We start from the raw sequence: 57,671 nt of genomic DNA, 5'->3' as shown, positions 1-57,671 counted from the left end.
CTCCCAGTCCTTGACCAGATACGAGCGGCAGGCGTGCAGGAACCGCACCTGCGGATCCGCGTCCACCGGCGGCAGCCCCGCCAACGCCCGGTCCAGCTCCGGCACATGGCGTCCGTCCAGCCAGTGCGAGGCGTGCGCCAGCAGCAGATCACGCTGACTCTCCAGCACCGGCTGCACCCACCAGCCCAGCCAGTACCAGGAGTTGAGCGTACGTCGATGACGTGCGCGCTGTTCGCCGAAGCGGTCGCGGTGCCGGTACATGCGTAACAGGGCCGTGGTGGTGTCGATGCGCAGCGCGTGGAGGCCGAGCCAGCCGTCCGCCATGCCGGGATCGAACCGCACCGCGGCTCTGAACTCCTCCTCGGCCTGCGGGTAGGCGCCCATCGTGTAGGCGTCCATGCCACGCAGCCAGGCGAGGTCGGCAGGGGCGCCGGCGCCCTGTGTGCCGATGTTCATCAGGTCCCCCACAAACCGTGCCCCCAGGATGTCCCGCCCGCACAGCATGCCCACCGGAGCGTGCTGAATCACGGCGCGGAGGAAGGGAATTGACCACACCGAGCTGCATCGTACCCGCGCACGGGGGAGGGGGTCGCTCGACGGCGGACCTCCGGGGGCGGTGACCGAGGGTGAGCGAATCGCTCTGTGTGGTCGCCGGGGCGGCGGGGGAGCACAGGGCGAAGCCCCCGATCACGGGGGAACAACCGGGGGCTTCGCGTCTGCGGGGGCTCCGAAAAGCCGCACAATGAGAACGTAAGACCAGTAAGGCCCCCCGGTCAAGCAGAGTTGGGGCACTTCCGGGCCGATTTCCGACTGCTCAGTATGGCGGGACCTTCTGGCTACCGTGCGTGACGGAACGGTTCACTCCCGCTGTCGCACGGGGCCCCGGCAGCCACGCGTACCCCTCGGGCAACTGGCGTACCAGCGTATCGGCGTAGGGCCGTGAAGGATCCTCGGCGAAATGCCGCCGCTCGGCGAGCGTCCACCCGTCCCAGAACCCGGTGAGCCCGGCGCCGTCCCGGTCCCGGCCCCGCTGCCAGGACGTCTCCCGGTCCAGCTCCATCCAGCACAGCGCCGCCAGCCACGGGCGCACCTCCCGGCGCCCCGCGCCGACCCCCTCCAGCAGCACCACCGGGGCCGGCTCCAGGATCCGCGCCGGGCCGAAGCGGCGCTCCGTCCAGTCGTACGGGGCATAGCGGGCGGCCTCGCCGCGCGAGAGCGGCAGGACCACCTGCTCCATCAGCCGCCCCGTCCAGCCGAACAGCTCCTCGTGCGTGGCGAGATCGTCCAGACGCAGGACCGGCGCACCGCCCAGCGCCGCCGCGAGGCGGGTGGCGAAGGTGCTCTTGCCCGAACCGGCGTGGCCGTCGACCGCGACGAGCCGGACCGGGCCGCAGGAAGGGGGCAGTGCGCGGAGGCCATCGGCGTGGCGGGCCAGGTCGTCCATGGCTCCAGGGTACGTTCCGCCCCGGAGCCGCCCCGGAGCCGCCCCGGAGCCGCCCCGGAGCCGCCCCGGAGCCGCCCCGGAGCCGCCGCAGGTCATGCCAGTGGTCCAGACCGAAACTGGTCCGTCGGCGGCTGCCGAACCGCTGGCCCGATCCGGCCCGGAACCGGGATAGTTGGCGCACCGAACGGCACCCGCAGACCATCATCCGCATCCGACCGGGGGTCACGACCATGACCAGTCCGACGTCACGCAGAACCGTTCTGGCCGCCGCGCTCGCCGCGGCGGCAGGCGCCGGCACGGTGGCCTCCGCCCCGTCCGCGTCCGCCGCCCCGCCCGCGGTCCCGTCCTCGCCGGCCGGCTCCTCCGCCGCACCGGAGGTTCTCGTGGACAACCGCTTCTGGCACACCTACACCGACTGGCGCTGCGGCACGGGCGACGGAACCCGGGTGCTCCCCGGCGCCCGCCCCGGCCTGGTGTTCGCCGCCCCGGCCGGCCGCACCGGCTACACCGACCCGCACACCGGCACAACGGCCGTCTGGGACTACGCCACCTGGACCTCCGCCGTCCACCGCTCCGCCGTCCCCGCCACCGAAGTGATCGCCTCCTGGAACGCCCGCACCCCGGCCGGCACCTGGATCCAGGTCGAGCTGAGCGGCACCTACGCGGACGGCACCGCCACCCCCTGGTTCGTGATGGGCCGCTGGGCGGCGGGCGACGGCGACATCCGCCGTACGTCCGTCGACGGCCAGGGCGACCCGCACAGCTCGGTGTGGACGGACACCTTCTCGGTGGACGACCCGGCGAGCGGCGTGCGCCTGGTCTCCTACCGGCTGCGGCTCACGCTGTACCGCACCCCGGGCAGCCGCCGCACCCCGACCGTCTGGCGGGTCGGCGCGATGGCCTCCGATGTGCCCGACCGCTTCACCGTGCCCGCGAGCACCCCCGTACTGGCCCGCGAACTGTCCGTGCCCCGCTATTCGCAGAACATCCACGTCGGGCAGTACCCCGAGTACGACAACGGCGGCGAGGCGTGGTGCAGCCCCACCTCCTCGCAGATGATCATCGAGCACTGGGGCCGCCGCCCCACCGCGGAGGACCTCGCCTGGGTCAAGCCCGGCCTGCCCGACCCCCAGGTCTGCCACGCCGCCCGCCACACCTACGACTACCAGTACGAGGGCTGCGGCAACTGGCCGTTCAACGCCGCCTACGCCGCCACGTACCGCGACATGAACGCCGTCGTCACCCGGCTCGGCTCGCTCACCGACGTGGAGCGGCTGATCGGCGCCGGGATCCCCGTCATCACCTCCCAGTCCTTCCTGGCGGAGGAACTGACCGGCGCCGGGTACGGGACGGCCGGCCATCTGATGACGGTCATCGGCTTCACCTCCGAGGGGGACGTCATCGCCAACGACCCCGCGTCCCCCGACAACGACGCGGTACGCCGGGTCTACCGGCGGCGCGAATGGGAGAACATCTGGCTGCGCACCAAGCGCTACGACGCGAACGGCAGGGTCAAGGGCGGCACGGGCGGGGTGTGCTACGTCTACTGGCCGGTCAGGCCGGCACCGGGCCAGCACTACGTACTGCGGTCGCTCGGCCTGCTGTGAGTGCCGGGCCGAACCCGGCGACGGTACGCGTCGCGGCTGTCGGCCGTCCCCGGACCCTGCGGAACGGGGGCGGCGGGCCGCGTCGCGGCGGTTACGGGAACGGGCCCCGGCCGGTCCGGCGGCTCACCCCTGGACCCGGGCGGCGCGGTTCCAGGCTCCGTCGCGCAGCAGCCGCAGGCCGTTGAGACCGACGATGACGGTGGAGCCCTCGTGGCCGAGGACGCCGAGCGGCAGGGGCAGGTGCCCGGCCAGGTCCCAGATGACCAGAACCGAGATGAACACGCCTGCGATCACCAGGTTCTGCACCACCAGGCGCCGGGCGGCCCGCGACAGGTTCACCGCTGTGGGGACGGCGGCGAGTTCGTCCCGGACGATGACGGCGTCGGCCGTTTCCAGGGCGAGGTCGGAGCCCGCCCGCCCCATGGCGATGCCGCTGTGGGCGGCGGCGAGTGCCGGGGCGTCGTTGACACCGTCGCCGATGACCAGCACCTTGCGGCCGGCGTGCGCCTGTTCCTGGACGGCGCTGACCTTGTCCCCGGGGAGCAGCGAGGCCCGGACGTCGCTGATGCCGACCTCTTCGGACACACGGGCGGCGGCCCGCGGGTTGTCGCCGGTCAGCAGCATCGGCGCACTGCCGGTCAGAGCGGTGAGGGCGGCGACCGTGGCGGCCGCGTCGGGGCGCAGCCGGTCGGCGAGGCCCAGGACACCGACGGGTTCGCCGTCGCGCTGGACGAGGACCGCGGTGCGGCCTTCGCTCTCCAGCGTCGCGGCGAGGGCCGCGGCCTCGACGGAGGCGGTCCCGGTCCCGGTCCCGGTCCCGGTCCCGTTCAGGAGACGGGCGGGAGCGCCGACCGCGACGGTGTGCCCCTCGACGGTGGCGGTGACGCCGACGCCGGGAGCGGAGGTGAAGTCCCGCACGCCCGGCACGGTCAGGCCGCGGGTGCGGGCGGCATCGACGACGGCACGGGCGAGCGGGTGCTCGCTGGGGTGCTCCGCCCCGGCCGCCAGCGCCAGCAGCGCGTCCTCGTCCAGGCCGGAGCCGGGCAGCGGCCGGATCTCGGTGACGCGCGGGGTGCCTTCGGTGAGGGTGCCGGTCTTGTCGAGGGCGACCACGTCCACCTGGCCCAGGCGTTCCATGGCGACGGCGGACTTGATCAGGACGCCGTGACGCCCGGCGTTGGCCATCGCCGACAGCAGGGGCGGCATCGTCGCGAGGACGACCGCGCAGGGCGAGGCGACGATCATGAAAGTCATCGCGCGCAGCAGTGAGCCGGTGAGGTCGGCGCCGAAGGCCAGGGGAACCAGGAAGACGGCCGGAGTCGCCACGACCATGCCGAGGCTGTACCGCTGCTCGATCTTCTCGATGAAGAGCTGGGTCGGCGCCTTGGTCCTGGAGGCTTCCTCGACCATGGCGACGATCCGGGCGATGACGGAGTCGGAGGCGTCGCGTTCGACCCTGACCCGCAGGGCGCCGGTGCCGTTGAGCGTGCCGGCGAACACCTCGTCCCCCGCCTCCTTCACCACGGGCAGCGGCTCGCCGGTGATGGTGGCCTGGTCGACGTCGCTCGCGCCCCCGGTCACCCGGCCATCGGCTCCGATCCGTTCGCCGGGGCGGACCAGAAGAGTGTCGCCGACCACCAGGTCCTCGGTGGCGACGGTCCGCTCGCTCCCGTCGTCGAGCACCAGGGTGGCCGTCGTGGGGGCCAGGTCGAGCAGGCCGCGGACCGCGTCCTGGGTCCGCGCGGTCGCCAGGGCCTCCAGGGCGCCGGAGGTGGCGAAGATGACGATCAGCAGGGCACCGTCCATCACCTGCCCGATCGACGCGGCGCCGATCGCGGCGACGATCATCAGCAGGTCCACGTCCAGGGTCTTCTCCCGCAGTGCCCGCAAGCCCGCCCAGGCCGGCTCCCAGCCGCCGGCGACATAGGCAAGGCCGTACAACGTGCCCCATGTCCACGCGGAGGCACCGGCGAGCTGGATCGGCAGCGCCATCAGGAACAGCGCGAGTGCGGTCGCCGCCCAGCGGGTCTCCGGCAGGGCGAACACGCGTGTACGGCGACGCGGAACCCCTGACGGAACGGCCGCAGCCGTCTGCTCGGGGTGCCGCGTGAGGAGGGAAGGCATGACGGAGTAACCCTTCAAGGGCGGGGGGACGGCAACGCGCCCACCGTACAGGAACATCTGAAGAGGTCTTCATGTGTCGTCGGTAGGATGGCAGGCATGGGTCACGGAGTCGACGGCAGGAGCAGCACCACCACGCGTGAACGGCTTGACGCGGCGGGGGCCTCCGACGTCGCCGCGACCCTTCAGGCCCTGGCCACCCCGTCCCGTCTGTACATCCTGGCCCGCCTCCAAGAGGGCCCGTGCTCGGTCGGCGACCTGGCGGAGGCCGTGAGCATGGAGGCGTCCGCCTGCTCGCACCAGCTGCGGCTGCTGCGCAACCTCGGACTGGTCAACGGCGAGCGTCACGGCCGTTCCATCGTCTACTCGCTCTACGACAACCACGTCGCCGAGCTGCTGGAGCAGGCCCTCTTCCATGTCGAGCATGTGCGGCTCGGCCTGCACGACCACTCCGGGATGCCACCGGCTCCGGTCCACGGATAGGCGTACCGCGGCGACCGCACCCGCACCGGCACTCCCGTACCCGCACTCCCGCAGCACCGGATTGAACGGCCGGGCCATCCGTGGTCGCCCCGGCCGGCGTAGTGCTGGTGGCCGGGGCGGGGCGAGCGGTGGAGGCTGCTGAAGCAGGCGCGGCGATTCCACGCCGTCGCCGCAGCCGTCCGGGAGGTGGGAACGCTCATGGCCGACGGGGGTACCGGCCCGGACGAGGAGGAAGCGGCCCGGTCGGCCGACCGGAAGGGCGGCCCGGGGCACACGGTGCTGCTCGCGGTGGCGCTCGCGGTGCCGGTGACGAAGGTCGCGTACACGGTCGGAGGCGGCGCCGCGGCCCGTGACGTGTTCATCGGCATGGTGCTCACCGATCCGCTCCTCGCCTCCGTGCTGGCCGTCGTCGTCTCCCGCGTCGTCTTCGCGCTGTTCGCGGCGCGCGGCGCTGTCCCGGTGGAGCGCGGCGTCCTCCGGGCACTCCAGCGGGTGGCGCTGACCGTCGTCAACCCGGTCGCGATGGGGGTGGTGGTCGTGTGCTTCTTCGGCCCCTGGTGGGGGCTGGGAACGGGTCTCGCCGCCTACGCGCTGCGCAAGGGCGTCGTGGTGGAGTACCGCACCGGCAGACGGCACCCGCACGGACACCGTGCGAGCCGGCGGACGACAGCCGGATCACGCCGCGACGGCGGCTATCGGCCGTCGCGGGGGCTGCGCCGGGCGGCGGCCCTGGAGCAGTGGGCGGCGCTGGGCCTGGCGACCCTCGCGCTCCCGCTGCTGTCCTTCGTCGCCGCGCTGGACGGGCAGGCGTGGACCTCGATCGTCCGCTGCCAGGTCACCGACGGCACCCGGACCGAGAGCAACCGCCTGATCGAGCTGGGCCGCAAGGGGAGCGGCGTCGTCGGCTGGAACCTGGACACCGAGGAGATCTCCAACGGCGCGGGGTGCACGGGCGAGGAGAGCCTCTACGTGCGCGAGCCGTGGTGGCGCGACTGAGCCGGCCGCTCCTCCCGGCCGTCCGGCGCACCCCGCACGATCCGTCCGTTTCGGAGATCCGGCCTTCGCCCGAGGCGCTTACCGGACAGCCCGGGGCGAACAGGGCGGGTTCTCGGCGGGTCACCCGAATGCCGCACTTCCTCCGGCGAAAGAGATCGTTGTGCGGAGTGCGGCAACGGAAAGCATATTTCGTTTCACATGTGACGGCTTTCGAGGGCGTGTCTGTTGATCGCGAGCACACCTTCTGTGAACACCCGAACGTTCCGGCTCCGGTGCAGAGCGAGGGAACGATGCAGGAATTCAGGAAATGAGGAACAGATGTACGAAGGAAACGTTCCGCTCAAGGACTTTCTCGACACCTTGAACCGGCTGCAGGCCGACTTCGAGCAACGCCTCGGAGGCATTGAACGCCAGGCGCTGCCGACGCCCTTGGGTCATGCTCGCCTGCAGGAACGTTCCGGCTGGTCGGCATGTGCACAGGATGACGGATATCGTCCGCTCGGGCTGGAGGCCATCTGGACCTCGCCCCGCGCCTCTTCGGGTGAACGTCCGAGCGGTCAGCGGGATCCGATCTCCCCGCGATATGTGGAGACCCTCCTCGACCAGCCCCCAGAAGAAACGTTCCCCCTGCCTCGCGGCGGCGACAGCCGCATGCGTACCGTCCGAAGGAAGTGCCGTCCGGAATAGGGGGCGTGCGAACGGGCTGCCGCGAGGGCCTCCGCTTCCTGGCCGGCCCGTTGTCCGCGACTGGCCGGTCGGACGAGCGTTCGTGCGGGAGCGGGCAGGTAGGGGGTGATGTTGCGCCGGGCGCGCTCGACGTACTCCTCCTTCTCACCGGCCGGGGCGACATGGTGCAGCGCGCTTTCGGCGGCGTCGTCGCCATCGAGCCGGGCGATGATCCAGGCGGCGAGATAGTGCGAGGCCAGGCAGCCGCCTGCGGTGGCGATGGTGCCCTTGGCGTAGAAGGGCTGGTCGAGCACCTCGACGTCGGCGGCGACGACCCACGGCTTCGTGGTCAGGTCGGTGCACGCGGGAATGTCGTCGAGCAGGCCGGGCCGGGCCGGCACGAGCGCGCCGGAGCACTGCGCCGCGATGAGCCGGCGCGAGGGGGTCCAGACCCCGCAGGACGCTCATGATCGCCGGGTCTTCGGTGACCTCGCGGGTGGCGATGCCGCTGCCGACGATGACGGCGTCAGCGGCGCACGCCTCCTCAAGGGCGGACATCTGCTCGATGACCACTCCGTTCATCGACGTCACCTTGAGGCCGGGGGTCGCGATGGTGACGCGCCGGCCATCGGTCCTGACGCGGTTGAGCACACCGAGCGCGATCAGGGAGTCGAGCTCGTGTAGCCCTCGAAGGTGAGGACGGCGATGTGCACGGCGGCTGTCCCTTCCTGACTCTTTCCGGATGGCCAGGACTCGACGGCAAGGACCTGCGGGCAGGACAGTCAAAGGATTCATGGATGCGATCCGGTGGGTGGCAGCCGCTGGAGCCCGGGTGGGGGTGTCGTGCTCCACGTGCCGGACCGGGAGGCCGACGCCGGACGTCGTGACGTAGACGTCGTGATGTACGCGGGCGTCGGCCGCGACCGGGGGCGGACCCGGGCGGTCCGCCCCCACCCGGCGTCAGGCGGTACGTCGTCGGCGTACCGCTCCCACCACCGCGTCGACCACGAGGAATCCGGCCAGCGTCACCCCGAGGACCGGCAGCGCCCAGCCCAGGGCGGCCACGGCCGGGATGCCCAGGACGAGGGCCGGCAGCGGCAGCCGCCGCCACGCCCCGCGCTCCGGGGCCCTGCCGACCGGCGCCGGCCGGTCGCCCCGGGTGGGTCGCCGCAGCCACCACATGCGGTAGCCCCAGACGATCACGGCCGTCAGGCCCAGCGCGAGGAGGGCCAGCGCGATCTGGTTGACGACCCCGAACAGCACGCCCATGTGGCCCTGCACACCCAGCTTGCTGAGCTTGTTCAGGGCCGGGTGGTCGGCCCAGCGGGTGCGCGAGGTGATCTCGCCGCTCGTGGTGTCCACGGCCACCCGGTCGTAGTGCACCGGCCAGGTGTCGTCGGTCTGCGCCACGACCCACGCGCTCGCCGCGTCCGCCGGAGGCGTCACCTGCACGGTTCCCCCGAGGCCCGCGCCCCGGGCCGCCGCGAGGGCCGCGTCGAAGTCCGCCGGGTCGGCGTCGGCCGCCGCGACCTCCGAGCCGCCGTGTCCGGCGTGCTCCGAGTGGTCCTCGGCGGGGGCCTCGGCACCCGGGAGCGCCGTGTCCAGGGCCGGGGCGTTGCCGTTCGCCGCGTCCAGCAGCCGCCCGAACCGGTCGCCGCCGTACTGCGACCAGGTGAGGCCGGTGGCGCTCAGGAACAGCAGTCCGAGCGCCAGCCACACCCCGGTCGCCGCGTGCCGGCTGCGTGTCCGCCGCACCCCTCGGGCCGTACGGTCCGGAAGCAGCACGCCCCGCGCCGACTTCGCACGCCGTCCCCGGCTGCGTCCGAGCCACAGGACGAGGCCGCCCGCGACGGCCACCCACAGCCAGCTCGCGGCGACCTCGGAGTACAGACGGCCGGTGTCGCCGAGATGGAGATTGCGGTGGAGGTCGTCGAGCCAGGTGGTGAGCGGCGTCGAACCGAACCAGGTCGTCAACTCGCCCCGCACCTCGGCGGTGTACGGATCGACGAACACCGTGCGCTGGTTCTCGCCCAGCTCCGGCACCGCGAGCACCACCCGGGTGGTGTCCTCGGGGCCCGGCGGTGTGATGACGGACGCCAGCGTGCCCTCGGGGTACGCCGCCCGCGCGGCGGCGATCTGCTCCGCCAGCGGGCGTACCTCGTCCCCGGCCCGCTCGACCCGCAGCTGGTCGCCGTACACGATCCGGTCGAGCTGGGGCGTGAACGTGTAGGCCAGCCCGGTGAGCGCGGCCACCAGGAGGAAGGGGGCGACGAGCACACCGGCGTAGAAGTGCAGCCGGACCAGGAGGTGCCGCACCCCCGCCCAGGAGCGGGCCGGTCGGGGCTGCCCGGACGGCGGTTTCACCTGGTCGTCCGGTCTCCTGGAGTCCGGCCCGGCGGCAGGGACGTCGGCAGGGACGTCGGCAGGGACGTCGGTCGGATCGTGGTCGTTCTGCGGTATTTCTTCGGTTCTGTGGGACACGGGTGCTCCTCGGGGATCGGACGGTGACGGACGCGCGCCCGACGGCTCCCGTACGCATGCCTGATGGACGCCGGACCAGGTCCGGCGTCGGCGGCAGAGCGAGGAGCGGGTCAGGCCGAAGCCACCGTCGGCGGTCCGCGCCGGGGCCGGGACCGGGCGAGGAGCGCCCCGAACCGGATCCGCGCCACCACCGGCGGGACCGGGCGCGGCCGGGGCGGGCAGCGGAGCGAGGGAACGGGCGGGGGCGTCACGAGAGGGGCGAGCAGGGCCGCGAGGCGCCGCAGCACCCGCTCCCCGTACATCACGCAGAGGGCCGTCCCGAGGGTGGCCGCCGCGTGGGCCAGGGCCATCCCGGCGTCCATGGCGTGCCCGGCGCCCCCGTCCGTGCCGTGGCCGCCGGGCTGCCCGGCCATGTGGTGCTCGTGCCCGGCCGCCCGCACGGGATGCGGGCCCGTGCCGGGCGACGGGAGGAGGTGGAAGACGTGGTGCAGGGCGAACTGCGTGGCGCCGAGCACCAGCACCACGAGGTCGAAGCGGTGGCGCCGTCGGCCGAGGAGCAGGGTCCCCTGCACGGTCAGGGCGAGGAACAGGAGGGCGAGCACTCCCGCGCCGGGCAGTCGCCCACCCGCCGCGACATGGCTCGCTGCGCCGAGCGACAGGCACGCCGAGCCGCAGAGCAGGCCCGTGGCCGCTCGCCTCGGCAGGCCGCCCGGTGCACGCATGGACATAAAATAGCCAGCCCGCTCGCGAGGTCCGACCGTGGGGTCCGCGCCACGGCCTCCCTTTTCCCTGGGGCAGCAGTCGGCCGGGTGGCCGAAAAGGGTCCCGTACGGATCCGGACAGCGGGAGGGGCCCGCACCGGCCCGGGGCGCACCGGGCCCGGCACCCGGAGTGCGCCCGAGCCCGGTGTCACGCCGTGCCGGCCGAGGACATCCCCGCGACGCCGGGCGGGGAGGCGCCACGGCCGCCGTACCGGCGGCCGTGGCGCGTGCCCGGAGCCGGGCACGGGGACGATGCGGCTCGGGCATCGTGGCTCCTCGTGGGGGAGGGCTGGTGCGTGGGGGGTGCGGGCCGAACGCCGGGCAGCCGCGCCCGACTTGACATGGACGCGATGTGACGTTCGATGGAACCGTAGAAGGACTAGACCAGTTGGGGCAAGGGTCCGGACCGGCCCGCCGGCCGCCCGCGGCCCCTTCGGGCCGTCCGACCTGCCCATTGCCCCGTGACGGGAGGCATCCGATCGGGCATACTCAACCCGCCACAGCCGATGACCGTGCCACCCGTGACCCGGGAGGGCAGGATCGGCGGGGCAGTCTGTTTTTCCCGGGTCACTTCCGGGGGATCACCCGGCGGCGCCGCTCCCACCCCGAGCGCGCGACCGCCGCAACGCCCGACAGGGAGGAGAGCGCCGTCATGTCCGACCGTGCCCCGCAGCCGGTGGAACGCCGTCTGCCCACCGAGGAGTCCCGGCAGCTCGTCGCGCTCGTCCGCGACATCGTGTCGAAGGAGATCGCTCCCCGGGCGTCCGAGCAGGAGGAAGCGGGCGTCTTCCCGCGCGAGGTCTTCACCCTCCTGTCCGAGGCCGGACTCCTGGGACTCCCGTACGCCTCCGCCCACGGCGGCGGTGACCAGCCCTACGAGGTCTACCTCCAGGTCCTGGAAGAACTGGCCGCCGCCCGGCTCACCGTCGGCCTCGGTGTCAGCGTCCACTCCCTCGCCTGCCACGCCCTGGCCGGATACGGCACCGACGAACAGCGTGCCGCGCACCTGCCGGCCATGCTCTCCGGCGGCCTGCTGGGCGCCTACTGCCTCTCCGAACCCGCCTCCGGCTCCGACGCCGCCTCGCTGCGCACCAAGGCCGTACGGGACGGGGACGGGTGGGTCATCACCGGGACCAAGGCGTGGATCACCCACGGCGGCGTCGCCGACTTCTGCACCGTGCTCGCCCGTACCGGCGTCGAGGGCCCCCGCGGCATCACGGCCTTCCTCGTCCCCGGCGACGCCGAGGGGCTGCACGCCGCTCTCCCCGAAAAGAAGATGGGGATGAAGGGCTCGCCCACGGCACAGCTCCACTTCGACGGCGTACGGGTCGGCGACGACCGGCGCATCGGCGAGGAGGGCCAGGGCTTCGCCATCGCCCTGTCCGCGCTCGACTCCGGGCGCCTCGGCATCGCCGCCTGTGCCGTCGGGGTCGCCCAGTCGGCCCTGGACGAGGCCGTCCGGTACGCCACCGACCGGCGTCAGTTCGGCCGCCCCATCGCGGACTTCCAGGGGCTGCGGTTCATGCTCGCCGACATGGCCACCCAGATCGAGGCCGGCCGGGCGCTGTACCTGGAGGCCGCGCGGCTGCGCGACGCGGGGGAGCCCTTCTCCCGGCAGGCCGCCATGGCGAAGCTGTTCTGCACGGACGCGGCCATGCGGGTGACCACCGACGCCGTCCAGGTGCTCGGCGGATACGGCTACACGCTCGACTTCCCGGTCGAACGGCTGATGCGCGAGGCGAAGGTGCTCCAGATCGTGGAGGGCACCAACCAGATCCAGCGCATGGTCATCGCGCGCCACCTCGCGGGTCCCGAGACGCGCTGAACCGCAGCGGCGTCCCGGACCAGGGGGGCAGTGCCGCGGCCTGGTGCCACTCCGGGGCGCGGCGGCCGGGCAGCGTGCGGCCTTCGCTCTCCCACTGCCTGATCAGCGCGCTGTAGATCGGCGGGTCCACGGGGGCGCCCATGGGTGGGGCCTCCGTGGAACGGGGCAGCGGCTGTGCGGGCGTTCCCGGCTGCGGAACCGTTTCTTCTGGGGCGGGCGCGGCGAGACGGCGGCGACCCGAACCGACTGTTGAATGCAGCGTGGTCATACGGGGCCAACGCGGCAGGGCGGGCCCGGGTCACTGTCACGCCGATTCGAGCGCTCGTTCGCGGGGGCCCGCACCCCGCGCCGCCGCGGGAGCGGAACCGCGGGCACCACGGCGGCCGGGCCGTCGTGGTGCTGGGCGGGCGTACGGCGTACGGGTCAGGCGGCCTCGCGCCGCATCCGCGGCACGCGCAGCGGACGGGAGCCGGGTCCTCCGGCGTGCGAGAAGGGCTGCATCCGCCAGTCGAGCCCCTGGGGGAGCGTCAGCAGCAGCCCGGCCTCCTGCTCCTGGAGCTCCAGGGTCTCGTCGGCGGGCCGGGTGTCCGTCACCCCGCGGCCGGTTCCGGCGCAGACGGTGAGGACGAAGGGGTTCCACGGCGTGGGGCACCGGGCGTGCTCCGGCAGGACGTCCTCGTCGGCCAGCAGCGCGATGGGCTGGGCGCAGTCCGGGCAGATCACCCGGACCATCTCGAACATGTCGTACGCGTCGGCGGTGCCGTCGTCGTCCGGATCGACGGGCTCCGGATCGACAGGCTCCGGTTCGGTACGTCCGGTGAGCTTCAGGCTCTGCATGGAAATTCCCCCCTCGGGTGGGCCGGCAAGGCGCCACGGCCTCGACCACAGCAAGCACTTCCCGTCGCGCATAGCCGATAACCACGAGGTGGCCCGCTACCGACCCATGAGCCTGTGTCATTCGTCACATGCCGCCCGCAGGTGCCGTTCCGTGACCCGCGCGACTGTGCCGAGGGGCACCTTGGGCCATAGGTTGATCCGCATGGAGGAGCTGGACCGTCAGATCGTTGAGTTGCTCGTCAAGGACGGGCGGATGAGCTACACCGACCTGGGCAAGGCCACGGGCCTGTCCACCTCGGCGGTTCATCAGCGCGTCCGCCGACTGGAGCAGCGCGGGGTGATCCGCGGCTATGCCGCGGTCGTCGACCCCGAGGCCGTCGGGCTGCCCCTCACCGCGTTCATCTCGGTGAAGCCGTTCGACCCGAGCGCTCCCGACGACATCGCCGAACGGCTCGCCGGGGTGCCCGAACTGGAGGCCTGCCACAGTGTCGCCGGGGACGAGAACTACATCCTGAAGGTGCGCGTGGCGACCCCGCTGGAGCTGGAGCATCTGCTCACCCGGATCCGTACGCTCGCCGGCGTGTCCACCCGGACCACCGTCGTCCTGTCCACCCCGTACGAGGCCCGGCCCCCGCGGATCTGAGCGGCGGGCCCGGGGATGTCCCGCCCGCTCCGGAGGGGGCCGGGGACCGGGCGGCGACCGGCAGGCGCGAGACTGGTCCCATGAGCCAGAGCACCGCCCCCCAGAGCGCCCCGGAACACCGCACCGTGCTGTTGCGCGGCGGAGACGTCCACAGCCCCGCCGACCCGTTCGCCACCGCGATGGTCGTCGAACGCGGGCAGGTCGCCTGGGTGGGGTCCGAGGGGGCCGCCGACGCCTTCGCGAGCGGCGTGGACGAGGTGGTCGACCTCGAAGGCGCCCTGGTCACCCCCGCGTTCACCGATGCCCATGTGCACACCACCGCCACCGGCCTGGCCCTGACGGGGCTCGACCTCTCCGGTGCCCGCACGCTGGCCGAGGCCCTCGGCCGCATCCGTGCGTTCGGACACGGACGGGCCGCCGGGGACGTCCTGCTCGGGCACGGCTGGGACGCCGCCCGCTGGCCCGAGCGGCGTCACCCCTCGCGCGCCGAGCTCGACGAGGCGGCCGGCGGCCGGGCGCTGTACCTGCCGCGGATCGACGTGCACTCCGCGGTCGTCACGACGGCCCTGCTGGACCTCGTACCCGGCGTCACCGAGATGACCGGATACCACCCGGACGAGCCGCTGACCGGCGACGCCCACCACGCGGTACGGGCCGCCGCCCACGGCGCGCTGTCGTCCGCCCAGCGGGCCGCCGCCCAGCGCGCCGCCCTCGACCACGCCGCCTCCCTCGGCATCGGCAGCGTGCACGAGTGCGGCGGGCCCGAGATCTCCGACGAGGAGGACTTCACCGGCCTCCTCGCCCTCGCCGCCGAGCGGCCCGGACCGCGCGTCTTCGGCCTCTGGGCCGAGGAGATCGCGGACGAGAAGGACGCCCGGCGCATCCGTGAACTCGGCGCGACCGGCGCGGCGGGCGACCTGTTCGTCGACGGCTCCCTCGGCTCGCACACCGCCTGCCTGCACCGGCCCTACGCGGACGCCCCGCACACCGGCACCGCCCACCTGGACGCCGCCCGGATCGCCGCCCACGTCACCGCCTGCACCGAGGCGGGCCTCCAGGCGGGCTTCCACGCCATCGGCGACGCCGCGGTCACCGCCGTGGTGGACGGGATCAGGGCCGCCGCCGGAACGCTGGGCCTCGACCGGATCCGGGCCGCCCGCCACCGCGTCGAACACGCCGAGATGCTCACCCCCGAGACCATCGCCGCCTTCGCCGAACTGGGCCTCACCGCCTCCGTGCAGCCCGCCTTCGACGCCGCCTGGGGCGGGCCGGAGGGGATGTACGCCGAGCGCCTCGGCGCGGAGCGGGCCGCCGGCCTCAACCCGTACGCGGAGCTGCTGCGCGCCGGAGTGCCCCTCGCCTTCGGCTCCGACAGCCCGGTCACCCCGCTCGACCCCTGGGGCACCGTACGGGCCGCCGCCCACCACCGCACCCCGGAGCACCGCATCTCGGTCCGCGCCGGGTTCACCGCCCACACCCGGGGCGGCTGGCGGGCCGTCGGCCGCGATGACGCGGGCCTCCTGGTGCCCGGCGCCCCGGCCGACTACGCCGTCTGGCGGACCGCCGAACTCCTGGTCCAGGCCCCTGACGACCGGGTCGCCCGATGGTCCACCGACCCCCGGTCCGGCACGCCGGGACTGCCGGATCTGACGCCCGGGGCCGACCTTCCCGTCTGCCTGCGGACCGTGGTCTTCGGACAAACTGTCTATGTGCGACCGAACGAGTGACGTCGGGATATTCCGTACCGCTGATCGACGGCACGACGGCTGGTCCGCGACCTGCGGCCCTTCGGCACTGACCAGGCAGTTCCGGAAAGAGTCGCAGGTCGCACGGCTGTTGACAGGACGCGCCCACGGGCCGGTAGGTTCGGCCGGGTCCACCACAGGACGTCCGTCCGGTCGAACCTCCACGCAGTCGTCGAACGCCGCTGGGTCATGAGGTGGTGTGCCGCACCGGCCCACCACCGCCGACAGCCAGGTTCAGCGCCCGCGCCTCGGGGGCGAGGGAAGGTTGCAGCCGGACGGAGGGTGGGACCCGGGTGGGGCCCGGACGTTCAGTAGACAACGGCTTTCGGTCGACCCGCAGCCAGCGGGTCCCAGGTCGGCCCGAAGGGCGCCGGGCCCCGATCCGCAGTTCCCTCCAGGGGCCTGCGCCGCAGTCGCCGTCCCGTGTTCTGTCCGCAGTTCCACGGGTCTGTCCACGCCGCGTCACACGTCCGCGCGACCGCGTCGGAGTCCGACGGCGGCGCGCTGGATATGGTGTCCCCCTGTGTACGGACTTTAAGGGGCAGTAGTGAACGACGGCGGTCAGAGGCAGTTCGGCCCGCTCGGCAAGGTTCTGGTGATCATTCCGACCTACAACGAGGTCGAGAACATCGGGCCGATCGTCGACCGGGTGCGCACCGCCGTCCCGGATGCCGACATCCTGGTGGCCGACGACAACAGCCCCGACGGCACCGGCAAGGCGGCCGACGAGATCGCCGCGGCCGACGGCCAGGTGCACGTTCTGCACCGCAAGGGCAAGGAGGGGCTCGGCGCCGCCTACCTCGCGGGCTTCGCCTGGGGCTCCGAGCACGGCTACGGCGTGCTCGTCGAGATGGACGCCGACGGCTCCCACCAGCCCGAGGAGCTGCCCCGGCTGCTCACCGCGCTCAAGGGCGCCGACCTGGTCCTCGGATCCCGCTGGGTCCCGGGCGGCCGGGTGGTCAACTGGCCCAAGAGCCGTGAGGTGATCTCGCGCGGCGGCAGCCTCTACTCCCGGCTCGCCCTCGGCCTCTCCGTCCGGGACGTCACCGGCGGCTACCGTGCCTTCCGCACCGAGACGCTGGACGGCCTCGGACTGGCCGAGGTCGCCTCGCAGGGCTACTGCTTCCAGGTGGATCTCGCCCGCCGCGCGGTCGAGGCGGGCTATCACGTGGTCGAGGTCCCCATCACCTTCGTCGACCGGGAGGTCGGCGACTCCAAGATGAGCCGGGACATCCTCGTCGAGGCGCTGTGGCGGGTCACCGGCTGGGGCATCACTTCCCGCGCGAACAAGGTCCTGGGCCGCAAGACCCTCTGACGCTCCGGGCGGGCGATCGAGGACGGACCTTCGATCGGGGCCGACGGTCGATCGGGGCCGACCGTCGATCGGGGCGGGCCGTGGATCGAGGGCGGACCGTCGATCGGGGCGGACCCGGACCGCTTCATGATCACCCCCTTACGCCGCTTGGACGCCGGCACAGGCACACTGGGGGCATGACGACCGGCACTCCGCCCCCGACCCGTCCCCGGCGCTCGCGCGCCCGTAGATTCCTGCCGCTGGCCCTGGCCGCCTGGCTGGTCCTGGAGGTCTGGCTCCTGACCCTGGTCGCGTCGGCCGCGGGCGGCCTCGCCGTCCTGCTGATCCTGGTGGCCGGCGCCGTGCTCGGCGCCGTGGTCATCAAGAGCGCCGGCCGGCGCGCCTTCAAGAACCTCACTGAGACCCTCCAGCAGATGCCGGGACAGCCCGGCGCCCCCGCCGCCCCGCCGACCGCCCCCGCGGGCGGCAAGGGCTCCCGGGGCAACGGGCTGCTGATGCTGGGCGGGCTGCTGCTCCTGATCCCCGGCCTGATCTCGGACGCGGCCGGGCTGATCCTGCTGGTGCCGCCGGTGCGCACCATGATCAGCCGTTACGCGGAGCGCTCCCTGGAACGCCGGATGCGGGCTGCCTCGCCGGGCAGCCTCTCGGACGCTTTCCAGCAGGCCAGGATGCACCGGCCGGACGGGAAAGTCGTCCCCGGCGAGGTCATCCGCGAGGACGGATCCCAGGCGCCCTCCGGGCCCGACGACGACCCCCAGGGCCCTCGCCCGCCCCTCACCCCCTGACAGGGAGGCTCCCGGCCGATCCCGATCCCGGGAGCCCATGCCATCGGCCGGGGGAGCGCGCCTCGGGAGCCTGCGAAGAGCCCGGGGGCATGCGAAGAGCCGCGGGCCGTGACACACGTTCTGTGTCACGGCCCGCGGCTCTTGATGCTGTGCTGTCGTGCGGTCAGGCAGACTTCCTGCTGTCCCGCGGATGCACGGCGATGTTCATGGCTCCGGAGCGCAGAACCGCCAGCCTCTCGGCCAGCACCTCCTCCAGCTCCTCACGGGTGCGCCGCTCCATGAGCATGTCCCAGTGCGTACGCGCCGGCTTGCCCTTCTTCTCTTCGGGGCCATCCCCGTTCACCAGGAGTGCCTGGGCGCCGCACGCCTTGCACTCCCACTCCGGCGGAATTTCCGCCTCTACCGAGAACGGCATCTCGAATCGATGTCCGTTCTGGCATGCGTACTCCACCGCCTGGCGCGGGGCCAGATCGATGCCGCGGTCCGTCTCGTAGCTGGTAACCACAAGTCGCGTGCCGCGGAGAGCTCGCTCACTCATGAATCGTGCCTCCCGGGCTTGTCGCCCACAGGACAAAATGTCGCTGTCGTCGTCATCCGGTCAACGTCCGGTCGGCGGTAAAGATTCCCGTTGCCGGTCATGCGTCGCCCGTCGTGCCGCTGCTTTATCTGGGTTGAGTACCCACCCATGCCCGGTTTGTCACTTCTGTCAGATGTTGTCACCCAACGATTGGACCGCTTCCACTCGCAGTAACGGTCCTCCGGGCAGGCCAAAGACGTATACTACCGGCCTTTGACTTCAACGTCTAAATCCGGTCCGGCACCGGGTTGCCCGCGGCCTCGATCGCCCGCCTCACCGGGACCCGTGCGAGCAGTACCGCGCCGAGCGCGAAGAACACGATCAGCGAGATGATCGCCTCCCGGTAGCTGCCGGTCAGCTGGTAGGCCAGACCGAACACCAGGGGCCCCAGCCAGCTCAGTCCGCGGTCGCTCATCTCGTACGCGGAGAAGTACTCCGCCTCCTTGCCGCGCGGCACCAGATGCGAGAACAGCGACCGCGACAGCGCCTGGCTGCCGCCCAGCACCAGGCCGATCGCCGCCGCCAGAACGAAGAAGAACACCGGCGCGTCGGAGGGCAGCAGGTAGGCGGAGACCAGGATGAGGGTCCAGATGACCAGCGATCCCAGAATGGTGCGCTTGGCGCCGTGCGCCCGGGCGAGCCGCCCCATGCCGAGCGCCCCGGCCACCGCCAGGATCTGCACCAGCAGCACGGCGATGATCAGCGTCGTCTGATCCAGGCCCAGCTCCTCGGAGCCGTACAGCGAGGCCTGCGAGATCACCGTCTGGATCCCGTCGTTGTAGACGAGATAGGCGAGCAGGAAGGAGAGCGTCAGCGGGTGGCGCCGCATGTCGCGCAGGGTGGCCATCAGCTGTTTCCACCCGGATCCGACCGACCCCTCACCGCCCGGCGGCACCCGGCGGTCGCGCAGCCGGCGCAGCGGCACGAGGGTGAACGCGCCCCACCACACCCCGGCCGAGGCGAGGCAGATCCGCACCGCGTCGGACTCCGTGAGCCCGAAGGACTCGTGGCCGGTGTACAGGATCAGGTTGAGGACCAGGACGAGGGCGCCCGAGGTGTAGCCGAAGGCCCAGCCGCGCGAGGAGACCGCGTCGCGCTCCTGCGGCCCGGCGATCTGCGGCAGGTAGGCGTTGTACAGGACCATCGACACAGAGATCGAGGCGTTGGCCACGATCAGCAGGAACGCCCCCAGCAGATAGCGGTGGCCGTCCAGGAAGAACATCCCGGCCGTCGCCGCGGCCCCCGTGTAGGCGGCCGCCGCCAGCAGCGGTTTCTTGCGCCCCGTACGGTCCGCCGCCGCGCCCACGATCGGCATCAGCACGACGGCCACCACGATGGACGCCGACACGGAGTACGCGAACAGCGAACCCGCGCGCACGGGTATGCCCAGCGGGTGCACGAACCCGTCGGGATCGGCCGCCGCCTTGGCGATCGACGTCAGATACGGACCGAGGAAGACGGTCAGCACGCTGGTGGAGTAGACGGAGCAGGCGAAGTCGTAGAAATACCAGCCGTGCTGCTCCCGTCTGCGGGCGGCCGCCGTCCCGTCGTCCGGCGGCCGCCCGGACGGATCGGCCTTCCCCGTGGTCCCGGTGCTCATTCCGCGCCCCCTCGGTCGTCCCCTGTGGACGCGGACGGACCGGGCGTCAGGACCATGCCCCCCGCTCGCTCAGCACCGTACGCAGCGTCTCGATGTGATCGGTCATGATGCCATCCACTCCGAGGTCCAGGAGTGCCGCCATCCTCTCCGGATCGTTCACGGTCCAGACGTGCACCTGGAGCCCCAGCGCGTGCGCCGTGCGGAGGAAGCGGGCGTCCACCACCGGGAAGCCGGCCTGCCGCTCCGGAACCTGGGCGCAGACCGCGCCCGCGCGCAGCGCCGCCGGGATCCCGTACGAACGCAGGCGCAGCCCCAGGACGCCGCGCACGCCGTACGACGTGGCCAGCCGGGGGCCCGCCAGGCGGTGGGCGCGGGTCACCCGGGCCTCCGAGAACGAGCCGACGCAGACCCGGTCCCAGGCATCGGTGCGGCGGATCAGGCCGAGCAGCGGCTCCAGCGCCGATTCGGCCTTGAGATCCACGTTCCAGCGGGCCTCCGGGAACTCCTCCAGCAGCTCCTCGAAGAGCGGGAGCGGTTCGCTGCCCCCGACCCGGGCCCGGCGCACCTCGCTCCAGGGCAGCTCGGAGATCCGGCCCCGGGCGTCGGTGACCCGGTCCAGCGTCGCGTCGTGGAAGGCGACAAGACGGCCGTCCGCCGTGGTGTGCACATCGGTCTCGAAGTAGCGGTAGCCCGCGTCGGACGCCCGGCGGAAGGCGGTCGCGGTGTTCTCCACGCCGTCCGCCGCCCCGCCGCGATGGGCGAAGGCGATCGGCGCCGGGTGGTCCAGATAGGGGTGGCTCGGTTTCACTGCGGCAGTATGGCCTGCCCGGGTGCCGGGGAGGCGACGGGGCCGGAACCGGCGGGCGGCGCGCCGGTGGACGGTCCGTCGGAACCTGCGGTGGCCCCGGCGCCGGCGGGCGCGGGCAGCGCGAACATCCGCAGGAAGAACTGGGCCAGCGGGCCGATGGCGAGGGCGTACAGCACCGTTCCGGCCCCCAGCGAGCCGCCCAGCACGAAGCCCGTCGCCACGACGGCCACCTCGATCGCCGTACGGACCAGCCGGATCGAGCGGCCGGTGATGTGGTTCAGCCCGGTCATCAGCCCGTCGCGCGGCCCCGGGCCGAACCGGGCGGCGATGTACAGGCCGGTCGCCACCCCGTTGAGCACGATGCCCAGGACCATCGCCGGGATACGGAACCCGAAGCCCTCCAGGTCGCCGACCACGGCGAGCGTCCCGTCCATCGCCAGTCCGACCACGAACACGTTCGAGACCGTGCCGAGCCCCGGCCGCTGGCGCAGCGGGATCCACAGCAGCAGCACCACCGCGCCGATGACGATCGTGACGACGCCGATCGAGATCCCGGTCAGCTCCGCGAGGCCCTGGTGCAGCACGCCCCACGGCTCCAGGCCCAGTTCGGCCCGCACCAGGAGCGCGCAGCTCGCCCCGTACAGCGTCAGGCCGACGTACAGCTGGACCAGCCGCCGGGTGAGATGGGAAGTGCTCCGGCGGGTGGTCCTGGCCACGTTGTGCCCCCTGAGATAGTGATGGTGGACTGCTTCGTGTCACTCTGTGGCAGGGAATCGGTCATCAACTATGGCCAATTCGAGGAAGGTGGACTGATTTCGATGGCGCAGTGGACATCGACGGTGGGAGCGGCCCAGCTTGCCCGGCAGCTCCGGTCGCAGCAGGCCCGGCCCACCGGACCGGGCGGCCGCAAGCCGCCCGCCTACCGCGCGCTCGCCGACGGTGTACGGCTGCTCGTCCTGGAGGGCCGGGTCCCGGTCGCCGCCCGGCTCCCCGCCGAACGCGAACTGGCCCTCGCCCTGTCCGTCAGCCGTACGACCGTCGCGGCGGCCTACGAGGCACTGCGCGCCGAAGGTTTCCTGGAGTCGCGGCGCGGCGCGGGAAGCTGGACCGCCGTCCCGGCCGGCAACCCGCTGCCCGCCCGCGGCCTCGAACCGCTGCCGCCGGAGTCGCTCGGCTCGATGATCGACCTGGGCTGCGCGGCCCTGCCCGCGCCCGAACCCTGGCTGACCCGCGCCGTCCAGGGGGCGCTGGAGGAGCTGCCGCCGTACGCCCACACGCACGGCGACTACCCGGCCGGACTGCCCGCCCTGCGTCAGATGATCGCCGACCGCTACACCGCGCTCGGCATCCCGACCATGCCCGAACAGATCATGGTCACCACCGGCGCGATGGGCGCCATCGACGCGATCTGCCACCTCTTCGCGGGCCGCGGCGAACGCATCGCGGTCGAGTCCCCCAGTTACGCCAACATCCTCCAGCTGATGCGCGAGACGGGCGCCCGTCTCGTTCCCGTCGCGATGGAGGAGGGGCTCGGCGGCTGGGACATGAACCGCTGGCGGCAGGTGCTGCGGGACGCCGCGCCCCGGCTCGCCTATGTGGTCGCCGACTTCCACAACCCCACCGGCGCGCTCGCCGACGAGCAGCAGCGCCGGGACCTGGTGGAGGCGGCCCGGTCCGCCGGTACGGTCCTGGTCGTCGACGAGACGATGAACGAACTCCGCCTGGACGCGGACATCGACATGCCGCGCCGGGTCTGCGCCTTCGATCCGGCCGGCAGCACGGTCCTGACCGTCGGTTCGGCCAGCAAGGCCTTCTGGGCCGGGATGCGGATCGGCTGGGTGCGCGCTGCCCCGGACGTCATCCGCAGCCTGGTCGCCGCCCGCGCCTACGCCGACATGGGCACCCCCGTCCTGGAACAGCTCGCCATCAACTGGCTCATGGGCACGGGGGGCTGGGAACAGGCCGTCGAGGTCCGGCGGAGCCAGGCGCGGGAGAACCGGGACGCCCTGGTCGCGGCGGTGCGCCGGGAGCTGCCGGACTGGGAGTTCGCCGTGCCGCGCGGCGGTCTGACGCTGTGGGTGCGCACCGGCGGCCTCTCCGGATCGCGGCTGGCCGTGGCGGGCGAACGCGTCGGCGTCCGGGTGCCGTCGGGCCCCCGCTTCGGGGTCGACGGGGCCTTCGAGGGATACGTACGGCTGCCGTTCACGGTGGGCGGGCCGGTCGCCGACGAGGCGGCCGTGCGCCTGGCCGCGGCGGTGGACCTGGTGCGCTCCGGGGCGGGCGCGGGGGCCGACACCCCGCGCAGCTTCGTGGCCTGAGCGGCTCCTTCACCGGGACGACCGCGGGCGGGGAGCGGACCACCGAGGTCCGCTCCCCGCCCGCCCGGTGCCGCATCGGTGGTCCGCTCCCCGCCCGCCGTGCCGCGTCGGCCTGGCCGGCTCAGCTCTCGGCGCCCGCCGGCTGCGCCTTCGCGAGCGGCTCGGACGGCCTGGCCCCGGCCACCATCGCCTCCACCGGAACAGCCCCGACCGCAGCGGCCTCGGCTTCCACCGCCACGGGGACCTGCTCCGTCGCGGGTCCCTCGTCGGCCGGCTCCCGCGCGGGCGTCGCCGCCGTCGGGGTGGGCCCGTCGGGCAGCAGGTCGAGCACCGCCTGCCGGTGCGCGTCGCTGGTGGCGTCGTCGTACGGGTCCGGGGTGGCGGGCACCTGGAGCCGCATGACCGGGCCCGCGCCCAGGCGGACGTAGCCGCGGCCGGCGGGGACCTCGGGCGGCGGCGTGGTGTGCGGTGCGGCGCCGAGGACGGCTTCGATCTGCTCGTGGGAGGCCGGCCCGAGGACCGCGCGGGCGCGGGTGTGGCTCCGTACGGTCTCGGAGAGGGTGTCCAGCGCGTCGAACTGTTCGGCCAGCACGACGGTGACCTGGGCCGCCCGGCCGTGCCGCAGCGGGATCCGGAGCAGCTCCTGCGGGTCGGGCCTGCCGTCGGCCGCCGCGAGATGACCGAGGACGCCGGGGCGGTCCAGCAGGATCCACAGCGGACGCCGGATGTCGTCCGGCGCCGGGCGGCCGGTCTGGCGGGCCAGGTTGGCGGTGATCAGGCGCCGCTCCGTCTCGTGCGCCGCCCACTCCAGCGTGGCCAGCGTGCCGCCTAGCCCGGACTCCACGGCGAGGACACCGGTGCGCCCGGTGAGCGCGCCGTACTCGCCGGTCCCGCTGCCGTCGACGATGATGACGTCGCCGTTCTGGAGGGCCTGGAGGGCGATCGAGCGGACCAGGGTCGTGGTGCCGCCGCCGGGCTGTCCGACGGCCAGCAGGTGCGGTTCGGTGGAGCGGCCGCCGGTCCGCCAGAGGACGGGCGAGGCGTCCACCGTCGTGCCGACGTCGCGCACGGGGACGGTACGCGAGACGGCGTCCGGGTCGGTGAAGCCGAGGACCGTTTCGCCGGGGGCGGTCACGAAGCGCTGGGCGGCGATCGTGGTGGGGAGCGCGTCCAGCACGGTCATGACGAGGCGGTTGGCCTCCTCGTCCCAGCCGAAGTGGTACTCGCGGCCCCGGCCGGACTTGGTGTGGAGCAACTGCTCGATCCGGGAGCGGGCGGCGGCATCGCCGTCCGTGAAGTACGCGGGGTAGGAGACCTGGAGGCGGGTGAGCCGCCCGTCGTCGTCGAAGACGTACCCGTCGAAGGCCTTCGCCCAGTCGCCGCCGTGGGCGAACAGCGGCTCGGGGTCCTCCGCCGTCGAGAAGTACGGCACGAGCGCCTCGTACAGCGACCGCAGGCGCGCGGTCTCCGCATCGTCGGGCCCGGTCCGCACCGGGGTCCGCTCCCGCCCCTTCCACGCGGCGGCGCCCATCACCGTGATCAGGGCCAGGACCGGCCCGTAGGGGACGAGCGCCACCACCAGCACGCAGGCCGCGCCGAGGAACAGCTTGGGACCACGCCGTTCCTTGGGGGTCGCGACCCACTTCTGCCGGCCGGACACGGCCAGCAGCCGCAGCCCGCGGACCACCGTGATCAGCGGATGGAGGACATCGGTGGCACTGTCGGCGGCCGTGCGCGCGATCTCTCTGCTGCGAGTGATCGAAGCGCTGCCGCTGCTCAGAATGCGGGGGAGTGGTCGCCGGGCCACGTCGGTCTCCTGAAGGGGTGGGAGCGGTTGCGGAGCGTCAGAACTTGATCCCGCCCAGCAGGCCGGCGAGGCTCGCCCCGCCCGCCGTGATGCTCGGCGCGATGGCGGTGCCGGCCAGATAGAAGCCGAACAGGGCACAGACGATGGCGTGGGAGGCCTTGAGCCCGTCCTTCTTGAAGAACAGGAAGACGATGATGGCGAGCAGTACCACGCCCGAGATGGAAAGGATCATGAGCGGTTCTCTCCTGGTTGAAGGGGACAGTCACCATGAGTCCTTCCAGGATCACGGGAAGTATCTATACGATAAAAGGTGCAATCAGGTGAATATCCTGCTCTTTCACTTGACTGGCCCACAGAAGTCGGCCCCAGGGAGCGGCATCACCTCGTCCGTGCCGGGCAGGATCAGCCGCGGTGATCCCTTGCCGTATCCGGGCCGGGTCATGTCGGCCCGGGAGCAGTACCCTGTCGATTCACTCGTACGGCCCCGTGCCGTACCCCCACCAGGTCGACCGCGGCGGTGACAGCCGCGGCAGCAGTCAAGGAAGGCGGCCCGTCCGATGAGCGAAACCCCTGATCCCGAGGTGGTCGAGCTGGCGACCAAGGTCTTCGACCTGGCCCGCACCGGCGACACCGAGGCGCTCACCGCGTACGTCGAGGCCGGAGTCCCCGCCAACCTCACCAACGACCGGGGCGACACGCTGCTGATGCTCGCCGCCTACCACGGGCACGCCGGCACGGTCGCCGCTCTCGTCGCCCGCGAGGCCGACCCGGACCGGGCCAACGACCGGGGCCAGACCCCGCTGGCCGGAGCCGTCTTCAAGGGGGAGGACGCCGTCATCGACGCCCTGCTCGCCGCGGGCGCCGACCCGGCCGCCGGAACCCCGTCCGCGCTGGACACGGCCCGGATGTTCGGCAAGGCCGACCTGCTGGAACGCTTCGGTGCCCGCTGAGACGCCGGCGGACGCGCCCCTGGGGGCGTCCGTCGTGGGCTCCGCTGACCGGTCCGTCGTAAATGTGGTCGCGGTGGCGAAATGGCTGGGTCATCATGACGTCGCGGGCCTGCTCAGGGCCACCGACGAGAGGCAGAGGAAGATGCTCTACACCAGGCGGAAGACGGCGGTCGGCCGATCATGTCACTGCGCGGCATAGCGGTGTCGCCCGGACACCCCCGCGTGCCGAGAGGCACGGGGGCACCGCACAGTCCCGGTTGCGTCGACAGCTTGATGTGAGGCTTTCTCCCATGTTCGATCCGTTCATAGCGCCGAGCGGCACCCTGCTCGGCCTGTTGCAGAGAGGCCGCGGCGACGGCACGCTCCACGCGCTCGCCGCACCGCGCCCCGAGGCCCTCGCGGCTCTCAACCACTGCGTCGTGAGCGACCCCCGTCACGACTGGCAGGTGGAGAACCGCTCCCTCTACTACGCGCGCCTCTACCTCGACCTCGACGGCGGTATCGAGGAGATCGAGCGGCACCTCGCCGATCCCGACGACGCCGTCGACACCGACGACTCCCGCACCGGTCTGGCGCTGTCCGTCCTCGGCCACCTCGCCTCCTACGGACGCGACGACGCCCTGGCCCTGCTCCGCCGCTACGCGGTGACCGGCGCCAACTGGGCCTGGGCCCTGGACGAACTCGCCCTGCGGGACGACGACGCCGGTCTGCGCTCCCTCGCGCTGCCCGTCCTCGCCCGCTTCCCGGCCACCGACCAGGGCGCGGCCGACCTCGCCGCCGCCGTGCGGGACTCCTTCGAGCCGCGCCCCTGGCGGCTGTGGGCCGACGACCCGCGCGAAGCGGTCGGCGCCCGGGTCAGGGCCGCCGGCGAACAGGGCTCGTTCGACCGGTGGCAACGCCAGATGCGCCCCGGGGGTCCCCGCCCCGGCTGGAGCGTCCAGGCCGTCTTCGACTGGGCCCAGCAGGCCCTGGAGCGCGGCAGCGAACTGCACGTCCCCGCAGCCCGCTGTCTCTCCGCCGTTGCCGGACCCGACGACCTGCACCTGATCGTCGAGGCCGCCCGCGGCGGCCCCGAAGGCGCCCGCTGCGCCGCCCTGCACTACCTCGCGGAAGCGGGCGACCCCGCCGCCCTCGATCTCGTCGAGGCCGCCGCCGGCAGCCCCGCCCGCACGGTCGCCGACACGGCCATCGCCGCCTTCGAGCGGATGACCTGCGACGACGCCGTGGAACGGGCCAGGCGCTGGGCCCACCGCCCCGACGCCCTCGGGGCCTCGGCCGCCGGAGTGCTCGCCTGCCGAGGTACCGCCCAGGACGCTCCCCAAGTCCTCGGCGCGCTGCGGGAGGCCGTACGCGGCGACGGACCCGACGCCCCTCTGCTGTGGACCCTGGTCGACGGAGCCGGCCGCCTCGGCATCGACTGCGCCGCGCCCGTGCTGCGCCACGTCTACCGCGAGACGTCCTCCTCGCACCTGCGGGGCCGGGCGGCCCGCGCCCTGGCCGCCACCGACCCGTCCTTCGCGACCGGGTTCGCGGTGGAGTGCCTCTGGGACTGCGAGGAGACCACCCGGGAGGTGGCCGCCCTGCACGCCGAGACCGGAGACATCCGCGTCGCCGAACGCCTGCGCCGCCTGGCCGCAGACCCGGCCGAGGAGGCCGAGGTCCAGACGGCGGTACGGAGCCGGATCGGGCCGGACGCCCCGGCGGTCTGACCGATCCGACCGCCCTGACCGATCCGGCCGGTCTGGACACTCTGGCCGGTCTGGACACTCTGGCCGCTCTGGCCCGGACAGGTGCCTTTCGCGCCTTGTGGGCGGGAGCCCGCAGACGTCCTCTGCTGTGCCTGCGGGTTCCCGCCCGCGGGCACAGAATGGCACCATGACCGGACGCTGGGAGTTCTGGATCGACCGGGGCGGCACCTTCACCGACGTGGTGGGCCGCCGCCCCGACGGCCGCCTGATCACCCGCAAGCTCCTCTCCCACGACCCCGACCGCTACGACGACGCCGCCGTCGCCGGGATCCGGCTGCTCCTCGGCCTGGATCCCGGCGAACCGGTGCCCGCCGACCGGGTCGCCGCCGTCCGGATGGGCACCACCGTCGCCACCAACGCCCTGCTGGAGCGGCGGGGCGAGCCCACCGTCCTGCTGGTCACCGAGGGATTCCGGGACGCGCTGCGGATCGCGTACCAGAACCGGCCCCGCCTCTTCGACCGGCACATCGTCCTTCCCGAGGCCGTTCACGAGCGCGTGATCGAGGTCCCCGAACGCGTCGACGCCCACGGCCGGACCGAACGGCCCCTGGAACTCGACCCCGTACGCGAACAGTTGCGCGCCGCCCACGCCGACGGGCTGCGCAGCGCTGCCGTCGTCCTGATGCACGGCTACCGCCACCCCGCCCACGAACGCGCCGTCGCCGAGGCGGCCCGGGAGGCGGGCTTCACCCAGGTCAGCAGCTCCCACGAGGTCAGCCCGCTGATCCGGCTCGTCCCCCGCGGCGACACCACGGTCGTCGACGCCTACCTCTCACCCGTCCTGCGCCGGTACGTCGACGAGGTCGCCGCCCGCCTCGACGGCATCCGGCTGATGTTCCTCCAGTCCAACGGCGGGCTGCGCGAAGCCGCCCGGTTCCGCGGCAAGGACGCCGTCCTCTCCGGCCCGGCCGGAGGCGTCGTCGGCATGGTCCGCACCTCGCGGCAGGCCGGATACGACCGCGTCATCGGGTTCGACATGGGCGGCACCTCCACCGATGTGTCCCACTACGCCGGCGCGTTCGAACGGGAACTGGGCACCGAGGTCGCCGGGGTCCGGATGCGCGCCCCGATGATGAGCATCCACACCGTCGCGGCCGGCGGCGGCTCCGTCCTGCACTTCGACGGCAGCCGCTACCGCGTCGGCCCCGACTCGGCCGGAGCCGATCCCGGCCCCGCCTGCTACCGCCGGGGCGGCCCGCTCACCGTGACCGACGCCAACGTGATGCTCGGACGTGTCCAGCCCGGTCACTTCCCCGCGGTCTTCGGCCCGGACGGCGGTCTTCCGCTCGACGCCGACCTGGTGCGTGAACGCTTCGGGGCGCTGGCCGACGAGGTGGGGCGCGCCACCGGACGGCGGCCGGACGAGGCGGAGGCGGCGGCGGGCTTCCTGGAGATCGCCGTGCTCAACATGGCCAACGCCGTCAAGAAGATCTCCGTACAGCGCGGCCACGACATCACCCGCTACGCCCTCACCGGCTTCGGCGGCGCGGGCGGCCAGCACGTCTGCGCGGTCGCCGACGCCCTGGGCATCGACACGGTCCTCGTCCCCCCGCTCGCCGGGGTGCTCTCCGCGTACGGCATCGGCCTGGCCGACGCCACAGCGATGCGCGAGCAGTCGGTGGAGGAGGAGCTCGACGAGGCCGCGCGGGAGCGTGTGGAGAGGCTCTGCGCGGAGCTGGCCGACCGTACCCGCGAAGCCCTGCGCGCCGACGGAACGCCGGACTCCGCGATTACCACACGGGCCCGCGTGCTGCTGCGGTACGCGGGGACGGACGCGGCGCTGCCGGTGGACCTGGACACGGAGAGCGCCATGGCCGAGGCGTTCGCCGCCGCCCACCGGACCCGGTTCGGCTTCACGATGGACAAGCCCGTCGTCGTCGAGACGGTCTCGGTGGAAGCCACCGGGGCGACGGGGGCGACAGGGGCCACTGGGGCGACAGGGGCGACGGGGATCACCGGGGTGAAGGAGGCCACCGGGGCCACCGGGGTCACTGAGGGAACAAGGGCTGCTGGGGGAGCAGGGGCCACTGGGGCGACGGGGATCCCCGGAGCGACGGAGGCCACTGGGGCGACCGGGGCCGCCGGTGCGACCTGGGGGACCGGCGCCGCCGCGTCCGCCGCCGACGACGCCGGACCGGACGACACCCTGCCGCGCCCGGCCGACACCGTGGACCTGTATGCCGAGGGGCAGTGGCAGCGGGCACCGCTCCACCGCCGGGCGGACCTGCGCCCCGCCGACACCGTCACCGGGCCCGCCGTCGTCGCCGAGGACGACGCCACCACCGTCGTCGACCCCGGCTGGGCGGCCGAAGCCGGCCCGGCCGGACACCTCGTCCTCACCCGCAGCAGCCCCCGGCCCGAACGCACCGCCGTCGGAACCCGGGTGGACCCGGTGATGCTGGAGGTCTTCAACAACCTCTTCATGTCGATCGCCGAGCAGATGGGCGTCCGCCTGGAGAACACCGCCCACTCGGTCAACATCAAGGAGCGCCTCGACTTCTCCTGCGCCCTGTTCGACGCCGAGGGCAACCTGATCGCCAACGCCCCGCACATCCCGGTGCACCTCGGCTCGATGGGCGAGTCCATCAAGGAGGTCCTGCGACGCAACGAGGGGAGCCTGCGCCCCGGCGACGTGTACGCCGTCAACGACCCGTACCACGGCGGCACCCACCTGCCCGACGTCACTGTGGTGACCCCCGTGTTCGACGAGAGCGGCGACAAGGACGGCAACGGCAACGGCGACGGCCACGGGTACAGGTTGCGCTTCCTGGTCGCCTCGCGCGGGCACCACGCCGAGATCGGCGGCATCACCCCCGGCTCCATGCCCGCCTTCAGCCGGACGATCCACGAGGAGGGGGTGCTCTTCGACAACTGGCTGCTCGTCCGCGACGGCAGGCTGCGCGAGGAGGAGACCCGCGACCTGCTCACCTCCGCCCCGTACCCCTCCCGCAACCCGGATACCAACCTCGCCGACCTGCGCGCCCAGATCGCCGCCAACGAGAAGGGCATCACCGAACTGCGCCGCATGACCGACCAGTTCGGGTCCGACGTCGTGGACGCCTACATGGGTCACGTCCAGGACAACGCCGAGGAGTCCGTACGCCGCATCGTCGCCGGACTGCATGACGGCCACTGCCGCTACGAGACCGACAGCGGGGCCGTGATCCAGGTACGGCTGACCGTGGACCGGGAAGCCCGCGGTGCCCACCTCGACTTCACCGGAACCTCGCCCCAGCAGGCCGGCAACGCCAACGCCCCCCGGTCCGTCGTCATGGCCGCCGTCCTCTACGTCTTCCGCACCCTCGTCGGGGAGGACATCCCGCTCAACAGCGGCTGCCTCAAGCCCCTGGACGTGTCGATCCCGCCCGGGTCCATGCTCGACCCCGCCTACCCGGCGGCGACCGTCGCGGGCAACGTGGAGACCTCCCAGGCGGTCACCGGAGCGCTGTACGGAGCGATCGGCGGCCAGGCCGAGGGCTCCGGCACCATGAACAACCTCACCTTCGGCAACGAGAACGTCCAGTACTACGAGACGATCGCCAGCGGATCCGGAGCGGGCGACGGCTTCGACGGCGCCGACGCCGTACAGACCCATATGACCAACTCCCGGCTCACCGACCCCGAGATCCTGGAGTGGCGGCTGCCCGTCCTGCTGGAGAGCTTCGCGGTCCGGGACGACAGCGGGGGAGCGGGGCGATGGCACGGCGGCGACGGCGTCGAGCGCCGTATCCGCTTCCTGGAACCGGTCACCCTCGCGCTGCTCTCCGGTCACCGGCGCGTCCCGCCGTACGGAGCGGAGGGCGGGGAGCCGGGCGCGCTCGGGGAGCAGCACATCGAGCGGGCCGGCGGCGAAACGGTTCCGCTGGAGGGCTGCGACACCGCCGAACTGGACGCCGGTGACGTCTTGGTGGTGCGCACGCCGGGCGGCGGGGGGTACGGGCCCCCGGCGCACGGGAACACCGCACGGGACCGGTCGCATTAGCGCCGTTTCGACCGTTGTCAGTGCGAGGACCTAATCTGTCCCACGTGACTTCGCCTGCCTACCCGGACACCGCCGCGCCGCAGCTCAGCGCGGGGCCGCGGCCTGCCCCGGGCCCCGCCGCCGACGAGGGGCTCTCGCGGCGGCTGCGCGCGCTCGCGTGCACGGCGCCGCTGCACGACCTCGACGTCCGCAAGGCGAATCTGGCCGGCGAGTACACGGTGTACGCCATGGCGGAGGTCGCCCTCGCCGCGATCGACCACGTCACGCTCAACATGGACTTCGACACCGGGGCCGACCACGACCAGATAGTGGCCAGACTGCTCCCCCGGGTCGGCGCCCAGGCCCCCGACCGCCCCGTCGCCGAGCACGAACGGGTCGCCCGCTGGGTCCTGGAGAACCTGATCAACGTCGGCAGCGTCGACCGCGGCTTCCGCGCGGTCTACGGCACCTTCGGCCCCGACGGGGTCTACGTCCGCCGGGACTACGACTTCAAGCTCATCGAAGAGGTCCCGGGGTACGGCGGCACGGTCTACCTCCGCGCCACCGACGAAGCGGTCAACGTCCTGGTCGGCGCGCTGGACACCGATGTCACCAGCGCCCAGATCGCCGCCGAGGTCAAGCTGGAGGTCCTCATCAGCCGGGGCCGCCTCGCGGACGCCCAGCTCGCCGCCGAACAGGCCCGCTACCGCACCGTGCAGTACGCCGAGACACTGCGCCGGACCCTGGAGGCCACCCGGCGCAACGTCCGCGCCGTCGACTGGCTCCACACCGTCCCGGACATGATCGCCGAGGCCCTGGACCACGTGGCCGACCGCTACCGCCACGAGAACGCGATCCTCACCAACATCCGCAAGGCGCGCGACGAGGCCGAGGACCCCGAGCACAAACGCCGGGCCGCCGAGCTCGTCGACATCGTCAAGGACTGCATCCGCCGCCACACCCAGCTGCAGTCCCGGCTCCTGGAGGCGGGTCCCCTCTTCCGCGCGGAGCAGGACCGGCAGGCGTTCGCCCCGCCCGCCGCGCATACGGGCCTCGATCTGTACGGGCAGCTCCTCGCCCCGCTCCTCCCGCTCCCCGTCGAACAGTCCACCCGGGCCACCGACGCCTTCTTCGCCCACGGCACCGGACTGCGCACCCCCACGTCCGTACGGGTCGGGGACCTGGTCGACATGCTGCTCACCCCGCCGCTGGAGCGCGAGCACCTGGGCGCGGAGATGCCCGAGCCCGACCTGATCGCCACCCCGGACGACAGCCGGTTCAGCGAGGAGCAGCTCGCCCGCGCCATGACCCTGCTCGACCTGGAGCACGACGCCCCGCGACGGCTCTCCGGACTGCTCGCCGAGGCCCGCAGCACCGGCGACACCGATCTGCCGTACCTGGTCGCCCTGCTCGCCGTCCACGCCGCCAGCCCGCCGGTGGGCACCGCCTACCGCCAGGGCGAGCGACGCCTGCTGTTCGCCGTGGACGACGGGGCCGAGCTGGACGACCCGGAGTTCGGCGGCGCCGACCTGATCGTGGGCACCGCCCTGCTGGACGCCGTCGGCATGGCCGCCGACCGCAAGGAGGCCTCATGACCGGCCTCGCACCTTCCGCCATGAACCGACCCGCAGCGTCTGTCGTGGGCCGTCTTGTGCCGCCTGCCGTGGCCGGTCCCGCTCTCCCTCCGCACCCGCACGTTTTCCGTACCGAGGAGTCCCAGCCGTGAGCGACCACGACGCCGAGCACCCCGACGCGTGGACCGAGCCCTCCACGTACACCGGGCCCCCCGCCCCGGGCGCGGGCGACGCCACGCACCCGGGCGCCACCGAGCCCGCCGGTCAGGCTCCCGTGACCCCGGCCGACGCCGCCGACGCGGCGCGCCTGGTCTCCTTCGGGCTCCAGCCCAAGCTGCTGCCCGCCCGCGACGCCGAATACGCCGACCTGCTGCGGCGCTACCGCGAGGAGAGCCCCTTCGCCCGGCTCGCCGACGCCGTCGCCACCGGCCTCGGCCTCATCGTCCTGGAGGTCTCCCCGCGCGCCGGAATGGCCGTGACCGCCGGCGAGGACTCCGTCTTCGCCGTCCGCATGGGCGACTACGCCCGCCGGGCCTCCTCCGACGCCGCCGACCGCTTCCTGCACGGCCTCGCCCACCTCGCCGTCGCCGCCCTGGCCTTCCCCCGCCCCGAGGACCTCGCCGACGACGCGTACATCGGCCGCATCACGGTCAACGGCGTCGACGCCTTCGTACGCCAGGCCTGCCGGCGGCTGGAGGAGCGCGCCGAGGAGCAGGGCGACAACACCGACCCGGCCAGCGACGCTCCCGGACTCGAAGCGGGCTGGCGGATCTACGCCCGCCGCAGCGCCACCGGCGCGACCAAGGACGCCCGCCGGCTCGCCGGATCCACCACCGGCATCATCGGCAAGGCCGTCGCCTTCCTCACCGACTCCGGCTTCCTCCAGCGCACCGGCGACGACGCGGGCGGCGCCTACCGCACCACCGCCCGCTATCAGCTCCAGGTCCGTGACCTGGCGGGCAGCGCCGCCATGGCCGAGCTGCTGGAGCTCGGCGTCGTCCCCGTCACCGACGGATCCGCCACCCTGCTGCCGCCGCCCGACCCCGACAGCATGGAGCTGGCCGCCGACGCGGGCCTGCCCTTCCACTCCTGACCCGACCGACCGACCGTTCCTGACCAGCAAGCCAGCAAGCCAGCAAGCCAGCAAGCCAGCAAGCCAGCAAGCCAGCCCCGCCCTCATCGCACCTTCCGCTCCGCCCCCGCTCACCGAACGACGAGAGTCCGCCGCCATGTACGAGTTGTCCCGGGTCCGCCTCTACTCCATCGGGCCTGCCGGTGCGCGCTACGCCGACACCGTCCTCGACCTGCGCGGCGTCGGCGCACCCGTTCCCAACCCTGCTCCCGCCCAGGCGGAGTTCTTCGAGGACGAGCCGGTCGGCCCGCCCCGCCGCCCCGCCCCCGCGGGCGTTCTGTTCCTGGAGAACGGCGGCGGCAAGTCCGTCCTGCTCAAGCTGATCTTCTCGGTGATGCTCCCCGGTCACCGCAACACCCTCGGCGGCGCCAGCTCCGGCGTGCTGCGCAAGTTCCTCCTCGCCGACGACTGCGGGCATGTCGCCCTGGAGTGGCAGCACACCCTCACCGGTGAGTGCGTCGTCGTCGGCAAGGTCAGCGAGTGGCGCGGCCGCCAGGTCTCGGGCGACCCCCGCAAGTTCGCGGAGGCCTGGTATTCGTTCCGCCCCGGCCCCGGGCTCAGCCTGGACAGCCTGCCCGTCGCCGAGTCCTCCGCCGTGGGCCGCCCCGCCGAGGGCGTCTCCGGGGCGCGCGGCAGGCGGCGCACCATGAAGGGCTTCCGCGACGCGCTGATGGACGCGGGCAAGTTCTACCAGCACCTCGACGTGCACTGGGAAGAGATCCACGACCGCTGGAACGAACACCTCGGCGACCTCGGCCTGGACCCCGAACTCTTCCGCTACCAGCGCGAGATGAACGCCGACGAGGGCGAGGCCGCCGGACTCTTCGCGGTGAAGAGGGACTCCGACTTCACCGACCTGCTGCTCCGCGCCGTCACCGACACCCGCGACACCGACGGACTCGCCGACCTGGTCAGCGGCTTCGGCAACAAGCTGGGCCGCCGCGCCGAGCTGACCGCCGAACGCGACTTCACCGCGGGCTCCGTCGACCTGCTCGGCCGGATCGTCGAGGCCACCGACACCCGCGCCCGCAGCCGCGACATCCACGCCGGCGCCGAGCGCCGCACCCGCACCCTGGCCCGCCGCCTGGCCGCCCGTGCCGCCGAGGAGCGCGGGCGCACCTCCGAGCTGGCCGAACGCGTCACCGCCGCCGCGCATACCGTCACGGAAGCAGAGTCCGCCCGGGGCCGCCGCGCCCAGATCGCCGCCGAACTCGCCTACCGGCACGCCTCGCTGGCCCTGACCGCCGCCGAGAAGAGCGCCGCCGCAGGACGCAAGGAGCTGGTCGAGGCCCGCACCCTGCACGCCGCCTGGCAGGCCGCCGAAGCCGTCCTGCGCCACCGCGCCGCCGCCGACCGCTCGGCCAGGGTCGCCGTCGCCATCCGCGAGGCCGAACGCGACGCCGCCCCCGCCCTCGCCGCCCGCAGCGCCGCCGCCACCGACCTCGTCCGCGCCCTGCACAAGGCCGCCGAGGAGGGCGAGCGCGTCGCCAACGAGCAGGAGGAGCGCTCCGACACCCTCCAGGCCACCGGCGAGCGCGCCCACCGCGACGCCACGGTCGCCGCCACCGAGGCCCAGCGCGCCCGCAGCGAGGCCGGACACCTGCGCCAGCGCCTCGCTGAAGTCGGCCAGGAGACCGCCGAAGCCGTCAAGGCCGGCTGGCTCGACGACACCGCGCCCGACGCCGACCCCGCCCGCGCCGCCCTTGCCGCCAGCGACGCCGAACAGTCCGCCGTCGCCGCCTGGGACACCGCCCGCGAAGCCGCCCGGGGCGCCGCCGACGCCGCCCGCGAGGCAGCCGCCGCCGAGAGCCGCGCCGATCTGGCCGCCGCCCGCGCCGCCGACGGTGCCAAGGCGGCCGAGCAGGGGTACGAGGACGAGCTCCGCACCGCCGCGTCCATCGCCGCCGACCCCCGCCTCGGTGACCTGCTGGGCCTGCCCTCCGGCACCGGCGTCCCGCACCCCCGCCGGGAAGCCGCCGACGAGGCGCCCGCGCCCGCACCCGCGCAGAGCGCCACCGCGCGCACCGGCCAGGGGAACAACGACGACGGCACGGCCACCGCCGAACCGGCCGCCGACCGCGCCGTGGCCCTCGCCGCCCAGCCCGCCGCCGCCCAGCAGCCCCTGACCGCCGAGGAGTTCGACCGCAGCGCCGACGAGCTGCGCGACCTCCTCGACCAGTCCGTCGCCGCCGCCGAGCGCCGCCTCTTCGACCTGCGCACCGCAGCCGCCGACGACGCCCGCATCCTCGGCGCCCTCGGCGAGGGCGGGCTGCTGCCGCCAGGACCCGACGTCCTCGCCACCGTCGAATATCTGGGCGAGCACGGCATCCCCGCCCTGCCCGGCTGGCGCTACCTCGCCCAGGCCGTCGACCCGGCCGACCACGCAGCCGTCCTCGCCGCCCGCCCCGAGCTCGTCGACGGCGTCGTCATCACCGACCCCGACGCCCACACCCGTGCCCGCGAGGTCCTCGGCGGTGCGGCCCTGCTGCCCCGCTCGACCGTGGCCGTCGGTACCGCCGCCGCCCTCCTCGCCCCCGTCCCGGCCCCCGGCACCGGCTCCGACGCCCAGAACGACGGCGTGTTCCTCGTCCCGCCGAACCCGGCCATGCACGACGAACACGCCGCCGACGAGGAACGCCACGCGCTGCGCAGCCGCGCCGCCGCCCGCGACGAGGACATCAGGACCCTCGCCGCCCGCCTCTCCGGGGACCGCGCCCTCGCCGCCCGCATCGGCTCCTGGCGCGCCGACTGCCCGCCCGGCATGCTCGCCGAACTGGCCGAGGCCGCCGCCAGTGCCCGTACGGCCGCGGAAAGCGCCGAAGCCGTCCTCGCCGAGGCCCGCACCGCCCGCGCCGAGGCCGACGAGGCCGCCGCCGACACCGCCCGGGTCCGCGACGAGCGCCAGGAAGCCGCGCAGCGGGCCCGCCGCGCCGCCGACGCCCTCGCCGGCCTCGCCCACCGGCTGCGGGAGCGGGCCGGCTGGCAGGTCCGGCTGCGCGAACTGGTCGACGAGGCCGCCGAGTCCGAGGCCCGCGCCGCCGTCTGCCTCGACCTCGCCCGCGCCGCCGACGAGGACCGCAGGGCCGCCCAGCGTGCCGGGGACGACGCCCGGCGCACCGCCCGCGCGCTGCGGGCCGAGCGCGCCGAGATCGCCGGCGTCCCCGAAGTCCTTCCCGAGCCCGACGAGACCCGGGCCCGCACCGCCCTGCCCACCCTGCGCGAGGCCTACCGGGCCGCGTCCCAGCTGTACGAGAAGGTCGGCGTCGGCGCCGACCTGCGCGCCGAACAGGCCCGCGCCGAGAGCGACGAGAGCGCCGCCCTCGCCGAACTGGACCGCCTCACCAACAAGGTCCGCACCCGCGCCGCCCAGCTCCTGGAAGGCACCGACGGAGCCGACGGACCCTCCCGCCAGGCCGCCGCCGCCCGCGCCGAAGCGCACGTCCAGCTCCTGGAGACCCGCGCCTCCACCGCCAGCGAGCATCTGGGACGGCTGCGCGGCGAGGCCGAGCGGCTCGCCCCCGACGACGAGCGGCAGCACCACACCGAACTGCCGGACGACCTGATCCCGGCCGACGCCGAAGGAGCCCAGGCCCTCCTGCGTACGGCCACCGCCGAACTGGCCGCCGCCACCGGGGCCCTGGACACCGCCCGCGCCGCCCACAGCGAGCTGCTGCACGCCCACCGCACCGCCGAGGACTCCGCCGGCGGCTTCGACGAGACCGCGGCCCTGCTGCGGGACCTGCTGCGCGACCACGGCACGGACGACGGCACCGAGGACCCCGGCCCGTACCCCGGCACCCTGGAGGAGGCCCGGCAGTCCGCCGCCGAGTCCCGCCGCTCCCTGCGCGGCTGCAACGCCGACCTCTCGGCGGCCGAGAGCGCCGTCCGGGAAGCGAGCGACATCCTCGTCCGGCACGCCAACTCCACCCGGTACGAACAGGTCCGCACCCCTGCCCGCCAGCAGATCCGCGAGCTGCCCGCCTCCGCCCTGCCCGAGCACGCCCGGAAATGGGCCGACGCCTTCGCCCCCCGGCTGCGCGTCCTCACCGACGAACTCATCCAGCTGGAACGCAACCGCGACTCGATCGTCGACCGGCTGCGCGGCCTGGTCGACTCGGCGCTCACCACCCTGCGCTCCGCCCAGCGGCTCTCCCAGCTCCCCGAGGGCCTGGGGGAGTGGTCGGGGCAGGAATTCCTCCGGATCCGCTTCGAGGAACCCGACCAGGCCACCCTCACCGAACGCCTCGGCGAGGTCGTCGACGAGGCCACCCACGCCGCCCTCAAGAAGAACTCCGACCTCCGCCGGGACGGCATGTCACTGCTGCTCCGGGGCGTCGAGGCGGCCCTGCGGCCCAAGGGCATCGCGGTGGAGATCCTGAAACCGGACGCGGTGCTGCGCGCCGAGCGCGTCCCGGTCGGGCAGATGGGCGATGTCTTCTCCGGCGGCCAGCTGCTCACCGCCGCCATCGCCCTCTACTGCACGATGGCGGCCCTGCGCAGCAACGACCGGGGCCGCGACCGCCACCGGCACGCGGGCACCCTGTTCCTCGACAACCCGATCGGCCGCGCCAACGCCACGTATCTGCTGGAGCTCCAGCGGGCGGTGTCGGACGCGCTGGGCGTACAACTGCTCTACACGACGGGCCTGTTCGACACGACCGCGCTCGCCGAATTCCCCCTCGTCATCCGGCTGCGCAACGACGCCGATCTGAGGGCGGGGCTGAAGTACATCAGTGTGGAGGAGCATCTGCGCCCCGGCCTGCCGCAGCAGGACCCGGACGGAGAGACGGTCCACGGCGAGATCACGGCGACCCGCATGTTCAAACGGAACGAGCAGACCGCCGCCCCGGCCCCGCAACCGGCCGAATAGAGCGCCCGGCAGCGGGCGGGACCCCGGGATCAGACCTGGAGCAGGGCCGAGGTCAGGCCCGGGGCCCAGGGGCGGCCCCGGGGGCAAGCCCGGTGTCAGGCCCGGGAGAGATCGCCGGTGTTCCGGCGGCCGCCTATGCCGCCGCCTATGCCGCCTCCAATACCGCCACCTATACCGCCACCTATACCGTCTCCTATACCGCCTTCTGTGCCGCCGTCCGTGCCGTCCCGTTCCGCCGCCCGCTCGGCCCGGCGGGACCGGCGCCGCTCGCGACGTATCTGCCGGGCCGAGCTGCTCGGCCCGGACACCACGCCGTTGCGCTGGTTCCACACCTGCCGGGTCACCCAGACGTCGAGCACCGACCAGGTGGCGACCACCGTGCTGGCCACACTGCTGAGCACCATCGGGAAGGCCAGCCAGGAGCCGGTCAACGCGCTCAGCAGGGCGACCATCGCCTGGATGAGCGTCACCGACATGATGAGAACGGCGCGCACGGCGGCCGTCCGCACCGCATCGGGCATACGCCGCTTCGAGGCCGGCTCCTCCACCCACAACTGCCGCGGGATCCGTGCCCCGTTACCGGCTTCCGTACTCGCGGCCGCCGGTACTCCGGCGCTCCCGCGTTCCTGCGTGCTCAAGGACCTTCAACTCCCCACCACTGTCCGACCTCAGGGTGGCTGCCCGGCTTGCGCCGGTTCTACGCGGGCGGAACACGTCCGTCCTGCCGCGCACGACCCCACCGTGCGTCTGCCCCGTACATATGGACGAACCACCCGTCCCGAAGATTCCCCCGAAAAGCGCCCGCAGGGCACAGAAGGTCACGGAGCGAAGAGATCCAGCCAACTGATACGTGCCGATGCTGACAGGTCCAGCTGGTATCCCCTGTCGCTTTCGCGAATTTCATCTCCGGGAATACCGGGACAACTCATGATCAAGCCGAGGGCGGACGGCTGAAAATCATCCGGACGTGTCTTCGAGTTGTCTCTGTGTCAGTAGTAGGCTCGCGCCGTTTATTGACGCAGGACGGACCTCGCCCGCGTCCGCCCGATGCGTGCCGGTGTACGCACGGTGCGCGGCGGAGCGGGGCCGAGGGACGACCGGGAGAAGACCAACCCCGCGGTGCGGGGCGATCTGGGGGAGGCCATGCGCTTTCGCGGGAAGTCCATCCGCAGGAAGATCGTGGCGTTGCTGCTGGTGCCGCTCGTCTCCCTCACGGGCCTCTGGGTCTTCGCCACCTACATCACCGGCCGTGAGGCCGGCGACCTGATGAGCGCCGGGTCCATCGTGGAGAAGGTCGCCCATCCGCTGGATGACGCCGTCCGCGCCGTCCAGGCCGAGCGGCGGCAGACCCTGGTCTTCCTCGCCGATCCCCGGGCCTCCGACGCGCTCCCCGTCCTCATGGGCCAACGCGCCGCCACCGACCGCATCGTGGGCGAGGTCAGGGAGAACGCCCGGTCGCAGGACGTCCGGGAAGCGCTGAGCGCCGCCGACGGAAGCCGCCTGGACGCGATCCTCAGCGCCGTCGAGGGACTGGACGCCCTGCGCGACTCGGTCGAGAAGCGCACCATCAGCCGGGCGAAGGCGCTGGACTTCTACAACGGCCTCGTCGACCCCTCGTACCGCTTCCTGAACGGACTCCACGCCCTGGGGAACGTGTCGATGGACCAGCAGATGCGGGCGCTGGTCGGGGTCTCCCGGGCCCGGGAAATGCTCTCGCGCGAGGACGCGCTCATCGCCTCGGGCCTCATCGCCGGCCGCTTCACCGCTTCTGAACTGCGCCAGATATCCGGCCTGGTGGCCCAGCGCGAGCTGCTCTACGAAGTCAGCCTGGAGCACCTCCCCGCCGCCGAGCGCCAACGCGTCGAGCAGTTCTGGGGCAGCCCCGACACCGAACCGCTGCGCACCGCCGAGGACACCCTGATCGCCGCCGGAGCGACGAAGCGCCCCGGCGCCGTCGACGCCGACCGCTGGGAAGAGGCGGCCGTGCCCGTACTCGACCGGCTGGCGGGCGACTCCACGGAGATGGGCAACCGCTTCCGGGACCGCGCCGAACCGGCCGCCTACCGGATCCTCGCCCAGGCCGGAGTCGCCGGAGTCCTCGGCTTCCTCGCCCTGATCGTCTCGATCTTCGTCTCCGTACGCATCGGCCGTGAACTCGTCCGCGACCTCTCCCGGCTGCGCAAGGACGCCCATGAGGTCTCCGGCGTCCGGCTGCCGAGCGTCATGCGCCGGCTGGCCGCGGGCGAGCAGGTGGACGTCGGGACCGAGGCCCCGCACCTCAGTTACGAGCCCGACGAGATCGGCCAGGTCGGACAGGCTCTCAACACCCTCCAGCGGGCCGCCGTCGAGGCCGCGGTCAAGCAGGCGGACATGCGGCGCGGCGTCTCCGAGGTCTTCGTCAACCTCGCCCGCCGCAACCAGGTCCTCCTGCACCGCCAGCTCACGCTGCTGGACGCGATGGAGCGCCGCACCGAGAACAGCGACGAACTGGCCGACCTGTTCCGCCTCGACCACCTCACCACCCGCATGCGGCGGCACGCCGAGGGACTGGTGATCCTCTCCGGCGCCGCACCCTCCCGCCAGTGGCGTAAGCCCATCCAGCTGATGGACGTGGTGCGGGCCGCCGTCGCCGAGGTCGAGGACTACGAACGCATCGAGGTCCGGCGCCTCGCCCGGATCGGCGTGGGCGGACCCGCCGTCGCCGACCTCACCCACCTGATCGCCGAACTCCTGGAGAACGCCACCGTCTTCTCACCCCCGCACACCGCGGTCCAGGTGCACGGCGACCGTGTCTCCAACGGCTTCACGCTCGAAATCCACGACCGTGGTCTCGGCATGCCCCCCGAAGTCCTCCTCGACGCCAACCTCCGGCTCGCCGAGACCCCCGACTTCGAGCTCTCCGACACCGACCGGCTGGGCCTGTTCGTCGTCAGCCGGCTCGCACAGCGCCAGAACGTCCGGGTCTCCCTGCAGAAATCGCCGTACGGAGGCACCACCGCGGTCGTGTTCATCCCCGCCGCCCTGCTCACCGAAGCCCCCGACACGCACGGCACCGGATTCCGCCTCGACCGCCGGGCCGAGCGAGCCATCGGCAGCGGCAGCAGTGCCGACGCGGCGCAGAGCGCGCAGAACACGGCCCCGGGCGGGGAGCGCCGCGTCAACGGCAGGTCCGCGGTCCTGTCGCCGGTGCCCACCGGGCTCACCGGACAGGGCGTCCTGGACGGGCCGGTCGAGCTGGAGGCCCCGGTCGGCCCGCTGGACTTCGCCGACGACCCGCTGGACCGTTCGCCGGATCCGGCCCTGGACCCGGCCCTCGGCCCCGTCCTGGACGGTGTGTCCGATCTGGAGGACACCGAGAGCGAGCGCGGCGGCATCTTCCGCGCCCGGGACCTGCGCCGCGAGGGCGACCGCGAGCCCCGTCGCGACGCGCCCGGCGGACCTCGCCGCGACCCCGACCGGGACCACCACCAGCAGGCCCGTGACCACGGTGACCACGGCGGCGAGCCCACGGCGAAGGTCCGCCCGATGCGCCCCGCCGGATCCGTCCCGCTGCCCCGTCGCACCCCGCCGACGCTGGTCACCGACCGGGGCCGCCGGGTCGACGCCCCGAGCGACGACCAGATCGCGGCCCCCGCGAAGACCACCGGCCCGGTCCCGCACACCGCCGACCGGACCCCCGACACGGCCGACAGGCCCCGTACCGCTGACGCACCCTGGACCGCGCGAGCCGCCGGGCACCGCACGACAGAGGCACACCGCACGACAGAGGCCCCCCGCGCCGCAGGGACACCCCGGGCCACACGGACACCCCGCACCACGGAGCCATCCCTCGCCACCGATCCACCGCGCGCAACGGAACCACCCCGCACCGCAGAGCCGTCCCGCTCGGCAGAGCCCCCGCGCACACCCGCCTCACCCCGTATCCCCGGGGCGCGGCGCGAGAAGTCCCCGGAGCCGGCGGGCCCACCGGCACCCGACACCGTGGGCGGGCTGCCCCGGCGGGTCCGGCAGGCCAGCCTCGCCCACCGGCTCCGTGAGGAATCCGCGGACCGGACTCCGCTCCGGGCGCCCGTGGACACGTTCGACGATGCCGAGCGCGACGCGGACGAGGTACGCGACCGTATGGCATCGCTCCAGCGCGGCTTGCAGCGCGGCCGTCGACACAACGCAGAAACCACCGAAGCCACCGGAACCACCGATCACACCGAAACCACCGCGCATACCGAGAACACCAAGCACACCAAGCACACCGTGCACACGGATCACACCGAGACCACCGCGCACACCGAGAACGCCGATAGCACCGAGGACACCGGCGGCCCCGGTGGCACAGCACCAGGAACCACTCCGGGAGGGGACGGTCGATGACCGCACCGAACGCCGCAGCACACATCCCCGCACGCCACGGCTCGGGCGAACTGAACTGGCTGCTCGACGAACTCGTCCAGCGCGTCGCCAGCATCCGCAAGGCGCTGGTGCTCTCCAGCGACGGACTCGCCACCGGCGCCTCGGGGGACCTGACCCGTGAGGACAGCGAGCATCTCGCGGCCGTCGCCTCCGGGTTCCACAGCCTCGCCAAGGGCGTGGGCAACCATTTCGACGCGGGCCGGGTGCGTCAGACCGTCGTCGAACTGGACGAGGCGTTCCTCTTCGTCACGGCTGCCGGCGACGGAAGCTGTCTCGCCGTTCTGGCGGACGCCGACTCCGACGTGGGCCAGGTCGCGTACGAGATGACCCTGATGGTCAAGCGCGTGGGGGCCCATCTGGCCAACGCCCCACGGACGACCGGTCTGCCCGCCGGAGGGTGAGTGTGGCGGGCATGAGCGCTGACTCTCCCCGGGGCACCGGCCCCGGATCCCCGGACGGGACCGTCGACCCCCAGGCCTCGCGGTGGTACGACGCGGAGGCGGGACCGGTGGTCCGCCCGTACGCGATGACCCGGGGGCGTACCAGCAGCGCCTCCCGTCACCGCCTCGACCTGATCGCGCTCGTCGTGCCGGAACCGGCCGCCGACGATCCCGGCCGGGACCGGACGCTCGCCCCCGAACACGTGGCGATCGTCGAACTCTGCAGCGACACGCCCCAGTCGATCGCCGAACTCGCCGCCGAGCTCGACCTCCCCGTAGGGGTGGTACGGGTCCTGGTCGGCGATCTCGTCGAGGACGAACTGGTGCACGTCACCCGTCCCGTTCCGCCGGCCGAACTGCCGGACGTGAACATTCTTCGCGAGGTTATCCATGGCCTTCGGGCGCTCTAGGCGCGATAAGCAGCGGTCCGTCGAGCCCGTCACCCTGAAGATCCTGGTGGCGGGAGGGTTCGGCGTCGGCAAGACGACCGCGGTCGGCGCGGTCAGCGAGATCAGGCCCCTGCGCACCGAGGAACGCCTCAGCGAGGCGGGCCGCCCGGTGGACGATCTGGACGGCGTCGAGTCCAAGACCACCACCACGGTCGCGATGGACTTCGGCCGGATCACGCTGCGGGAGGACCTGGTTCTCTATCTGTTCGGCACGCCGGGCCAGGACCGTTTCTGGTTCCTGTGGGACGAACTGGCGCAGGGCTCGCTGGGCGCGGTCGTCCTCGCCGACACCCGGCGTCTTGAGGACTGCTTCGCCGCGGTGGACTACTTCGAGCGCAGGCGGATCCCGTTCACGGTGGCGGTCAACACCTTCGAGGGCGCCGAGCGGTTTCCCCCGGAGACCGTGCAGGCCGCCCTCGACCTCGACCCCGAGGTCCCGGTACTCGTCTGCGACGCGCGGGACCGGTCCTCCGTGCGCGACGTCCTGGTCGCGGTCGTGGAGCACGCCCTGGAGCGCGCTGCGCGGGCCCGCGAACCCGTCGCCACCTGAAAAAAGTGAGCCTGATACGTGTACGGCCCGTACCCCCGCCGACAGGGGTACGGGCCGCACGCCGTCCGGCGGACCGGGCCCCGAGTGTTCTGCCGCGGTGACGATCGGTCAAGTGGAGCGCAAGGAAGAGCAGGGAAAGCAGGAAAGAGGAGGGAGCAGGGAAGGCAGGGAGAGCAGGGCAAGCCGGGAGAGCGGAGAAGGCGGAGAAAGCGGGGAGAACCCATTCGGGTCACCCCAACTCAACGGACCGCCACCACCGCCGAGCCGTGTCCGAACAGCCCCTGGTTCGCCGTGATGCCGACCCGCGCCCCCGACACCTGCCGTTCCCCGGCCCGCCCGCGCAACTGCCGGGTGAGCTCGCAGACCTGCGCGATGGCCTGGGCGGGGACCGCCTCGCCGAACGAGGCCAGACCGCCGCTCGCGTTCACCGGAACCCGTCCGCCCAACGCGGTCGCCCCCGAACGCAGGAGCTTCGCCCCCTCGCCCGGACCGCACAGCCCGATGTCCTCGTACCACTCCAGCTCCAGTGCCGTGGACAGGTCGTAGACCTCGGCCAGCGAGAGATCCTCCGGCCCGGTCCCCGCCTCCTCGTACGCGGTCCGCGCGATCGAGGCCCGGAAGCTCTCGGGAGAGGGATCCACGGCCACCGCCGAGTCCGTGCCGATGTCCGGCAGGTCAAGGACGGTCCTCGGGTAGGTCGGTGTCACGGTGGAGACGGCCCGGATCCGCACCGGATCACGCGCCCCGTGCCGCCGCGCGAACTCCATGCCGCACAGCACCAGGGCGGCGGCCCCGTCGGACGTGGCGCAGATGTCCAGCAGCCGCAGCGGATCGGCGACCATCGCGGAGGCGGCGACCTCCCCGGCCGTCACCGGCCTGCGATAGCGGGCGAACTCGTTCAGCGCCCCCGCCGCCGCGTTCTTCACCTTGACCAGCGCGAAGTCCTCCGGGGTGTCCCCGTACAGCGCCATGCGGCGGCGCGCGTACAGCCCGAAGTACGCCGGGTTCGTCGCCCCGAGCACCCGGAAGCGCAGCCAGTCCGGGTCGTCCGGCCGCTCCCCGCCCGCCGGGGCGAAGAACCCCTTGGGCGCCGCGTCGGCCCCCACCACCAGGACCACGTCCGCCAGCCCCGCCAGGATCTGCGCCCGCGCCGTGTCGATGGCCTGCGCCCCCGAAGCGCACGCGGCGTACACGGAGGACACCCGCGCCCCCTGCCAGCCGAGCGCTCGGGCGAACGTCGCCCCCGCCACGTACCCCGGATAGCCCCCGCGTACCGTCTGCGCGCCGACCACCGACCGCACCTCGCGCCAGTCGATGCCCGCGTCCGCGAGGGCGGCGCGCGCGGCGATCCGCCCGTACGTGACGAAACTGTGCCCCCACTTGCCCCATGGGTGCATCCCGGCCCCGAGGACGGCCACCTCGCCGCTCATGAGGCTCCCCCCTGAGTCTCGTCGGCCCCACGAAGCCGTCCGGCCCCCTGCTCCTCGGCGGTCCCTCGCGCCACGACGGGGCGCCAGTGCCACGTTGTGTGTACGGTGCCCGACGCCCGCTCCTCGTCCAGGACGCCGGGCACCACCTCCACCACCGAGCCGACGGGGAGATCGGCCACGCCCACCCCGGGGGCGGCCTGCCCCAGCACCACCATGCGCTCGGCGGCCAGCTCGACGGCGACCAGCGTGTACGGCGCCCAGGGCGCCTCGGGATCACTGACGTACGGGGGAGGGGGCCGGTAGCGCCCGTCGGTGCAGGACCACACGGTGCCCCGCTTCGACAGCGGCACCACCTCCAGCTCGCCCCCGGGGCAGCCCGGGTTGCGGCAGTGGCCGTCCTCGCGGGGGAAGTGGACCGACCGGCAGCCGGAGCAACGGGTGCCCAGCAGCCGGAAATCCTCCTCCGAGGTGTCCTCGGTGAACCAACCGGCCACCACGGGTATGCGCGTGCGCGACAAAGTCCCTCCCGGCACTGGATCTGACGGAACGTCAGAAGTGTGTCACGGGAGTCCGCCCACGGCGAGGGTCCGGCCTGCCGGCCTCCTCACCGGCCTCAGCCGCACCCGCCCCCGTCGCACTCGCTCCGGCCGTCCCGGTCGTACTCGTCCCGGCCGTCCCCGTCGCATCCGTCCCGGCCGTGCTCCGCCAGCCATTTCGCCGCGGTCTCCGCCAGCTCCCCGTCCCGGCCCGCGAGCATCGTCCGGATCATCTGCGCGTCCCCGCGCAGCGACCACGCCGGATGCCCGAACGTGGCCGGGTTGTTCTTCTCGATCAGGAAGTGCGCGGGCCACGCCGTGCCGTACCCGATCAGCGGCAGGGCCGCCAGATAGCGCTTCCGGCCCCGCGCCAGCCCGTAGGCGGAGACCGCGAGCCCGGTCAGGGTGCCGGTCAGGTGGACCCAGCGGGTGGCGGCACGGGAGTGCATCGCGACGTAGTACGGCCAGAACTCCTCGTACGAATCGAACGTCTGCTGTGGCATACGGGCACCGTAGCCGCCCGATCGGCAACCGAACACGCCCCTTTCGCGTCCGAGAGGAAGAACGGGCGGCCGGAGCCCACGGGGGTGGTCCCGGTCGCCCGTTCCACGCCCTCGGGCGGCCCGTCCCGTCAGTGCCCGGCGACCGGCCGGCGGTGCACCGGGAAGTCGAAGTAGGTGTCCGGGAACGGCTCGGGCGTGAACGTGAAGTGCCACCACTCCTCCGGCAGATTCACGAACCCCACCTCGGTCAACGTCCGTTTCAGGAACTGCCGGTTGGCGCGCTGAAGCCCCCGGATCCGGGGATCGTCCGTATGCGACAGGGTGTCGAAGCAGTCGTAACCCGTGCCCATGTCCACCGAGTTGTCGGGGAACCGCTCACTCTTCGGCGCGAAGCAGGGGGTCAGCCGCTCGCCCGGACGGTACGGCCTGGTCGGCAGGGCGGGGAGCCGGACCAGGGTCAGGTCCACCGTGCTGCCCCGGCTGTGCCCGGACTTCTCCGCGATGTAGCCGTCCTCGAACAGCCGGTCCTTGTCGACCCGTGGATAGAACTCCCCCTTCATGGACAGGTCGCCCAGATCCTCCGCCCACCGCACGAAGTGGTCCACCGCCCGCTGTGGCCGGTAGCAGTCGTACACCTTCAGCGAATACCCCTGAGGCAACAGCCGCCTCTGTGCCAGGTGCAGGGCACGCGCGGCGGGCCGGGTCAGGATGCAGACCGGCTGCCGGTATCCGTCCACCCGCTCTCCCATGAAGGTGTGCGCCGTGGTGTAGCGCATCTCCTGGATGATCGTCGGATCCACCGAGCGCAGCGCCACGAACTCCTCGGGAGCTCCCGGTCCGGGGCGCGCCTGTGCCGTGGGGGAGAGGGCGGTTACGGTGAGGAGGGCGGCGGCCGTGGCGGCCAGGGCGCGAAGAGCGGTACGCATTCCTGTCATACGCATTCCTGTCATGGGCACACCGTCTATCAGTTTCACGGCCTGCAGAAAAGGACGCGGCGCCGGGGCCCGGGGGAGGCGCCCGGGAAGCGCCGGGGAAACCGGCCCGGAAACCCGCCCGGGAAAGGGGCCCTCGGAAGGCGGGAACGGACGGTTCGATACAGTCCGCCCGTGTCCGAACCCGGCAACAGCCCTTCCCCGACCGCCCCGCGGCCACCCCGGTACGTACGGGACTCCCACTGCGGCACGTGCGGAGCCCCGTACACCGCACTCCCGTCCGCCGACGCGTGGCCCCGCACCTGCACGCACTGCGGAACCACCGCCTACCGCAACCCGCTGCCCGTCGCGGTGGCCCTGCTTCCCGTCACCGGCCCCCGCTCCACCGGGCTCGTCGTCATCACCCGCACCATCGAGCCGCAGAAGGGCGGCACGGCCCTGCCCGGCGGGTTCATCGACCACGCCGAGGACTGGCGGCACGCGGTCGTCCGCGAGCTGCGCGAGGAGACCGGCATCGAGGCCGCCGCACAGGACGTCAGCCTCGCCGACACTCTCAGCGACACCGACGGTCACCTCCTGGTCTTCGGCCTGCTACCCGCGTGCCCCCTCGCGAGCCTCCCGCCCTCGGCCCCCACCGATGAGACGTCCGGCTACGAGATCCTGTACGGCCCGCGCCCCTTGGCCTTTCCCCTGCACACGGAAGCCGCCAACGCCTGGTTCGCCGGCCACCACGGCTGAGGGCACCCACGCCGAGGACGCCGGGCTCCGTGCCCGCCGCCACGGCGGAGCACCCCGGCTCTCGCGCGGTCCCGGGCCGGCTCCCGCGTGACCCGGGGCGTCCCCTGTACGCACGACCCCGGGCCCGCCCCGCGTGATCCCGGGCCGCCCCCGACCGGACCCCGTCCCCCGACCGGACCCGGTCCCTCACACCGGACCAGGGCCCCCGCACCGGACGCCACCGCCGAGCAAACCGCCCGCCGCACGCCCCGGGCCCGCCCCGGAATCACCCGGCCTGCCCCGCGAGTCGGCCCGGCCCGCACCCCCCACCGATCCAGACGACACGGCCGCCCTACCCCTCCGCCCCCACCCCCCGCACCCGCACCGGACATCCGACCCCGTCCTCCGAGCCGTCCCGCTCCACCACCACACGGTCGCCCTCCCACCGCGTCACATACCGCTCGACCTCCGCCTCCGCCCACCCGTCGCCCGGGTCCCGCACCACCAGCCCGCCGCCGGTACGCCCCGGCGCCGGCGCCCACACCTCCAGCTCCGGGCCGCCGTCCGCTCCCCGCACCGGAATCACCGCGCCCGCCCGCGCCAGCACCGGAACCCGCGACAGCGGAGCGTCGACCAGGACCCGGCCCGGACCCTCGTACACCCGCCCGGTCACCGTGTCGTACCACCGTCCCCGGGGCAGCCGTACCGCCCGCCGCCGCGTCCCGGCCTCCAGCACCGGAGCAACCAGCAGTGCGTCGCCCAGCAGGAACGCGTCCTCGCACTCCCGCAACGCCCGGTCGCCCGGCGCGCCCCACCACACCGGCCGTACATAGGGCGCACCGGTCAGCCGCGCCACCTGCGACAGCGTCACGAAGTACGGCAGCAGCCGCTCCCGCTCCACCAACGCCGCCCGCGCGTGCCCCAGCACCTCCGGCCCGAACTCCCACGGCTCCCGCCGCCCCGCGTCGATCGCCGCATGGGTCCGGAACAACGGCAGATAAGTGCCCAGCTGGAACCACCGCAAATACAGCTCCGGCGACGGGAACCCGTCGAACCCGCCCACGTCCGGACCCGAGTACGGCACCCCGCACAGCCCGAGCCCCACCACCAGCGACAACGACGCCCGCAGCCCCGGCCACCCCGTCGACACATCACCGGACCAGGTACCCCCGTACCTCTGCATCCCTGCCCAGCCCGACCGCGAGAACAGGAACGGCCGCTCCTGAGGGCGGGACCGGAGCAGCCCTTCGTAACCCGCCCGCGCCATCGCCAGGGCGTACACGTTGTGCGCCTCGCGATGATCGCCACCGGCGCCCTCCAGGACATGCCGGGCCGACCGCGGCAGCGACGGATCCCCGAACGCCGCGAAGGACACCGGCTCGTTCATGTCGTGCCAGACCCCCGAGAAGCCCTGCGCAAGCCGCTCCTCGTACAGAGATCCCCACCAATCCCGCACAAGCGGATCAGTGAAGTCCGGATAGACGCAGGCCCCCGGCCACACCTCCCCGACCACCACCCGACCCCGCGCGTCCCGGACGTACGCACCACGCTCCCCGACCGCCGCACCCCCGTCGAACACCGCGTCGCCCGGCTCCGCCTTCACCGCCGGATCCACGATCGACACCAGCCGCACCCCGTCCTCGCGCAGCTCCTTCGCCAGCGCGGCCAGATCGGGGAACCGCTCCCGGTCCACCGTGAACCCGCGGTGCGCGTCGTAGTGGTCGATGTCCAGATGCAGCACGGACAGCGGAAGCCCCCGCTCCCGGTACCCGGCCACGACCCGCCGCACCTCCCGCTCACTGCCGAACCCCCACCGGGCATGCTGCGGCCCCAGCGCCCAGGACGGCGGCAGCGCCGGCGCACCCGTCAGCGCCGTCCACCCCTGGAGCACCCGGGCCGGCGTCCCCGCCACCACCCAGCAGCGCAGCGGTCCGCCCTCCATCCGCACCTCGCAGGTGCCCGGCCGGTCATGCCCCGAGCCGGCGCCCTCCTCGCCCTCCCGCAGCACCACCCGCCCCGCCCAGCTGTTGTCGTGGAACACCAGATGCGTCCCCGCGTCCGACACCACCATCTGCACCGGCATCGTCAGATACAGCGGATCGTCCCCCGGACCGAAACGCCCGCCCGGATCGGTGTTCCACAGCCCGTACACCCCGCCCCGCAACCGAGGCCCGCCCGCCCGTCCGCCAAGACCGAAGAACCGCGCGTCCGCCGGCACCTCGGAGCGCTGCACCCACCGCACCGGCCCCCCACCCACCGGCTCCCACCAGCGCGGCGGCAGCTCACGCCGCAACAGCAACCCGCCCGGCGTCCGCAGCTCCACCACCCCGGTCCGCGACACCACCACGGTCAGCCGCTCCGAGACCACCTGCCAGCCGCCGTCCTTGTCCGGCTCCAGCACCGCCCGCGGATCCGGCGCGGGAGCCTCGCCCGCCACCGCGTACGACGGCAGCGGCTCCACCCCGTCCCACGCCCAGAACACCGCACCGCCCACCGACACGCGGATGCGCAGTTCCGAACGGGCGAACCGCACCACGCCCCCGCCAGGACCCGGCTCCGCACCCGTCAGCGCGCCGGGCGCGCGGGCCCGCTCCGCCCCGCGCGCCGGCAGCGCCGCCGCATCGGCGGACCGGCGCCGCCACGCCGAACGCACCGTGCGCAGCCCCCGCACCGAACCGACCAACCTCACCCGGCGCACCAGGTCACGACCGTCCATGGCGCACACCCTGCCACCCGTCCGACCCCCGGAACCTCCCGTTCAACTCCCGTTCACCATGCCGGCCCGGAAGCGACGGAACTCCCGACGGAGGGGCCACCCTGGTGCCGAAGACGATCACATGGCATCGTCCGTGTCAGCCGCTCACGCGCACACTCCGGCCCGTGCGCGCCGACACGCCCACCCCGCGTACCCGTACAGCCAGGGAGCAGCCCTCATGACCGCAGCCACGCCCGACGCCCCGCTCTGGCAGCCCGGCCCCGACCGCATCGAGGCGGCGGCCGTCACCCGCTTCCAGAACTGGGCCGCGACCCGGTACGGCGCCCCGGCCGACGGCGGGTACGCAGCCCTGCACCGCTGGTCCGTCGACGAGCTCGACACCTTCTGGCGCGCCGTCGCCGAATGGTTCGACATCCGCTTCTCCACCCCGTACGAGAGCGTCCTGGGCGACCGCGCGATGCCCGGCGCGACCTGGTTCCCCGGCGCCACCCTCAACTACGCGGAACACGCCCTGCGCACCGCCGAGGACCCGTCCCGCGCGGACACCCCCGCCCTGCTGTACGTCGACGAGACCCACACCCAGCTCCCCGTCAGCTGGGCCGAACTCCGCCGCCAGGTCGGCGCGCTGGCCGCCGAACTCCGCGCCCTGGGCGTCACCCCCGGCGACCGCGTCAGCGGCTACGTCCCCAACATCCCGCAGGCCGTCGTCGCCTTCCTCGCCACCGCCGCGGTCGGCGGCATCTGGACCTCCTGCGCCCCCGACTTCGGCGCCCGCAGCGTCCTCGACCGGTTCCAGCAGATCGAACCCGTCGTCCTGTTCACCGTCGACGGCTACCGCTACGGCGGCAAGGAGCACGACCGCACCGGGACCGTCGCCGAACTGCGCCGCGAGCTGCCCACGCTGCGCGCCGTCGTCCACATCCCGCTGCTGGGCACCGACACCCCCGCAGGCGCGCTCGCCTGGTCCGACCTCACCTCCGCCGACACCGAGCCGGTCTTCGAACAGGTCCCCTTCGAGCACCCGCTGTGGGTCCTCTACTCCTCCGGCACCACCGGCCTGCCCAAGGCCATCGTCCAGTCCCAGGGCGGCATCCTGCTCGAACACTTCAAGCAGATCGGCCTGCACTGCGACCTCGGACCAGAGGACCGCTTCTTCTGGTACACCTCCACCGGCTGGATGATGTGGAACTTCCTCGTCTCCGGCCTCCTCACCGGCACCACCGTCGTCCTGTACGACGGCAGCCCCGGCCACCCCGACGTCAGCGCCCAGTGGCGGGTCGCCGAACAGAGCGGCGCCACCCTCTTCGGCACCTCCGCCGCGTACGTCATGGCCTGCCGCAAGGCCGACATCCACCCGGGCCGCGACTTCGACCTCTCCCGCGTCCAGTGCGTCGCCACCACCGGCTCCCCGCTCCCGCCCGACGGCTTCCGCTGGCTCCACGACGAGGTGGCCGAAGACCTCTGGATCGCCTCGGTCAGCGGCGGCACCGACGTCTGCAGCTGCTTCGCCGGAGCCGTCCCCACGCTCCCCGTCCACATCGGCGAGCTCCAGGCCCCCTGCCTGGGCACCGATCTCCAGTCCTGGGACCCGGCGGGCAAACCCCTCATCGGCGAAGTCGGCGAACTCGTCGTCGCCAACCCCCTGCCCTCCATGCCGGTCCGCTTCTGGAACGACCCCGACGGCAGCCGCTACCACGACAGCTACTTCGACATGTACCCCGGCGTCTGGCGGCACGGCGACTGGATCACCCTCACCGACCACGGTTCGGTGATCATCCACGGCCGCTCCGACTCCACCCTGAACCGCCAGGGTGTCCGCATGGGCTCCGCCGACATCTACGAGGCCGTCGAACGACTCCCCGAGATCCGCGAATCCCTCGTCATCGGCCTCGAAGAACCCGACGGCGGCTACTGGATGCCGCTCTTCGTCCACCTCGCCGAAGGCGCGACCCTCGACGACGACCTGCGCGCCGCGATCAAGCGGACCATCCGCGAGAACCTCTCCCCGCGCCACGTACCGGACGAGGTCATCGAGGTCCCCGGCATCCCGCACACCCTCACGGGCAAGCGCATCGAGGTTCCGGTCAAGCGCCTGCTCCAGGGAACCGAGCTGGCCAAGGCGGTCAACCCGGGCTCCGTCGACAACCTCGACCTCCTCCGCTTCTACGCCGAACTGGCCGCGAGCCGCCGCCGCTAGGCCACCTGTCAGTCCCCCTGGTTACGCTGGGTGAGCAAGGATTCACCGCGCACAGGGGGACACATGGCGCACACCGGCCACACCAAGCACAGCTCCACACACAACACGAAGCCCGGCACCCAGCACGCCGCCACCATGCGACGCACGCTGCGCCGCGAAGCACCCAGCACCATCGGCCTGCTGGCCGACGCACAGGACTTCGCGGTCATGCGGCGCTACCGCACCTTCGCCTTCGACGACCACACCGTCTATCTCCAGCAGGTCGAGGGCCTGCTCAAAACGCTCGCGGCCCAGGGCGTGCACACCACCGTCGCTCTCTTCGACCCGGAGGACTACGCGGAGTTCTGCGCCGAATCGGATCTCGACGCCGACACCGGCGCGAGCCGCAGCCGCTTCACCGCGGAGATCGCCGCCGCCGGAGCCACGGTCACCTACACCGGCCAACGCCTGAGCGACCTCATCCCCGTCCTCGTCTCCCGCGCGGTCCGCCAGGCCACCTGGGAGTACGCCACCCTCCTCCTCGCCGACCTCGGCAGCTGCGCCGACTGCGGCCAGGACATCGGACGGGCGGCTTTCGACCGCGCCTCGCACCTCCTCATGCGTCTGCTGGAAACAGCGGGACCGGGCACCCACCACCTGGTGTGCAGCACTCCGACGGACAACGACCAGCTCCTGGCCGTGCTCCACACTCACCGGGACACCACAGGACCGGCCCGCATCGACAGCGCGGAGGGCGCGGAGTTCGCCACCGTCCTGGCGGTGGCCATCGCCCTGGAATCGCGCGGGGGAGTGGTCCTGCGCACCAGCGCCGCCGACAGCCCGGACCGCGTCCACGGCTGGCGTCTGGCCGAAGGCACCCTCGCCCCGCTCACCGCCGGCGAGGTCTTCAACGCCTACTGCACCGACGCGGACACCGGAGAGCCCGTCTCCCCGGAATCCGGCGTCGAGTACTGCGCGGGATTCGACATCGGAGCCGACGCACCGGAAACCCACCACTGACCGAGGCGCAAAACGGGGGAGGGGCCTCCCGCCCGCGGCGGAAAGCCCCTCCCCGGTGAACCCCTGGTCCTACTCGCCCGAGAGCACAGCCTGCGCCGCGCCGCGCGCCTCATCCGCCGAATCGGCCGAACGAGCGGCGTTCGCCGCCCGCTCGCACTGCGCCAGCGTGTACTTGGCCAGCGTGGCCCGCACATAGGGAATGGACGCGGCACCCATCGACAGGGAGGTGACACCCAGACCCGTCAGCACACACGCCAGCAGCGGATCGGCCGCGGCCTCACCACACACACCACAGCTCTTGCCCTCGGCACGAGCCGCATCGGCGGACATCGCCACGAGATCCAGCAGCGCCGGCTGCCACGGGTCCTGGAGCCGCGACACCGCACCCACCTGACGGTCGGCCGCGAACGTGTACTGCGCCAGGTCGTTGGTGCCCAGCGACAGGAACTCCACCTCCTGGAGGATCGACCGCGCCCGCAGGGCGGCCGACGGAATCTCCACCATCGCGCCGAACTTCGCCCGCAGCCCGGCCTCGCGGCACGCGTCCGCGAACGCCTTGGCGTCGATACGGTCGGCCACCATGGGGGCCATGACCTCCAGGTACACCGGCAGACCCTCGGCAGCCTTCGCCAGTGCGGTCAGCTGGGTACGCAGTACCTCGGGGTGGTCCAGCAGGCTCCGCAGCCCACGGACGCCGAGCGCCGGGTTCGGCTCGTCGGCCGGCGTCAGGAAGTCCAGCGGCTTGTCGGCGCCGGCGTCGAGCACGCGTACGACGACACGCCCCTCGGGGAACGCCCCCAGCACCGCGCGGTAGGCCCCGATCTGCTTCTCCTCGGAAGGAGCCTGCTTGCTGTCGTCCAGGAACAGGAACTCGGTCCGGAACAGCCCGACGCCCTCGGCCCCCGCCTCGACCGCCGCGGGGACATCTCCCGGGCCGCCGACATTGGCGAGCAGCGGCACCTTGTGACCGTCCGACGTGGCACCGGGACCGGTCGAGGCGGACAGCGCCGCCTTACGAGTGGCGGCGGCGCTCTCCATCTCGGCGCGCTTCTCGTCGCTCGGGTCGACGAAGATCTCACCCGTGCTGCCGTCCACCGCGACGACGGTGCCCTCGGCCAGCTCACCGGCGCCGGGCAGCGCCACCACGGCCGGAACGCCGAGCGCCCGCGCCAGGATGGCGCTGTGGCTGGTCGGACCGCCCTCCTCGGTGACGAAGCCGAGCACCAGCGTCGGGTCGAGGAGCGCGGTGTCGGCCGGCGCCAGGTCACGCGCGATCAGCACATACGGCTCGTCGCTGTCCGGCACACCGGGCATCGGCACACCGAGCAGCCGCGCCACGATCCGGTTCCGTACGTCGTCGAGGTCCGCGACCCGCCCCGCCAGGTACTCCCCGGCATTGGCGAGCAACGCCCGGTAGGCGGCGAACGCGTCGTACACGCCGCGCTCGGCGGTGCTGCCCACGGCGATACGCCGGTCGACATCGGACATGAGCTCGGGGTCCTGCGCCATCATGGCCTGCGCCTCGAGCACATGCTGTGCCTCGCCGCCGGCCAGGTTGCCGCGCGCGATCAGATCGGCGGCGACCGCCTCCACCGCCTGCCTGGCGCGCCCCTGTTCGCGACCGGCCTCCTCGGCGGGAATCGATTTGGCGGGCGGCTCCAGCACCGCCGTACCCATGTGCCGAACCTCGCCGATGGCCACACCGTGGCTCACGCCGACGCCTCGCAGCGTTGTCTCCATTTCACCCGTCTCCGGTTGTGCGGCGACCGAGTCACCGCGGTGGTTGTGCAACTGGCCTGTCACTGCGCCCGAGGCGTCACTGCCAGCCGAACAGCGTGTCGCCGATCTTCACGTCCCCGTCCTCACGGACATCGGAGAGCGACTCGGCGGTGGCCTCCAGGGCCACGATCGGGCAGATGGGTGACTTGCCGGCGGCCTCGACCGCGGACGGGTCCCAGCGCACGATGTTCTGGCCCCGGGTCACCGTGTCCCCCTTGTTCACGAGAAGCTCGAAGCCCTCGCCGTTGAGCTGGACGGTGTCGATGCCGAGGTGCGTCAGAACCCCGTGTCCGTTCGCGTCGACGACGACGAACGCGTGGGGGTGGAGGGAGACGACGATGCCGTCGACCGGGGACACGGCCACGGAGGGCTCACGTACGGGGTCGATGGCGGTGCCGGGACCGACCATCGCGCCGGAGAAGACCGGGTCGGGAACCGCGGTGAGCCCGATGGCGCGTCCAGCAAGAGGGGACGTCACGTTGGTCATGGGGAGCCTCCCAGGGGGTGGAGATTCAGGTGTCGCCGCCGCGACTGATGGGGGACGGCGTGCTGCTCAGCAGAGTAAGTCATATGAAGTCCCGGTTCCGCCCGAGACCTACCGCTTGGCGGACCTAGGGGTGCACCAGAAACGATTTGCCTCAACTCCCGGCGGCCTGTACTGTCGTACTCCTGCCTGACCCCAACGCGACTTTGAGTCGGGGGTCGGCGGCGACCTTCAAGCCCAGATCCTAACCTTGAACCTCTCTTCGGCATGCCCGCAGGACATGGTCAAGGCAACGGAAAAGGCCTGATAGAGTCGGACTCGCCGGAAAGGGAAAACGCGAAAGCGGAGGACCTGGAAAGCGAAAACTGCTTGACCCGCTTCGGCCGGGAATCGGACACGAAAGAGTCTGATAGAGTCGGAAACGCAAGACAGCAGGACACAGCAGGAAAACGAAGGGAAGCGCCCGGAGGGCCCCGGT

General features: G+C 73.1%; 44 protein-coding genes (1 of these 44 running past the window's edge). 23 read left to right on the top strand and 21 right to left on the bottom strand.

Annotated elements, in window-relative coordinates; translation table 11 throughout:
* Both ACGF2Y_RS08965 and ACGF2Y_RS08960 read right to left on the bottom strand, forming a co-directional pair.
* A protein-coding gene (locus ACGF2Y_RS08965) for an AAA family ATPase (protein WP_392944385.1) crosses the window boundary here: on the bottom strand, nucleotides 1-456 show its beginning. The gene continues 1,440 nt to the left of window position 1, outside the view; 456 of the gene's 1,896 nt are visible here — the first part of the coding sequence; its start codon is at nucleotides 454-456; the stop codon falls past the left edge of the window.
* Nucleotides 457-814: 358 nt separating this feature from the next.
* Nucleotides 815-1,444, bottom strand: a complete 630-nt coding sequence (locus ACGF2Y_RS08960) for a uridine kinase (protein ID WP_392944383.1) — start codon at nucleotides 1,442-1,444, stop codon at nucleotides 815-817.
* 230 nt (nucleotides 1,445-1,674) lie between these two features.
* Between ACGF2Y_RS08960 and ACGF2Y_RS08955 the strand changes: the two genes are divergently transcribed.
* Entirely contained in the window at nucleotides 1,675-3,051 is a 1,377-nt protein-coding gene (locus tag ACGF2Y_RS08955; protein ID WP_392944381.1) for a peptidase C39 family protein, read from the top strand.
* 123 nt (nucleotides 3,052-3,174) lie between these two features.
* On the opposite strand, the gene ACGF2Y_RS08950 is transcribed toward ACGF2Y_RS08955, so the two are convergent.
* Nucleotides 3,175-5,175 carry a heavy metal translocating P-type ATPase gene (locus ACGF2Y_RS08950; protein WP_392944379.1) on the bottom strand — a complete coding sequence of 667 codons (2,001 nt, stop codon included), beginning with the start codon at nucleotides 5,173-5,175 and terminating at the stop codon, nucleotides 3,175-3,177.
* Nucleotides 5,176-5,271: 96 nt separating this feature from the next.
* Here ACGF2Y_RS08950 and ACGF2Y_RS08945 point away from each other — a divergent pair, with 96 nt between their 5' ends.
* Together ACGF2Y_RS08945 and ACGF2Y_RS08940 are read left to right on the top strand one after the other, a co-directional pair.
* Entirely contained in the window at nucleotides 5,272-5,655 is a 384-nt protein-coding gene (locus ACGF2Y_RS08945; RefSeq protein ID WP_392944377.1) for an ArsR/SmtB family transcription factor, read from the top strand.
* Nucleotides 5,656-5,853: 198 nt separating this feature from the next.
* Nucleotides 5,854-6,651 carry a hypothetical protein gene (locus ACGF2Y_RS08940; protein ID WP_392944375.1) on the top strand — a complete coding sequence of 266 codons (798 nt, stop codon included), beginning with the start codon at nucleotides 5,854-5,856 and terminating at the stop codon, nucleotides 6,649-6,651.
* A 557-nt stretch (nucleotides 6,652-7,208) separates the two neighbouring features.
* Here the strand turns inward: ACGF2Y_RS08940 and ACGF2Y_RS08935 are convergent.
* Nucleotides 7,209-7,718, bottom strand: coding sequence for a hypothetical protein (locus ACGF2Y_RS08935; RefSeq protein WP_392944373.1), 510 nt, complete (start codon nucleotides 7,716-7,718; stop codon nucleotides 7,209-7,211).
* A gap of 25 nt (nucleotides 7,719-7,743) precedes the next feature.
* Between ACGF2Y_RS08935 and ACGF2Y_RS08930 the strand changes: the two genes are divergently transcribed.
* A complete protein-coding gene (locus ACGF2Y_RS08930) occupies nucleotides 7,744-8,001 on the top strand; it encodes a hypothetical protein (RefSeq protein ID WP_392944371.1) in 258 nt (85 codons plus the stop codon).
* Nucleotides 8,002-8,277: 276 nt separating this feature from the next.
* Here the strand turns inward: ACGF2Y_RS08930 and ACGF2Y_RS08925 are convergent, their stop codons facing one another.
* Nucleotides 8,278-9,798 carry a PepSY-associated TM helix domain-containing protein gene (locus ACGF2Y_RS08925; RefSeq protein ID WP_392944369.1) on the bottom strand — a complete coding sequence of 507 codons (1,521 nt, stop codon included), beginning with the start codon at nucleotides 9,796-9,798 and terminating at the stop codon, nucleotides 8,278-8,280.
* A gap of 110 nt (nucleotides 9,799-9,908) precedes the next feature.
* Nucleotides 9,909-10,520: a hypothetical protein gene (locus ACGF2Y_RS08920; RefSeq protein WP_392944367.1), complete on the bottom strand. Its 612-nt coding sequence runs from the start codon at nucleotides 10,518-10,520 to the stop codon at nucleotides 9,909-9,911.
* 691 nt (nucleotides 10,521-11,211) lie between these two features.
* Here ACGF2Y_RS08920 and ACGF2Y_RS08915 point away from each other — a divergent pair.
* On the top strand, nucleotides 11,212-12,384 hold the full coding sequence (locus ACGF2Y_RS08915; protein ID WP_392944365.1) for an acyl-CoA dehydrogenase family protein: 1,173 nt from the start codon (nucleotides 11,212-11,214) through the stop codon (nucleotides 12,382-12,384).
* 423 nt (nucleotides 12,385-12,807) lie between these two features.
* Here the strand turns inward: ACGF2Y_RS08915 and ACGF2Y_RS08910 are convergent, their stop codons facing one another.
* On the bottom strand, nucleotides 12,808-13,221 hold the full coding sequence (locus ACGF2Y_RS08910) for a hypothetical protein (RefSeq protein WP_392944363.1): 414 nt from the start codon (nucleotides 13,219-13,221) through the stop codon (nucleotides 12,808-12,810).
* A gap of 202 nt (nucleotides 13,222-13,423) precedes the next feature.
* Here ACGF2Y_RS08910 and ACGF2Y_RS08905 point away from each other — a divergent pair, with 202 nt between their 5' ends.
* The 4 genes from ACGF2Y_RS08905 (at nucleotide 13,424) to fxsA (ending at nucleotide 17,709) form a co-directional block, all read left to right on the top strand.
* Entirely contained in the window at nucleotides 13,424-13,864 is a 441-nt protein-coding gene (locus ACGF2Y_RS08905; RefSeq protein WP_010057405.1) for an Lrp/AsnC family transcriptional regulator, read from the top strand.
* Between the two features lie 80 nt (nucleotides 13,865-13,944).
* On the top strand, nucleotides 13,945-15,591 hold the full coding sequence (locus ACGF2Y_RS08900; protein ID WP_392944361.1) for an amidohydrolase: 1,647 nt from the start codon (nucleotides 13,945-13,947) through the stop codon (nucleotides 15,589-15,591).
* 565 nt (nucleotides 15,592-16,156) lie between these two features.
* The gene (locus tag ACGF2Y_RS08895) at nucleotides 16,157-16,924 is read left to right on the top strand and encodes a polyprenol monophosphomannose synthase (protein WP_392944359.1); all 768 of its coding nucleotides are present in this window, start codon (nucleotides 16,157-16,159) and stop codon (nucleotides 16,922-16,924) included.
* 176 nt (nucleotides 16,925-17,100) lie between these two features.
* Nucleotides 17,101-17,709, top strand: a complete 609-nt coding sequence (fxsA, locus tag ACGF2Y_RS08890) for an FxsA family membrane protein (RefSeq protein WP_392944357.1) — start codon at nucleotides 17,101-17,103, stop codon at nucleotides 17,707-17,709.
* 163 nt (nucleotides 17,710-17,872) lie between these two features.
* Here fxsA and ACGF2Y_RS08885 read toward each other — a convergent pair whose 3' ends face one another.
* From ACGF2Y_RS08885 to ACGF2Y_RS08870, 4 genes are all read right to left on the bottom strand, one after another.
* Complete coding sequence (locus ACGF2Y_RS08885) at nucleotides 17,873-18,247, bottom strand: RNA polymerase-binding protein RbpA (RefSeq protein ID WP_365552883.1); 375 nt, start codon at nucleotides 18,245-18,247, stop codon at nucleotides 17,873-17,875.
* A 265-nt stretch (nucleotides 18,248-18,512) separates the two neighbouring features.
* Nucleotides 18,513-19,886, bottom strand: a complete 1,374-nt coding sequence (locus tag ACGF2Y_RS08880) for an MFS transporter (RefSeq protein WP_392944355.1) — start codon at nucleotides 19,884-19,886, stop codon at nucleotides 18,513-18,515.
* Nucleotides 19,887-19,932: 46 nt separating this feature from the next.
* Complete coding sequence (locus tag ACGF2Y_RS08875) at nucleotides 19,933-20,694, bottom strand: glycerophosphodiester phosphodiesterase (RefSeq protein ID WP_392944353.1); 762 nt, start codon at nucleotides 20,692-20,694, stop codon at nucleotides 19,933-19,935.
* Nucleotides 20,691-21,410 (bottom strand): YitT family protein, encoded by a 720-nt coding sequence (locus tag ACGF2Y_RS08870; protein ID WP_392944351.1) that lies wholly within the window; start codon nucleotides 21,408-21,410, stop codon nucleotides 20,691-20,693. The genes ACGF2Y_RS08875 and ACGF2Y_RS08870 overlap by 4 nt, the downstream gene beginning before the upstream one ends.
* Nucleotides 21,411-21,512: 102 nt before the next feature.
* Here ACGF2Y_RS08870 and ACGF2Y_RS08865 point away from each other — a divergent pair, with 102 nt between their 5' ends.
* Nucleotides 21,513-23,012 (top strand): PLP-dependent aminotransferase family protein, encoded by a 1,500-nt coding sequence (locus ACGF2Y_RS08865; protein ID WP_392944349.1) that lies wholly within the window; start codon nucleotides 21,513-21,515, stop codon nucleotides 23,010-23,012.
* Nucleotides 23,013-23,133: 121 nt separating this feature from the next.
* Here the strand turns inward: ACGF2Y_RS08865 and ACGF2Y_RS08860 are convergent, their stop codons facing one another.
* Together ACGF2Y_RS08860 and ACGF2Y_RS08855 are read right to left on the bottom strand one after the other, a co-directional pair.
* Nucleotides 23,134-24,819 carry a hypothetical protein gene (locus ACGF2Y_RS08860; protein ID WP_392944347.1) on the bottom strand — a complete coding sequence of 562 codons (1,686 nt, stop codon included), beginning with the start codon at nucleotides 24,817-24,819 and terminating at the stop codon, nucleotides 23,134-23,136.
* 37 nt (nucleotides 24,820-24,856) lie between these two features.
* Entirely contained in the window at nucleotides 24,857-25,051 is a 195-nt protein-coding gene (locus tag ACGF2Y_RS08855; RefSeq protein WP_006123109.1) for a hypothetical protein, read from the bottom strand.
* A 325-nt stretch (nucleotides 25,052-25,376) separates the two neighbouring features.
* Between ACGF2Y_RS08855 and ACGF2Y_RS08850 the strand changes: the two genes are divergently transcribed.
* The 6 genes from ACGF2Y_RS08850 (at nucleotide 25,377) to ACGF2Y_RS08825 (ending at nucleotide 39,054) form a co-directional block, all read left to right on the top strand.
* Entirely contained in the window at nucleotides 25,377-25,769 is a 393-nt protein-coding gene (locus tag ACGF2Y_RS08850; protein ID WP_392944345.1) for an ankyrin repeat domain-containing protein, read from the top strand.
* Between the two features lie 290 nt (nucleotides 25,770-26,059).
* A complete protein-coding gene (locus ACGF2Y_RS08845; RefSeq protein ID WP_392944343.1) occupies nucleotides 26,060-27,478 on the top strand; it encodes a HEAT repeat domain-containing protein in 1,419 nt (472 codons plus the stop codon).
* 166 nt (nucleotides 27,479-27,644) lie between these two features.
* A complete protein-coding gene (locus tag ACGF2Y_RS08840; RefSeq protein WP_392944341.1) occupies nucleotides 27,645-31,499 on the top strand; it encodes a hydantoinase B/oxoprolinase family protein in 3,855 nt (1,284 codons plus the stop codon).
* Nucleotides 31,500-31,543: 44 nt separating this feature from the next.
* Nucleotides 31,544-33,073 (top strand): hypothetical protein, encoded by a 1,530-nt coding sequence (locus ACGF2Y_RS08835; RefSeq protein WP_392944339.1) that lies wholly within the window; start codon nucleotides 31,544-31,546, stop codon nucleotides 33,071-33,073.
* Between the two features lie 127 nt (nucleotides 33,074-33,200).
* Nucleotides 33,201-34,145 (top strand): hypothetical protein, encoded by a 945-nt coding sequence (locus ACGF2Y_RS08830; RefSeq protein WP_392944337.1) that lies wholly within the window; start codon nucleotides 33,201-33,203, stop codon nucleotides 34,143-34,145.
* A 136-nt stretch (nucleotides 34,146-34,281) separates the two neighbouring features.
* The gene (locus ACGF2Y_RS08825) at nucleotides 34,282-39,054 is read left to right on the top strand and encodes a hypothetical protein (protein ID WP_392944336.1); all 4,773 of its coding nucleotides are present in this window, start codon (nucleotides 34,282-34,284) and stop codon (nucleotides 39,052-39,054) included.
* A gap of 95 nt (nucleotides 39,055-39,149) precedes the next feature.
* Here ACGF2Y_RS08825 and ACGF2Y_RS08820 read toward each other — a convergent pair whose 3' ends face one another.
* Complete coding sequence (locus tag ACGF2Y_RS08820) at nucleotides 39,150-39,692, bottom strand: hypothetical protein (protein ID WP_392944334.1); 543 nt, start codon at nucleotides 39,690-39,692, stop codon at nucleotides 39,150-39,152.
* A gap of 505 nt (nucleotides 39,693-40,197) precedes the next feature.
* Between ACGF2Y_RS08820 and ACGF2Y_RS08815 the strand changes: the two genes are divergently transcribed.
* The 4 genes from ACGF2Y_RS08815 to ACGF2Y_RS08800 are packed head-to-tail and all read left to right on the top strand — an operon-like array spanning nucleotide 40,198 to nucleotide 44,900.
* The gene (locus ACGF2Y_RS08815; RefSeq protein WP_392944751.1) at nucleotides 40,198-43,422 is read left to right on the top strand and encodes a nitrate- and nitrite sensing domain-containing protein; all 3,225 of its coding nucleotides are present in this window, start codon (nucleotides 40,198-40,200) and stop codon (nucleotides 43,420-43,422) included.
* Complete coding sequence (locus tag ACGF2Y_RS08810; RefSeq protein ID WP_392944332.1) at nucleotides 43,419-43,862, top strand: roadblock/LC7 domain-containing protein; 444 nt, start codon at nucleotides 43,419-43,421, stop codon at nucleotides 43,860-43,862. Before ACGF2Y_RS08815 ends, ACGF2Y_RS08810 begins: the two co-directional genes overlap by 4 nt.
* Nucleotides 43,863-43,873: 11 nt before the next feature.
* A complete protein-coding gene (locus ACGF2Y_RS08805; RefSeq protein ID WP_392944330.1) occupies nucleotides 43,874-44,311 on the top strand; it encodes a DUF742 domain-containing protein in 438 nt (145 codons plus the stop codon).
* Nucleotides 44,292-44,900, top strand: coding sequence for an ATP/GTP-binding protein (locus ACGF2Y_RS08800; protein ID WP_392944328.1), 609 nt, complete (start codon nucleotides 44,292-44,294; stop codon nucleotides 44,898-44,900). Before ACGF2Y_RS08805 ends, ACGF2Y_RS08800 begins: the two co-directional genes overlap by 20 nt.
* Before the next feature lie 239 nt (nucleotides 44,901-45,139).
* Here the strand turns inward: ACGF2Y_RS08800 and ACGF2Y_RS08795 are convergent, their stop codons facing one another.
* The 4 genes from ACGF2Y_RS08795 to ACGF2Y_RS08780 all read right to left on the bottom strand — a co-directional run bounded on the left by ACGF2Y_RS08795 (nucleotide 45,140) and on the right by ACGF2Y_RS08780 (nucleotide 48,295).
* Nucleotides 45,140-46,330, bottom strand: a complete 1,191-nt coding sequence (locus ACGF2Y_RS08795; RefSeq protein ID WP_392944326.1) for a lipid-transfer protein — start codon at nucleotides 46,328-46,330, stop codon at nucleotides 45,140-45,142.
* Nucleotides 46,327-46,848, bottom strand: a complete 522-nt coding sequence (locus tag ACGF2Y_RS08790) for a Zn-ribbon domain-containing OB-fold protein (protein WP_392944324.1) — start codon at nucleotides 46,846-46,848, stop codon at nucleotides 46,327-46,329. The genes ACGF2Y_RS08795 and ACGF2Y_RS08790 overlap by 4 nt, the downstream gene beginning before the upstream one ends.
* Nucleotides 46,849-46,943: 95 nt before the next feature.
* Nucleotides 46,944-47,369: an Mpo1-like protein gene (locus ACGF2Y_RS08785; protein WP_392944322.1), complete on the bottom strand. Its 426-nt coding sequence runs from the start codon at nucleotides 47,367-47,369 to the stop codon at nucleotides 46,944-46,946.
* Between the two features lie 128 nt (nucleotides 47,370-47,497).
* Nucleotides 47,498-48,295, bottom strand: a complete 798-nt coding sequence (locus ACGF2Y_RS08780; protein WP_392944750.1) for a M15 family metallopeptidase — start codon at nucleotides 48,293-48,295, stop codon at nucleotides 47,498-47,500.
* A gap of 180 nt (nucleotides 48,296-48,475) precedes the next feature.
* On the opposite strand from ACGF2Y_RS08780, the gene ACGF2Y_RS08775 reads away from it, so the two are divergent.
* Nucleotides 48,476-49,039, top strand: a complete 564-nt coding sequence (locus ACGF2Y_RS08775; protein WP_392944320.1) for an NUDIX domain-containing protein — start codon at nucleotides 48,476-48,478, stop codon at nucleotides 49,037-49,039.
* Nucleotides 49,040-49,370: 331 nt separating this feature from the next.
* On the opposite strand, the gene ACGF2Y_RS08770 is transcribed toward ACGF2Y_RS08775, so the two are convergent.
* Nucleotides 49,371-51,734 (bottom strand): glycoside hydrolase family 31 protein, encoded by a 2,364-nt coding sequence (locus ACGF2Y_RS08770; protein ID WP_392944318.1) that lies wholly within the window; start codon nucleotides 51,732-51,734, stop codon nucleotides 49,371-49,373.
* Nucleotides 51,735-51,951: 217 nt separating this feature from the next.
* Here ACGF2Y_RS08770 and ACGF2Y_RS08765 point away from each other — a divergent pair, with 217 nt between their 5' ends.
* A complete protein-coding gene (locus ACGF2Y_RS08765; protein WP_392944316.1) occupies nucleotides 51,952-53,931 on the top strand; it encodes an acetoacetate--CoA ligase in 1,980 nt (659 codons plus the stop codon).
* 63 nt (nucleotides 53,932-53,994) lie between these two features.
* Nucleotides 53,995-54,930 (top strand): hypothetical protein, encoded by a 936-nt coding sequence (locus ACGF2Y_RS08760; protein ID WP_392944314.1) that lies wholly within the window; start codon nucleotides 53,995-53,997, stop codon nucleotides 54,928-54,930.
* Between the two features lie 69 nt (nucleotides 54,931-54,999).
* On the opposite strand, the gene ptsP is transcribed toward ACGF2Y_RS08760, so the two are convergent.
* Nucleotides 55,000-56,670, bottom strand: a complete 1,671-nt coding sequence (gene ptsP, locus ACGF2Y_RS08755; protein ID WP_392944312.1) for a phosphoenolpyruvate--protein phosphotransferase — start codon at nucleotides 56,668-56,670, stop codon at nucleotides 55,000-55,002.
* A 76-nt stretch (nucleotides 56,671-56,746) separates the two neighbouring features.
* Nucleotides 56,747-57,196 carry a PTS glucose transporter subunit IIA gene (locus ACGF2Y_RS08750; protein ID WP_392944310.1) on the bottom strand — a complete coding sequence of 150 codons (450 nt, stop codon included), beginning with the start codon at nucleotides 57,194-57,196 and terminating at the stop codon, nucleotides 56,747-56,749.
* Nucleotides 57,197-57,671 lie beyond the last annotated feature (475 nt).

The sequence above is a fragment of the Streptomyces sp. NPDC048142 genome (assembly GCF_043202835.1).
Lineage (GTDB): Bacteria > Actinomycetota > Actinomycetes > Streptomycetales > Streptomycetaceae > Streptomyces.
This window is presented reverse-complemented; position numbering and strand designations above follow the sequence as displayed.

Excerpts from the sequence above, each read along its gene's own strand:
- ACGF2Y_RS08960 (WP_392944383.1), bottom strand. The coding sequence starts at position 1,444 with ATGGACGACCTGGCCCGCCACGCCGATGGCCTCCGCGCACTGCCCCCT.
- ACGF2Y_RS08955 (WP_392944381.1), top strand. The coding sequence starts at position 1,675 with ATGACCAGTCCGACGTCACGCAGAACCGTTCTGGCCGCCGCGCTCGCC.
- ACGF2Y_RS08950 (WP_392944379.1), bottom strand. The coding sequence starts at position 5,175 with ATGCCTTCCCTCCTCACGCGGCACCCCGAGCAGACGGCTGCGGCCGTT.
- ACGF2Y_RS08945 (WP_392944377.1), top strand. The coding sequence starts at position 5,272 with ATGGGTCACGGAGTCGACGGCAGGAGCAGCACCACCACGCGTGAACGG.
- ACGF2Y_RS08940 (WP_392944375.1), top strand. The coding sequence starts at position 5,854 with ATGGCCGACGGGGGTACCGGCCCGGACGAGGAGGAAGCGGCCCGGTCG.
- ACGF2Y_RS08930 (WP_392944371.1), top strand. The coding sequence starts at position 7,744 with ATGAGCCGGCGCGAGGGGGTCCAGACCCCGCAGGACGCTCATGATCGC.
- ACGF2Y_RS08920 (WP_392944367.1), bottom strand. The coding sequence starts at position 10,520 with ATGCGTGCACCGGGCGGCCTGCCGAGGCGAGCGGCCACGGGCCTGCTC.
- ACGF2Y_RS08915 (WP_392944365.1), top strand. The coding sequence starts at position 11,212 with ATGTCCGACCGTGCCCCGCAGCCGGTGGAACGCCGTCTGCCCACCGAG.
- ACGF2Y_RS08910 (WP_392944363.1), bottom strand. The coding sequence starts at position 13,221 with ATGCAGAGCCTGAAGCTCACCGGACGTACCGAACCGGAGCCTGTCGAT.
- ACGF2Y_RS08905 (WP_010057405.1), top strand. The coding sequence starts at position 13,424 with ATGGAGGAGCTGGACCGTCAGATCGTTGAGTTGCTCGTCAAGGACGGG.
- ACGF2Y_RS08900 (WP_392944361.1), top strand. The coding sequence starts at position 13,945 with ATGAGCCAGAGCACCGCCCCCCAGAGCGCCCCGGAACACCGCACCGTG.
- fxsA (WP_392944357.1), top strand. The coding sequence starts at position 17,101 with ATGACGACCGGCACTCCGCCCCCGACCCGTCCCCGGCGCTCGCGCGCC.
- ACGF2Y_RS08885 (WP_365552883.1), bottom strand. The coding sequence starts at position 18,247 with ATGAGTGAGCGAGCTCTCCGCGGCACGCGACTTGTGGTTACCAGCTAC.
- ACGF2Y_RS08880 (WP_392944355.1), bottom strand. The coding sequence starts at position 19,886 with ATGAGCACCGGGACCACGGGGAAGGCCGATCCGTCCGGGCGGCCGCCG.
- ACGF2Y_RS08865 (WP_392944349.1), top strand. The coding sequence starts at position 21,513 with ATGGCGCAGTGGACATCGACGGTGGGAGCGGCCCAGCTTGCCCGGCAG.
- ACGF2Y_RS08855 (WP_006123109.1), bottom strand. The coding sequence starts at position 25,051 with ATGATCCTTTCCATCTCGGGCGTGGTACTGCTCGCCATCATCGTCTTC.
- ACGF2Y_RS08850 (WP_392944345.1), top strand. The coding sequence starts at position 25,377 with ATGAGCGAAACCCCTGATCCCGAGGTGGTCGAGCTGGCGACCAAGGTC.
- ACGF2Y_RS08845 (WP_392944343.1), top strand. The coding sequence starts at position 26,060 with ATGTTCGATCCGTTCATAGCGCCGAGCGGCACCCTGCTCGGCCTGTTG.
- ACGF2Y_RS08840 (WP_392944341.1), top strand. The coding sequence starts at position 27,645 with ATGACCGGACGCTGGGAGTTCTGGATCGACCGGGGCGGCACCTTCACC.
- ACGF2Y_RS08825 (WP_392944336.1), top strand. The coding sequence starts at position 34,282 with ATGTACGAGTTGTCCCGGGTCCGCCTCTACTCCATCGGGCCTGCCGGT.
- ACGF2Y_RS08815 (WP_392944751.1), top strand. The coding sequence starts at position 40,198 with ATGCGCTTTCGCGGGAAGTCCATCCGCAGGAAGATCGTGGCGTTGCTG.
- ACGF2Y_RS08810 (WP_392944332.1), top strand. The coding sequence starts at position 43,419 with ATGACCGCACCGAACGCCGCAGCACACATCCCCGCACGCCACGGCTCG.
- ACGF2Y_RS08805 (WP_392944330.1), top strand. The coding sequence starts at position 43,874 with ATGAGCGCTGACTCTCCCCGGGGCACCGGCCCCGGATCCCCGGACGGG.
- ACGF2Y_RS08800 (WP_392944328.1), top strand. The coding sequence starts at position 44,292 with ATGGCCTTCGGGCGCTCTAGGCGCGATAAGCAGCGGTCCGTCGAGCCC.
- ACGF2Y_RS08795 (WP_392944326.1), bottom strand. The coding sequence starts at position 46,330 with ATGAGCGGCGAGGTGGCCGTCCTCGGGGCCGGGATGCACCCATGGGGC.
- ACGF2Y_RS08785 (WP_392944322.1), bottom strand. The coding sequence starts at position 47,369 with ATGCCACAGCAGACGTTCGATTCGTACGAGGAGTTCTGGCCGTACTAC.
- ACGF2Y_RS08780 (WP_392944750.1), bottom strand. The coding sequence starts at position 48,295 with ATGCGTACCGCTCTTCGCGCCCTGGCCGCCACGGCCGCCGCCCTCCTC.
- ACGF2Y_RS08770 (WP_392944318.1), bottom strand. The coding sequence starts at position 51,734 with ATGGACGGTCGTGACCTGGTGCGCCGGGTGAGGTTGGTCGGTTCGGTG.
- ACGF2Y_RS08765 (WP_392944316.1), top strand. The coding sequence starts at position 51,952 with ATGACCGCAGCCACGCCCGACGCCCCGCTCTGGCAGCCCGGCCCCGAC.
- ACGF2Y_RS08760 (WP_392944314.1), top strand. The coding sequence starts at position 53,995 with ATGGCGCACACCGGCCACACCAAGCACAGCTCCACACACAACACGAAG.
- ptsP (WP_392944312.1), bottom strand. The coding sequence starts at position 56,670 with ATGGAGACAACGCTGCGAGGCGTCGGCGTGAGCCACGGTGTGGCCATC.
- ACGF2Y_RS08750 (WP_392944310.1), bottom strand. The coding sequence starts at position 57,196 with ATGACCAACGTGACGTCCCCTCTTGCTGGACGCGCCATCGGGCTCACC.